This window comes from Planctomycetia bacterium (genome assembly GCA_021413845.1).
In the GTDB taxonomy this organism is placed as follows: Bacteria; Planctomycetota; Planctomycetia; order Pirellulales; family PNKZ01; genus PNKZ01.
Genome location: JAIOPP010000095.1, coordinates 1 through 57,671, shown reverse-complemented (window position 1 = coordinate 57,671; position 57,671 = coordinate 1). Strand labels below are relative to the sequence as shown.

General features: G+C 62.0%; 42 protein-coding genes (1 of these 42 running past the window's edge). 24 read left to right on the top strand and 18 right to left on the bottom strand.

Going from position 1 to position 57,671, the window contains the following annotated elements; all coding sequences use genetic code 11:
- From K8U03_17725 to K8U03_17705, 5 genes are all read left to right on the top strand, one after another.
- A protein-coding gene (locus tag K8U03_17725) for a hypothetical protein (protein ID MCE9606733.1) crosses the window boundary here: on the top strand, nucleotides 1–664 show its 3' portion. Its footprint begins 38 nt before the window's first position; 664 of the gene's 702 nt are visible here — the last part of the coding sequence; the start codon falls outside the window, past its left edge; the stop codon is at nucleotides 662–664.
- Nucleotides 665–689: 25 nt separating this feature from the next.
- On the top strand, nucleotides 690–974 hold the full coding sequence (locus tag K8U03_17720) for a carbon dioxide concentrating mechanism protein CcmL (protein ID MCE9606732.1): 285 nt from the start codon (nucleotides 690–692) through the stop codon (nucleotides 972–974).
- Nucleotides 975–1,038: 64 nt separating this feature from the next.
- Nucleotides 1,039–1,968 carry a class II aldolase/adducin family protein gene (locus K8U03_17715; GenBank protein MCE9606731.1) on the top strand — a complete coding sequence of 310 codons (930 nt, stop codon included), beginning with the start codon at nucleotides 1,039–1,041 and terminating at the stop codon, nucleotides 1,966–1,968.
- A gap of 63 nt (nucleotides 1,969–2,031) precedes the next feature.
- Nucleotides 2,032–2,973, top strand: a complete 942-nt coding sequence (locus tag K8U03_17710; protein MCE9606730.1) for a lactate/malate dehydrogenase family protein — start codon at nucleotides 2,032–2,034, stop codon at nucleotides 2,971–2,973.
- Nucleotides 2,974–3,025: 52 nt separating this feature from the next.
- Nucleotides 3,026–4,330 (top strand): hypothetical protein, encoded by a 1,305-nt coding sequence (locus K8U03_17705; protein MCE9606729.1) that lies wholly within the window; start codon nucleotides 3,026–3,028, stop codon nucleotides 4,328–4,330.
- Here the strand turns inward: K8U03_17705 and K8U03_17700 are convergent.
- Nucleotides 4,327–5,412 (bottom strand): ABC transporter ATP-binding protein, encoded by a 1,086-nt coding sequence (locus K8U03_17700; GenBank protein ID MCE9606728.1) that lies wholly within the window; start codon nucleotides 5,410–5,412, stop codon nucleotides 4,327–4,329. The genes K8U03_17705 and K8U03_17700 overlap by 4 nt on opposite strands.
- Nucleotides 5,409–6,482, bottom strand: coding sequence for an ABC transporter ATP-binding protein (locus K8U03_17695; GenBank protein MCE9606727.1), 1,074 nt, complete (start codon nucleotides 6,480–6,482; stop codon nucleotides 5,409–5,411). Before K8U03_17695 ends, K8U03_17700 begins: the two co-directional genes overlap by 4 nt.
- A gap of 353 nt (nucleotides 6,483–6,835) precedes the next feature.
- On the opposite strand from K8U03_17695, the gene K8U03_17690 reads away from it, so the two are divergent.
- The 4 genes from K8U03_17690 to K8U03_17675 all read left to right on the top strand — a co-directional run bounded on the left by K8U03_17690 (nucleotide 6,836) and on the right by K8U03_17675 (nucleotide 11,532).
- The gene (locus tag K8U03_17690; protein MCE9606726.1) at nucleotides 6,836–7,657 is read left to right on the top strand and encodes a hypothetical protein; all 822 of its coding nucleotides are present in this window, start codon (nucleotides 6,836–6,838) and stop codon (nucleotides 7,655–7,657) included.
- A gap of 357 nt (nucleotides 7,658–8,014) precedes the next feature.
- On the top strand, nucleotides 8,015–9,274 hold the full coding sequence (locus K8U03_17685; protein ID MCE9606725.1) for a trypsin-like peptidase domain-containing protein: 1,260 nt from the start codon (nucleotides 8,015–8,017) through the stop codon (nucleotides 9,272–9,274).
- A 141-nt stretch (nucleotides 9,275–9,415) separates the two neighbouring features.
- The gene (locus K8U03_17680) at nucleotides 9,416–10,882 is read left to right on the top strand and encodes a DNA photolyase family protein (GenBank protein ID MCE9606724.1); all 1,467 of its coding nucleotides are present in this window, start codon (nucleotides 9,416–9,418) and stop codon (nucleotides 10,880–10,882) included.
- A 119-nt stretch (nucleotides 10,883–11,001) separates the two neighbouring features.
- Entirely contained in the window at nucleotides 11,002–11,532 is a 531-nt protein-coding gene (locus tag K8U03_17675; protein MCE9606723.1) for a type 1 glutamine amidotransferase, read from the top strand.
- 257 nt (nucleotides 11,533–11,789) lie between these two features.
- Here K8U03_17675 and K8U03_17670 read toward each other — a convergent pair whose 3' ends face one another.
- Entirely contained in the window at nucleotides 11,790–12,071 is a 282-nt protein-coding gene (locus K8U03_17670; GenBank protein ID MCE9606722.1) for a hypothetical protein, read from the bottom strand.
- A 327-nt stretch (nucleotides 12,072–12,398) separates the two neighbouring features.
- On the opposite strand from K8U03_17670, the gene K8U03_17665 reads away from it, so the two are divergent.
- Complete coding sequence (locus K8U03_17665; protein MCE9606721.1) at nucleotides 12,399–13,994, top strand: hypothetical protein; 1,596 nt, start codon at nucleotides 12,399–12,401, stop codon at nucleotides 13,992–13,994.
- 12 nt (nucleotides 13,995–14,006) lie between these two features.
- Here the strand turns inward: K8U03_17665 and K8U03_17660 are convergent, their stop codons facing one another.
- The 3 genes from K8U03_17660 to K8U03_17650 all read right to left on the bottom strand — a co-directional run bounded on the left by K8U03_17660 (nucleotide 14,007) and on the right by K8U03_17650 (nucleotide 19,904).
- A complete protein-coding gene (locus K8U03_17660; GenBank protein MCE9606720.1) occupies nucleotides 14,007–17,450 on the bottom strand; it encodes a pyruvate carboxylase in 3,444 nt (1,147 codons plus the stop codon).
- Nucleotides 17,451–17,676: 226 nt separating this feature from the next.
- A complete protein-coding gene (locus K8U03_17655) occupies nucleotides 17,677–18,624 on the bottom strand; it encodes an exo-alpha-sialidase (protein MCE9606719.1) in 948 nt (315 codons plus the stop codon).
- Between the two features lie 14 nt (nucleotides 18,625–18,638).
- The gene (locus K8U03_17650; protein ID MCE9606718.1) at nucleotides 18,639–19,904 is read right to left on the bottom strand and encodes a nucleoside permease; all 1,266 of its coding nucleotides are present in this window, start codon (nucleotides 19,902–19,904) and stop codon (nucleotides 18,639–18,641) included.
- Nucleotides 19,905–20,155: 251 nt separating this feature from the next.
- Here K8U03_17650 and K8U03_17645 point away from each other — a divergent pair, with 251 nt between their 5' ends.
- Entirely contained in the window at nucleotides 20,156–21,121 is a 966-nt protein-coding gene (locus K8U03_17645) for an HINT domain-containing protein (protein ID MCE9606717.1), read from the top strand.
- A 1-nt stretch (nucleotide 21,122) separates the two neighbouring features.
- Nucleotides 21,123–21,647, top strand: a complete 525-nt coding sequence (locus K8U03_17640) for a hypothetical protein (protein ID MCE9606716.1) — start codon at nucleotides 21,123–21,125, stop codon at nucleotides 21,645–21,647.
- Between the two features lie 76 nt (nucleotides 21,648–21,723).
- Here the strand turns inward: K8U03_17640 and K8U03_17635 are convergent, their stop codons facing one another.
- Together K8U03_17635 and K8U03_17630 are read right to left on the bottom strand one after the other, a co-directional pair.
- On the bottom strand, nucleotides 21,724–23,073 hold the full coding sequence (locus tag K8U03_17635; protein MCE9606715.1) for a Gfo/Idh/MocA family oxidoreductase: 1,350 nt from the start codon (nucleotides 23,071–23,073) through the stop codon (nucleotides 21,724–21,726).
- Nucleotides 23,074–23,132: 59 nt separating this feature from the next.
- Nucleotides 23,133–26,336, bottom strand: coding sequence for a c-type cytochrome (locus K8U03_17630; protein ID MCE9606714.1), 3,204 nt, complete (start codon nucleotides 26,334–26,336; stop codon nucleotides 23,133–23,135).
- Nucleotides 26,337–26,686: 350 nt separating this feature from the next.
- On the opposite strand from K8U03_17630, the gene htpG reads away from it, so the two are divergent.
- Together htpG and K8U03_17620 are read left to right on the top strand one after the other, a co-directional pair.
- The gene (gene htpG / locus K8U03_17625) at nucleotides 26,687–28,630 is read left to right on the top strand and encodes a molecular chaperone HtpG (GenBank protein MCE9606713.1); all 1,944 of its coding nucleotides are present in this window, start codon (nucleotides 26,687–26,689) and stop codon (nucleotides 28,628–28,630) included.
- 2 nt (nucleotides 28,631–28,632) lie between these two features.
- Nucleotides 28,633–28,971: a hypothetical protein gene (locus K8U03_17620; GenBank protein MCE9606712.1), complete on the top strand. Its 339-nt coding sequence runs from the start codon at nucleotides 28,633–28,635 to the stop codon at nucleotides 28,969–28,971.
- A 24-nt stretch (nucleotides 28,972–28,995) separates the two neighbouring features.
- Here the strand turns inward: K8U03_17620 and K8U03_17615 are convergent, their stop codons facing one another.
- A complete protein-coding gene (locus K8U03_17615) occupies nucleotides 28,996–29,466 on the bottom strand; it encodes a sporulation protein (protein ID MCE9606711.1) in 471 nt (156 codons plus the stop codon).
- Nucleotides 29,467–29,682: 216 nt separating this feature from the next.
- Between K8U03_17615 and K8U03_17610 the strand changes: the two genes are divergently transcribed.
- The 4 genes from K8U03_17610 (at nucleotide 29,683) to K8U03_17595 (ending at nucleotide 36,737) form a co-directional block, all read left to right on the top strand.
- Nucleotides 29,683–29,967, top strand: a complete 285-nt coding sequence (locus K8U03_17610) for a hypothetical protein (protein MCE9606710.1) — start codon at nucleotides 29,683–29,685, stop codon at nucleotides 29,965–29,967.
- Nucleotides 29,968–30,098: 131 nt separating this feature from the next.
- Nucleotides 30,099–31,526: a neutral/alkaline non-lysosomal ceramidase N-terminal domain-containing protein gene (locus K8U03_17605; protein MCE9606709.1), complete on the top strand. Its 1,428-nt coding sequence runs from the start codon at nucleotides 30,099–30,101 to the stop codon at nucleotides 31,524–31,526.
- Nucleotides 31,527–31,560: 34 nt separating this feature from the next.
- On the top strand, nucleotides 31,561–35,469 hold the full coding sequence (locus tag K8U03_17600) for a hypothetical protein (protein ID MCE9606708.1): 3,909 nt from the start codon (nucleotides 31,561–31,563) through the stop codon (nucleotides 35,467–35,469).
- Nucleotides 35,466–36,737 carry an alpha/beta hydrolase family protein gene (locus K8U03_17595; GenBank protein ID MCE9606707.1) on the top strand — a complete coding sequence of 424 codons (1,272 nt, stop codon included), beginning with the start codon at nucleotides 35,466–35,468 and terminating at the stop codon, nucleotides 36,735–36,737. The genes K8U03_17600 and K8U03_17595 overlap by 4 nt, the downstream gene beginning before the upstream one ends.
- Nucleotides 36,738–36,811: 74 nt before the next feature.
- On the opposite strand, the gene K8U03_17590 is transcribed toward K8U03_17595, so the two are convergent.
- The 3 genes from K8U03_17590 to K8U03_17580 form a co-directional block, all read right to left on the bottom strand.
- Nucleotides 36,812–38,092: a DUF1501 domain-containing protein gene (locus K8U03_17590; protein ID MCE9606706.1), complete on the bottom strand. Its 1,281-nt coding sequence runs from the start codon at nucleotides 38,090–38,092 to the stop codon at nucleotides 36,812–36,814.
- A 4-nt stretch (nucleotides 38,093–38,096) separates the two neighbouring features.
- On the bottom strand, nucleotides 38,097–40,424 hold the full coding sequence (locus K8U03_17585; GenBank protein MCE9606705.1) for a hypothetical protein: 2,328 nt from the start codon (nucleotides 40,422–40,424) through the stop codon (nucleotides 38,097–38,099).
- A 223-nt stretch (nucleotides 40,425–40,647) separates the two neighbouring features.
- A complete protein-coding gene (locus K8U03_17580; GenBank protein ID MCE9606704.1) occupies nucleotides 40,648–41,568 on the bottom strand; it encodes a toll/interleukin-1 receptor domain-containing protein in 921 nt (306 codons plus the stop codon).
- 359 nt (nucleotides 41,569–41,927) lie between these two features.
- Between K8U03_17580 and K8U03_17575 the strand changes: the two genes are divergently transcribed.
- Together K8U03_17575 and K8U03_17570 are read left to right on the top strand one after the other, a co-directional pair.
- On the top strand, nucleotides 41,928–43,253 hold the full coding sequence (locus K8U03_17575) for a Gfo/Idh/MocA family oxidoreductase (GenBank protein MCE9606703.1): 1,326 nt from the start codon (nucleotides 41,928–41,930) through the stop codon (nucleotides 43,251–43,253).
- 26 nt (nucleotides 43,254–43,279) lie between these two features.
- Nucleotides 43,280–43,771: a DUF2721 domain-containing protein gene (locus tag K8U03_17570; protein MCE9606702.1), complete on the top strand. Its 492-nt coding sequence runs from the start codon at nucleotides 43,280–43,282 to the stop codon at nucleotides 43,769–43,771.
- Between the two features lie 27 nt (nucleotides 43,772–43,798).
- Here the strand turns inward: K8U03_17570 and K8U03_17565 are convergent, their stop codons facing one another.
- The 3 genes from K8U03_17565 to K8U03_17555 all read right to left on the bottom strand — a co-directional run bounded on the left by K8U03_17565 (nucleotide 43,799) and on the right by K8U03_17555 (nucleotide 47,241).
- Complete coding sequence (locus K8U03_17565; GenBank protein MCE9606701.1) at nucleotides 43,799–44,521, bottom strand: hypothetical protein; 723 nt, start codon at nucleotides 44,519–44,521, stop codon at nucleotides 43,799–43,801.
- 364 nt (nucleotides 44,522–44,885) lie between these two features.
- Entirely contained in the window at nucleotides 44,886–45,863 is a 978-nt protein-coding gene (locus K8U03_17560) for an SDR family oxidoreductase (protein ID MCE9606700.1), read from the bottom strand.
- A gap of 64 nt (nucleotides 45,864–45,927) precedes the next feature.
- On the bottom strand, nucleotides 45,928–47,241 hold the full coding sequence (locus tag K8U03_17555; GenBank protein ID MCE9606699.1) for a UDP-glucose/GDP-mannose dehydrogenase family protein: 1,314 nt from the start codon (nucleotides 47,239–47,241) through the stop codon (nucleotides 45,928–45,930).
- A gap of 249 nt (nucleotides 47,242–47,490) precedes the next feature.
- On the opposite strand from K8U03_17555, the gene K8U03_17550 reads away from it, so the two are divergent.
- The 3 genes from K8U03_17550 to K8U03_17540 are packed head-to-tail and all read left to right on the top strand — an operon-like array spanning nucleotide 47,491 to nucleotide 52,812.
- Complete coding sequence (locus K8U03_17550; GenBank protein MCE9606698.1) at nucleotides 47,491–48,060, top strand: DUF2760 domain-containing protein; 570 nt, start codon at nucleotides 47,491–47,493, stop codon at nucleotides 48,058–48,060.
- A 51-nt stretch (nucleotides 48,061–48,111) separates the two neighbouring features.
- Nucleotides 48,112–49,920, top strand: a complete 1,809-nt coding sequence (locus tag K8U03_17545) for an Hsp70 family protein (protein ID MCE9606697.1) — start codon at nucleotides 48,112–48,114, stop codon at nucleotides 49,918–49,920.
- A 15-nt stretch (nucleotides 49,921–49,935) separates the two neighbouring features.
- Nucleotides 49,936–52,812: a hsp70 family protein gene (locus K8U03_17540; protein MCE9606696.1), complete on the top strand. Its 2,877-nt coding sequence runs from the start codon at nucleotides 49,936–49,938 to the stop codon at nucleotides 52,810–52,812.
- A gap of 101 nt (nucleotides 52,813–52,913) precedes the next feature.
- Here K8U03_17540 and K8U03_17535 read toward each other — a convergent pair whose 3' ends face one another.
- The 3 genes from K8U03_17535 to K8U03_17525 all read right to left on the bottom strand — a co-directional run bounded on the left by K8U03_17535 (nucleotide 52,914) and on the right by K8U03_17525 (nucleotide 55,328).
- Nucleotides 52,914–53,246 carry an iron-sulfur cluster assembly accessory protein gene (locus K8U03_17535; protein ID MCE9606695.1) on the bottom strand — a complete coding sequence of 111 codons (333 nt, stop codon included), beginning with the start codon at nucleotides 53,244–53,246 and terminating at the stop codon, nucleotides 52,914–52,916.
- A 157-nt stretch (nucleotides 53,247–53,403) separates the two neighbouring features.
- Nucleotides 53,404–54,648 carry an aminotransferase class V-fold PLP-dependent enzyme gene (locus K8U03_17530; protein MCE9606694.1) on the bottom strand — a complete coding sequence of 415 codons (1,245 nt, stop codon included), beginning with the start codon at nucleotides 54,646–54,648 and terminating at the stop codon, nucleotides 53,404–53,406.
- 62 nt (nucleotides 54,649–54,710) lie between these two features.
- Nucleotides 54,711–55,328, bottom strand: coding sequence for a phosphoesterase (locus tag K8U03_17525; protein ID MCE9606693.1), 618 nt, complete (start codon nucleotides 55,326–55,328; stop codon nucleotides 54,711–54,713).
- 331 nt (nucleotides 55,329–55,659) lie between these two features.
- On the opposite strand from K8U03_17525, the gene K8U03_17520 reads away from it, so the two are divergent.
- Nucleotides 55,660–57,420 carry an acyl-CoA dehydrogenase family protein gene (locus tag K8U03_17520; GenBank protein ID MCE9606692.1) on the top strand — a complete coding sequence of 587 codons (1,761 nt, stop codon included), beginning with the start codon at nucleotides 55,660–55,662 and terminating at the stop codon, nucleotides 57,418–57,420.
- Nucleotides 57,421–57,671 lie beyond the last annotated feature (251 nt).

The following is a 57,671-nucleotide window of genomic DNA, read 5'->3' as shown; positions in this document are numbered from 1 at the left end:
CGATGTGATGTCGCGCTTGGCAAGCGAACGAAGCGTCGGGCCGAAGACCGTGGAAACGGAAACGAAGCAGGCCGTCGTAGCGAACGAGTTGGTGGTCGAAGGACGCGTGGTTGCACTGGAGGATTTGCGAGGTCGGCTGCCGGGCATCGCGCGGCTGAGCATTGCCGAGCGGGCGATCGTCACGCCGGCGGTGCGAGACCTGTTGCGAGAGAAGAAGATCGCGCTCGTGCGGCGCGCGGCCGGTGCCGGATCGGCGACTGTCGCAATGCGGACGATCGTCGTCGCGGCGGCGGAAGCGAAGATCGACACGAGTCGTTTGACGAGGGACTTGCGAAGCGAAGGATGTAAAGTCGAGCAGCTTGCGCAAACCGGCCTAGCGGCCGCGGTGCGAGAGTTGAGCGACGAGGTAGCGAAGGGGGGAGCGATCGGATTGCTGGTGACCGACGAAGCGGATGTCGCTTTGGTAGTGCTCAATCGGCGGGTCGGAGTGCGAGCGGTCGGCGGCGACGATGCCGCGACGATCGAACGTGCGGCTCGGGCCGTCGGGGCGAACGTGTTCGTCGTCCGCAGCGTGCGGTTCGGCGGCATGCAGATCAAACGCTGGTTGAAGTCGTTCGCGGTCGCAGTATCGGTCCCGGCGAAATACGAAGCCATTTTGAAATAGACGTTTTGAAAATAGAGTTCTAGCGATGCGTATCGGAGAAGTGATCGGCACGGTGACGCTCAGCCGGAGGCATGCCAGCCTCATCGGCGGGAGCTTTCGCTTGGTCGTCGCGAAGTCGCTGGCGAATCTCCAGGGAACATCGACGGAGCAGGGAGAAGAGTTGGTCGTGTACGACGACCTCGGAGCCGGGATCGGAAGCATGATCGCGTTCAGCGAAGGAGTCGAAGCGGCTCAACCTTTCGCGCCGAACTACAAGCCGCTCGACGCCTACAACGCCGCCATCTTAGATCAAATAGAAATCGCCCATTAGCCGTTGCGTGATCGCACGCGCGAAAAATATCAGTCACTAAAACCGGAATCAAGAACCTACGCTCATGGCTGTCAACGTCCACAAAATCAAACAAGAGATCTGCGAGATCGGCCGACGCTTGTATGCGAAAGGCTTCGCCGCGGCGAACGACGGCAACATCACGTATCGCCTCAGCGAGAACGAAGTTCTCTGCACGCCGACGATGATCTGCAAAGGGTTCATGAAGCCCGAGGATATTTGCACGGTCGATATGGAAGGGAAACAGCTTGCCGGAGTGCGCAAGCGCACGAGCGAAGTGCTACTGCACTTGGCGATCATGAAGGAACGGCCGGACGTGAAGAGCTGCGTCCACTGCCACCCGCCGCACGCCACGGCCTTCGCGATCGCTCGCGAGCCGATCCCGCAATGCGTGTTGCCGGAAGTCGAAGTGTTTCTCGGCGAGACGCCGATCACGGTCTACGAGACCCCCGGCGGCGATGCCTTTGCGAACACGGTGCTGCCGTTCGTGAAGAAGACGAACGTGATCATTCTCGCCAACCACGGCACGATCAGCTACGGCGAGAGCGTCGAACGGGCCTACTGGTGGACCGAAATTCTCGATGCCTATTGTCGCATGCTCATGCTCGCCAAAGACCTCGGCAAGGTGACGTATTTGAATCAACAGAAGTCGCAAGAGTTGATCGACCTCAAAACCAAATGGGGTTGGAGCGATCCTCGCGTTGCGCCGGGCATGGAGAATTGCGACATTTGCGCCAACGACGTCTTCCGCGACAGTTGGAAGTCGGCCGGTATCGAACGCCGCGCCTTCGACGCTCCGCCGCCGATGCCGGGAGGCAAGTCCGCTGCCGGCGTAGTGACCGAAGGAACGCCGGTCGTCGAAGCGATTAAATCGGCCGCCGCGGCCGCGCTGGGGGGCAGCGCCAACGCCATCGACCAAGAATCGCTGGTGAAGATGATCACCGATCGCGTGATGGCCGAACTCTCGAAGCGATAAGTAGCCCGCAACGCCCGATTAGAACAACAAAATAGAAGCTCATTTTAGATAAGGTCGGTTCTCATGAAAGTCAGCATCATCGGCGGGGCAGGGCTCGTGGGCTCATGCACTGCGTTCGCGTTGCAAACGGGCAAAGTCGTCCGCGAGATCGCGCTGTTAGACGTCAACGCCGAAGCGGTCGAGGGGCAAGCTCTCGATCTGTTGCACGGCGCCACGCTCATGGCCGACCAAAAGATTTCGTCCGGCGGCTACGAACACATTCCCACCAGCGACCTGATCTGCATCACGGCCGGCCTGCGGCGCAAGCCGGATGAAAGCCGGCTCGATCTCATCAATCGCAACACCGATCTCTTCGTCGGCATCTTGAACGAGATCGTCAAGGTCGGCATCAAGCCGGGCGCGATCGTCGTCGTGGTGTCGAACCCGGTCGATATTCTCACGTATGTCGCCGCGCAACGGCTCAAGCTCCCGCCGGCGCAAGTCATCGGGCTCGGCACCGTGCTCGATACGATTCGCTTCCGCAGCTTGATCGCCGACAAGCTCGACGCCGCGCCGACGCAAGTCTCGGCCCTCATCCTGGGCGAGCACGGCGATAGCATGGTGCCGATCTGGTCGAGCGCGAGCGTCGCTGGGTTGCCGCTCGAAAAGTTTCCTGGCTGGCAGCCCCGCTTGGCTGATGAACTCTTCACGCGCACGAAGGGCTCCGGTGCGGAAGTGATTAAGAAAAAGGGAGGCGCAGGCTTCGCCGTCGGCCTTGCGATTCAAGCCGTGATCGAAGCCGTCGCACTCGACCGGCGCTGCGTGCTGCCGGTGTCGAGCGTGCAGAACGGCTGCTACGGCATTCGCGACGTCGCAATTTCGGTCCCGACCGTGGTCGGCCGCAAGGGAGTACTCGCCACGCACGAAATCGAACTCTGGCCGAAGGAAGTGCAAGCCTTGAAGCGCAGCGCACAAGTCCTTAAAGAAACCCAAGACAAAGTTCTAGCTCGCATCGCCGGTAAGTAGTTCTCTTAACCACTGACCACCGGTTACCGACCACCGACCACTGTCATCAGCCATGCAAAAGTCGCTCGATCGTAAACTCGCCGCCATTCATGCCGACCCTTCGGGCTGTCGTGAGTTCATCATCGCCGATGCGAAGGATGCCGATATGGCGTTCGGAATCGGCGCGGCCGGGCAATCGCCCGAGGCGCACACGGGCGAGCTTCGCTTTCGCACCTTGGCCGAGTACCGCAATCAGATCCGTCAGATCATCCGCCAGGGGAAGATCGACATCATGCTCACCTCGGCCAGCACGAACGACGTGCTGACCAACCAAGAGCGGCTGTTCGACGACTCGCACATCACGCCGGCGGCCCGCGCCAACGACACGACCGACGTTTGGGTTTTGCGCGGCAATCGCTATATCCAGCAACCGTCGCTCCCGTTTCGCTCCGCCTCGCTCGACCATATTCAGTGCGGCCATCTGAACTGCGCCGACGATGAACGGAAGCAAGGTGCGAACCTCGGCCTCTACAGCATCACGTTCAACAACCGGCTCGATCTCGATCGGCTCGCGCTCGAAGAATACGCGCGCTTCCGCGCCGAAGCCGAGCTCAAGGGCTTCCGGCACTTCTTGGAAGTGTTCGACCCGAACGCGCCGGAAGGGCTCGCAGGTGCCGACACGGCGAACTTCATCAACGACGCCATCGCGCGCACCTTGGCCGGCGTGGCCTATGCCGGCCGACCGGTCTTCTTGAAGGTCGTGTACCACGGCCCGAAGGCGATGGAAGATCTCGTCGCCTACGATCCGCATCTCGTCGTCGGCATTCTCGGCGGCGGGGCGGGCACCACCTACGACGCGTTCAAGCTCATCAGCGAAGCGCAGAAGTACGGGGCGCGCGTGGCCCTCTACGGTCGGAAAATCAACAACGCCGAGAACCAATTGGCGTTCGTCGAGTTTCTGCGCTTGATTACCGATCGGGTCATCTCGCCCGAGGAAGCGGTTCGTGCGTACCACGGCGTGCTCGAGAAACTCAACATCAAGCCGCAACGAACGCTCGCCGACGATCTCACGTTGCAAACCTCGGTGATGAGCTACGGCGGCGGGGCCACGGTGAGCGTGCCGGCCGCGATCCCTACGGCCAAGCCGGCCGATTCGCATAAGCATGACGAGCATCATGCTTGTTCGTGTCCGACCAAGGCGAAGGAAGCGAAGCCTGCCGGGGGGGATTGCGGGTGCCATGCGACCGCGAAACCGCAAGCGGCTGCTGCAGCCGTGGCGAAGACGGAAGCGGCTCCGAAGAGCGTCGCCGAAATGACGCAAGCCGAAAAGCTCGCTTACAACCAAGCGAAGCGCGATCGGATTTACGGGAAGTTCTAAGATTTACCCGTTGCTAACGTCGCGAGCTTCGGTGTTTCCGCGTGGTAGTGGCAGCGCGCTAGATGCGGTGAGCCCAGCGCGATCGGCTCTAACGCAGGTAGCTCCGTGCGGCAGCGTTCTGGTTTGCCGAGCAATTCATAGAGCGGGCAGCGGGGATGGAATGCGCAGCCCTTCGGCACGTTGATCGGCGAAGGGATTTCGTCGTCGACCGCCGTCACGCGCTCGCGCCGCTGCGAGGGGTCGGGCACCGGGATCGCCGAGAGCAGCACGCGTGTATACGGATGCCGTGGCTCGGCGTAGAGCAGTTTCGTCGGCGCGAGTTCGACGATCCGCCCGAGATACATGACCGCCACGCGCCGGCTGATATGCCGCACCGCCGCCAGGTCGTGGCTGATCATCAAATAGCTTAAGCCCAGCTCGTTTTGCAAATCTTGCAGCAGATTGATCACCTGGGCGCGAATCGAAACGTCGAGCGCGCTGGTCGGTTCGTCGCACACGATGAACGCCGGGTTCATCGCCAGAGCGCGCGCGATGCCGACCCGTTGCCGTTGCCCGCCGCTGAACTCGTGCGGATAGCGATTCGCCGCGTCGGCCGGCAAGCCGACTTGGCGCAACAAGAGCGAGACGCGCTCACGCACGGCCGGCCCCTTCGCGACGCCGTGAATCCTCAGCGGTTCGCCGACGGCGTTGCCGATCGTCATCCGCGGATTCAGCGAGCCGTAAGGGTCTTGAAAGATGATCTGCATCTTCGGCCGCAGCGCGCGCAGTTCGTTGCGCGGAAGATCGAGCATCGAGTGCCCTTCGAACGTCACTTGTCCCGAGGTCGGGCGAATGAGTTGCAGAATCGCGCGGCCGACGGTCGTCTTGCCGCAGCCGCTCTCGCCGACGAGCCCGAGCGTTTCGCCTCGTTCGAGCGTGAAGCTGACGTCGTCGACCGCTTTCACCCAATCGCGCACCCTCGCGAAGATCCCGCGACGGACCGGAAAGTACTTACACAAATCTTTGACCACCAAGATCGGCGCTTGCGCTGCACGGTCGGCGGCGCTCGGTTTCTCGGCGGAGTTCGGAGGGGTGGCGATCATGTTGTTTTCTCCGCGCTGCCGACGGTCGTGAAGTCGACCTTGCGGCCGGCGGCTAGATCGGCGGCGAACCAACAAGCCGAAGCGTGCCCGGGATCGATCTCGACGAGCGGCGGATCTTCCAGGCACTTCGCCGCAGCCAACGGACAGCGCTCGCGAAACCGGCAACCGCTCGGAAAGCGCGTCGGCGGCGGCACGCTGCCGGGAATGGCTTGCAGACGCTCGCGGCTTCCGTCGAGCCCCGGCAAGCTGTTGAACAGGCCGATCGTGTAAGGATGCAGCGGCTTCGCGAACAGCGAGCGAACGTCGGCCTTCTCGACGATCCGGCCCGCATACATCACGACGACGTCGTCGGCCGTTTCGGCGACGACGCCGAGATCGTGTGTAATGAGGAGGACCGCCGTGCCGTGCTTCTCGCGCATCTGCCGGAGCGTTTCCAAGATGCGGGCTTGGATCGTCACGTCGAGCGCCGTCGTCGGCTCGTCGGCGATAATCAATTGCGGATTGCACGACAGGGCCATCGCGATCATGGCCCGTTGCTTCATGCCGCCGGAGAGCTCGTGCGGATACTGATCGACTCGGCGCTCCGGCTCGCTCATCCGAACTTCGGTGAGCAAGCGCAGCACCTCGGCGCGCGCCTCTTGCTTCGACAGCCGGCGATGCAATCGGATCGCTTCGCTGATCTGGTCGCCGATCGTGAAGACGGGATTCAGACTCGTGGCCGGTTCTTGAAACACCATCGCCGCTTGTCCGCCACGAACCGCTTGCATCGCTTTCGGCGAAAGCGTGACGAGATCGACCCCGCCGAGGAGGATTTGACCCGAGACGATTTCTCCGGGCGGCATCGGAATGAGCTTTAAGATGCTCAAGGCCGTGACGGTCTTACCGCAGCCGCTTTCGCCGACGACGGCGAGTGTCTGTCCGCGGCGGACGGAAAACGAAATCCCATCGACGGCCAGCGCCGTGCCGTATTCGGTGTGGAAGTAGGTCCGCAGATCGCGAACTTCCAGCACCACGGGTTCGGACGAGCCGGCGGCAGTCGTCGCGGAATGGATCGGCGGGGGAGCTGTCATAGGCGGTCGAGCACAAGTCGCATGGCGGTATGAGTTTAGGATTGTATGGCGAAGCGCGCGGCCGGGTCAACCCGAGCAGGCCCGCGGCTCCATGGCTACACCTTCTGCGGGACTACGCTATCGGGGCGAGTTAAACCGGAGAATCGCTGCCGACGGTGACGGTCGTTCCGGTGGTGAAGAGTTTGCGGGTTGTACTGAATTTACGGACGACGGTCGGCCGATGTGATCCTAAGTAGGAGCCGATGGGGGCTTCGGTTTCGGAATCGTTGCGAGTGCCGCATTGTTTAGCTCACCCTCATTAAGTTGAGGATGCGCTGAAGAGTGCGAAGCTCGCGACGCGGCAGGGGGACACTATGAGAAAGCACTTCGCGATCGGCTGTGTAACAGCCGTCGCTCTGGCATGGTCGCTCGGAATGACGGGCTGTTGTTGCGAGCGCAAAGGTCTGGTGTTGCGCGGCGATTGGTCGCTGGAGATGAACCGTGTGCCGCACATGCGGTCGAACGGCCCGACCTACCCGAGCGATGCTTGCGACGCACCGTGCGAGGATGTTTCTTGCACCAGCTGCACAACGACGGGCTGCTCAGCGATTGGCGATGCTTGTATCGACGGCAATTGCGTCGGTTGCCGGCATGGCGGACGAGCCGGCCGCTCCGGCGGAGGTGGCGGAGGGCACGGTGGATACTACGAGCAAGTCCCCGGCGGCGGTTACGAGGGGAACGTGCCGATGCCGGCGGTTCCACAACCGACGCCGGCCGCGCAATCGCGGTTTCATCCCGTGCCGACGCGCCCGGTGTTCGAGCCGCAACGGAGCGTCGCCTACGGTCCGGCCGAAGGCGGCATCGGCAGTCATGCTCAAGGAAGCAGCGGAACGCAGCGTGCGGTCGAGCAACGTCGTGCTCCGCCCCGGCCGCCGGAACCGGCGACCGATCCTCGCGGCAATCGGGTTGCTTTGCGAGGAGTCTCCTCGTCGAGCGAGGAAGTAGCGGCGCCGGCACGAAGCGCCGAGAGCGAGGTAGTGCAAGCCGCGGCTGAAGCGGAAGCTGGCGCGTCGGACTATGTGGCCGCCGAGGCTGCGCTGGAGCCTTCGGAGAGCGAGGTCGCTGAGAGCAGCCGTTCGTCGTCCGGTAGTGCGGCGTCGACAAGTGCTTTGCGGGTCAAAACTCGTCGCAGCTAGTCCCGTCGTTTTTTAGGTCGCTCGGATAATCGGCATATTAAGCAGGACTGTCAGCATTGCGTCTGGAAGACGTAAAGCTGGGGATTCTGTACCGCGTCGGAATTGCCCTGTGAAGGGGCTCTTAAGACCGGGCCGATGAAACGTCCTGGCCGTCGTGCTATCGCAAATCGTGCCCAGAGTGCGCTTTGCGATGACCGAAGGTCGGATCATTCGCCACCCCACCGCGATGAGCTTTCCATGCCCGTGTTTTCCCGACGTCCTTACCGGTGTTTGCGTACTGCGGCGGCGGTACTCGCAACCCTAGGATGCCTGCTGGAAGCTTACGCACTACGAACGGTCCAAGCCTCGGAACTGCGCATGACGCCGCTCGTCAAAGCGGTGCAAGGTGCTCGGCCGTCGATCGTAAACATTCACGGCGAGAAAGTCGTCGCGAATGAAGGGGGCCCTGTCGCGCCCGGCGAACGTCGCCGCGTGAACGGCATGGGCACCGGCATCGTCATCGACGAGCGCGGCTACATTATTACCAACCATCACGTCGTCGACGGCGTGCGTAAGATCCTCGTCACCACGCACGACGAGCAAACCTATATCGCCACGATGATTTCGCACGATCCCAAAACGGATCTGGCGATCATCAAGATCGACGCCCCCGAACCGCTACCGGTCATGAAGATCGGCACGTCGGCGGATCTGATGACAGGCGAGACCGTGATCGCGGTCGGCAATGCGTTCGGCTACGAACATACCGTGACGCAGGGGATCATCAGCGCGCTGCATCGCTCGGTGCAAGTGAGCGATACGCAGAGCTATGAAGACCTGATCCAAACCGATGCCAGCATCAACCCGGGCAACTCCGGCGGTCCGTTGTTGAATATCGACGGCGAGATGGTCGGCATCAACGTCGCCGTGCGAGCCGGAGCACAGGGGATCGGTTTCTCGATTCCGGTCGACAAGGCGCTCAACATCGCCACCGATCTACTCAGCACGCGGCGGATCGATCGCACGTGGCACGGAATGGTCGTCGAAGGGGCCAAGTCGAGCCTCGACGGAGCCGTGTTGAAGGAAGTGCTCGACGATAGCCCCGCGGCCTTGATCGGGCTTCGCGCCGGCGACATCGTGAAGTCGGTCGCCTCGACGCAAGTGCAACGGGTCTTGGATATTGAACGAGGGTTTCTCGGCAAGCAGCCGGGCTCGCCGGTCGAAGTCACGATCGAGCGGGACCACAAGACCGAGAAGTTCGATCTCGTCGTCGCGTCGGTGCCCGATAAGATGCGCTCGTCGGATCGGGTCATGGTTGCCGGCGGCGATCGGTTCTGGTCGATTCTCGGCTTGAAGATGGAGCCGGTTCCGCAACGCCAATTCCAATCGTACCGCACTCGCTATCGGGGCGGCCTCGTCGTGACGGATGTGAAGAACGAAGGCCCGGCCGCGAAGCAAGGAATTCGTCGCGGCGACATCTTGGTCGGGATGCACATCTGGGAAACGGTCACGGTCGACAATGTGAACTACATTCTCGATCGGCCCGACTTCGCGACCCTCGAACCGGTGAAGTTCTATATCGTGCGAGGCACGGAAACGCTGTTCGGCCATATGTCGGTGGCGCGTAACACGCAGTAAGCCTTGCGGCTTCGCCACGCTCGCGAACCCGCAAGCTTGATGCTTTCTCGAACGAAATGTCGTCGGACTCTTCGTGAGCGTTAGAATGGCATGCGACGGCGGCCCGCGCCGTGCTTACGATTCAAAACGGCGAGCCCTTCGATGACTTCTCCCGCTCCGGCCATCGTGTGGTTTCGGCTCGACCTGCGGCTTGCGGATAATCCGGCGTTGCACGCCGCTGTCGAAGCGGGCCGGCCCGTCGTGCCGCTTTATATTTGGTCGCCCGACGACGAAGCCCCTTGGCAGCCCGGAGCAGCCACGCGCTGGTGGCTCCATCATTCGCTGGAAGCGCTCGACGCTTCGCTTCAAACGCAGGGGAGTCGCATAATCTTGCGACAGGGAAATCCTGCGGAGGTGCTCAGGTCGATCGCCCGCGCAACGGGTGCCGATGCCGTCTTCTGGAATCGTCGCTACGAGCCGACGCTCCGTCGACGCGATGCGGAGTTGGAAGCGGCGCTCGTGAGCGAAGGCTTCGACGTCCGCACGTTCAATTCGGCGCTCTTGATCGAGCCCGAGCAAATCGCGACGAAGCAGGGCAAGCCGTATCAAGTCTTCACGCCGTTCTATAAAGCGAGCCTAGTGAAAGCGGAAGGGGCCGAAGATCACGAGTTCGAGGTCGTCGACCGGCCGCCGGCGATCGCCGCGCCTGCCAAGTGGCCGAAGTCGGATGCGCTCCGATCGTGGAAGCTCGTCTCCCCGATCCCTTGGGCCGATGAGTTTTCATCGTGGGCAGTGCCGGGGGAAGCAGCGGCGCAGAATCGCTTGCAGCGGTTCATCGAATGCGGCGGAGTCATGGGCTACGGCGAAGAGCGCGACCGGCCCGACCACGACGGTGTCTCCGGCCTTTCGGTGCATCTGCATTTCGGCGAGTTGGGGCCGCGGCAAGTGCGCGAGTCGTTGCAGTTGTTCGCTCGTAAGGGAGGACTCAACGCGGCAGCGGCGGCCGAGAAGTTTTTGCGACAGATGTATTGGCGAGAGTTCGCGCATCATCTGCTGTTTCACTTTCCCACCACGACCGACGAACCGCTCCGCTCGCAATATGCCGACTTCGCTTGGAAGACCGATCGGAAGCGACTGCGCGCGTGGCAGCGAGGACTGACCGGCTATCCGATCGTCGACGCCGGAATGCGGCAGCTGTGGCAACTCGGTTGGATGCACAATCGGGTGCGCATGATCGTCGGGTCGTTTCTCGTGAAAGACTTATTGATTTCGTGGCGCGAAGGGGCGAAATGGTTTTGGGACACGCTCGTCGATGCCGACTTGGCGAACAATACGCTCGGTTGGCAATGGATCGGCGGCTGCGGTGCCGATGCGGCGCCGTATTTCCGCGTCTTCAACCCCACAAGCCAAGGCGAGAAGTTCGATCCGGCCGGCGACTACGTGCGCCGCTACGTGCCGGAGTTGGCGAAACTGCCGGCCGCTTGGATTCATCGTCCGAGCGAAGCGCCGGCCGAGGTCTTAAAAGCGGCGGGGGTCGTGTTGGGCAAAAATTATCCACAGCCGATCGTCGATCATGCCGCGGCCCGCGATGCGGCGCTCGAGGCGTGGCGCGCGATCCGAACGAAATAACCCGGCGGCAACTCGAAACGACGAACCAGTAGACCTTTTTTGGGATGCCGCAACGGGCCTGAATTCGTCATAATGACGATGACGACGAAACACTGACGCGCAACTCGCCGAGCGGCACCATGCAAAGCATCACGAATCTGCATTTTCTTTCGTTCGTCGACGATGTGTATGAAGACCTCGAGCTGTGGTATCCGAAGCTCCGACTCACCGAGGCCGGTGCGCATGTCACGGTCGCGGGCCCGAAGTCCGACGTCGTGTATCACGGCAAACATGGTTACCCTTGTACGGCCGATGCGCCGATCAACGATATGTCGGCCGATGATTTCGCCGGCGTGATCCTTCCCGGCGGTTTCATGCCGGATAAACTTCGTCGTGAGCCGCACGTGTTGCAACTCGTGCGCGACTTCGCCGAATCCGGCAAGCTGGTCGCCGCGATTTGTCACGGCGGCTGGATCGCGATCTCGGCCGGAGTCTATCGGGGCGTCCGCGTCACCGGCTCGTTGGGTATCAAAGACGATCTCGTCAACGCCGGTGCGATTTGGGAAGATAAGCCGGTCGTCGTCGATCGCCGTTTCGTATCCAGCCGCAAGCCCGACGACCTGCCGCAATTCTGTCGCGGCATCCTCGGCTTGTTCGGCGCTGAATCCTAATTACAACCTCTCCAGGTCTTTCGCGTATTCATTCTTCGTAAGGAGCTCGATCCGTCATGCTTCAGGCGCTCTTCGGTATTATTCTGGTCAGCATTCCGATCTTCGTCGTGATCTACATCGTCGGCCGCATGACGCTCAGCGATTGATTCGCACGCCACCGGCGACACGGCTCATTGCGCGGCGCGTAAAAAAAGGGGAACGTCGAGCGCTTGCTCGCCGTTCCCCCGGTTCGTTCGCCGTTATGCGAGTTGCGGTCGTCAGCTCTTGTGCGAATCGCCGCGAAGATCGTCCAACGAGCGGCCTAAGCGGCGGCGCGGCTTGGCCGACTCCGTCTCTTCCGGCAATTCGGCCGTGGCGACTCCGCCCCCGGTTGCAGCGCCCAGCGCCGCGGGATTCTGCTTCAACATCGAAAGCAGATGCGGGTTGATGTTCTGGTTTCCTTCGAGCGTGCCGACTTGTTCGACCGCATCGGAGAACCCGAGCAATACGGCTCGGCGCACACTGTCGCGAATCCATCCGAACACGTTAGGGTTACTCATGCTCTCTGCCTCCATGCATTGAGATTATGCGGACCGACTCCCTACGGCTTAAATCGACCATCGGGCCTGGGCGCGATCACCGAGAATCGATTCAAAGCGTCTTGAGCAGCGTAAAAAGGCCGCGGCGGCTCGCTGCCGGCCTGGCGGCGGGGGCGTATCGTAGCGAGGCCTGTGCGACGTCGGAAGGGGGATTTTTCGCCGTCGAAACCGACTTGCGTCTTGGGCTCGCACGCCGAAAGGGGTAATCTGTGTTCCGGTTTTGTTAGCAAACGACCACGCGTTTCGATTCTTGCGACGTTATCCGTAAGATTTCCCGCCCAGTTCGCCATGCCTCACGATATCGCCCGTTCCGCTACGCCGCTGCCGGATGCCGCAGGGAAAGCTGCGCCGTCGCGAACCAGCGCCCACGGTTGGCTGAGCAATCGCCCGCTCCTCGCTGCGCTGCTGGCATTCGTCGCCACGCGCATTTACTTCGGCTTGATCTTCGGTGCCGGCACTTCCGATATCGGCGTCTACTTCGACTACGTCGTTCAAGGGGTCGACTTCGGGCTCCCCCCTTACTTCCAAAAGGGAGTTGCCCCGCGCTACTATCGCGACATCCAAAACTTCGAGTACCCACCGGTCGCGTATTGGGTCATCAGCCTGCCTCGCGAGCTTTCCTCCTGGCGTCTGCCGATCAATGCCGACGGGATGGACGTCGAAGGCATGCGCATGGTCGACTCCAAGGGCAAAGTGTTGACCGTCGAGGAGATGAAATGGGTCGAATATCTTAAGTTGAAAGAGGAACACTATCGGCACTATGCCGATCACTTTCGCATCTGGATGCTCCTCTTCGATGTGGCGGGCTTTGCGCTGTTCTGCGCGATCTTGCAGCGCCGGCGGCCGGAGTTTTTATATTGGGGCATGTGGGGCTACACGCTTACCACGGCCTTCCTCGGCTACGTTATGTTCGAGCGGCTCGACGTCGCGCTCACGTTCGCTTTGCTCGCTTGGGCGTATTGTCAGCTGCGGGCCGGCGAAGGAGGACCGAAGACGGTCGCCTGGTCGGCGGCTGCCTACGCGGCGCTCGGAATCGGCATCAGCTTCAAGCTCATTCCGGTCTTACTCGTGCCGTTCGCTCTGTTGTGCGACTTCTACGCGCTGCTGCGACCGCCGCGCCGCTGGAGCTTGCTCGTCGGTCCGGCGGTGCTCGTCGTCACGGCCGCGGCCCCCTTCGCGTACTACTACGTGATCGCCGGCGACGACTTGTGGCGGATGTTCAAGTTCCACTCCGTGCGCGGCGTGCAGATCGAATCGTCGTACGCCACGTTGATGATGCTTCTCGAACCGGCAAGCGAGCTCTTCTGCTATTTCGACTACGGTTCGTGGAACCTCGGCGGAAAGCTGGAGCAGCCGATGTTGGTCGCGTCGACCTGGACGTTGCTCGTGGCGCTCGCCGCCCTCGGCTTGCGCTCGCTGCTCTCGCCGACGATCGGCGAGACCTACGATCGGACGGCGTCGTATCGCATGGCCTGCGTCGTCATTCCGTTCGCCACGCTGCTCGCGAAGGTCTTTTCCGTGCAGTATCTCCTCTGGGCGATGCCGATGCTGCTGCTGGGTGCCGCCGAACGATTCTCGCGGCGCGGCTACATCGCGACGATCGTGCTCGCCGTCGCGGCCTGCGCGATGACAGGCTATCTTTATCCGTATCACTACTTAGACCACATGGTTATCTTTCCGTACACGCACGAGCATTCCGCCCCTTGGACGTTGATCGTCATCGGCGATAACGACGGCGCCTCGGGAGCCCTGACGACGGAACTCCCGCGCACGTTGATGATCGCCCGTAATTTGATCTTCGCAGGGCTCTGCGGGGCGCTCTACTTGCTCACGCTCACCCGTATCGAGAAGGCGCCGGCCGCGGGCTCCGCCGTCGCATCGTAGCCGCAAACAGCACTACTCCCACCGCACGACCAAATCGCCGGCATCCACCGAACTGCCTGCTTGGACCGCGACTTGCGCGATCTTGCCGTCGCGCTCGGCATAAAGGGTCGTCTCCATCTTCATCGCTTCGAGCGACAACAGCTTCGCCCCCTTGGCGACCTGCTCGCCGGCTTTCACCGCGACGTTGACGACCATGCCCGGCATCGGCGCGCCGACCTGTTGCGGGTTGTTCGGATCGGCCTTCGGTCGATGTTCGACCGCAGCCTTTTGCGACTTATCGCGCACGCTCGCTTCGCGCGGCTGGCCGTTGAGCTCGAAGAAGACGTTGCGATAGCCGTCGACTTGCGGATCGCCGACCGTCATCAACTTCAGAATCAACGTCTTCCCCTGCTCGAGCTCGAACGTCGTCTCTTCGCCCGGCTGCGGGCCGTAGAAGAAGATCGGCGTCGGGAGCACGCTCAAGTCGCCGTTGAGTTCTTGTTGCGCGATGAAGTCGCTATAGACGCGCGGGAAGATCAGATACGACACGACATCGCGCTTCGAGGCCGGCCGACCGGTCTTCTTCTCGAGTTCCTTCGCGGCCGCTTCAAGATCGGCCGGAGGAAGGTTCGCACCGGGGCGACCCTTCAGCGGCTTCTCGCCGCGCAGGATCCGCTTCTGAATCGCCTTCGGAAACCCACCCGGCGGCTGACCCATCTTGCCCGAGAGTAGGTCGATCACCGATTCAGGGAACGAGAGATCACGCCGTTCATCCAGCACATCGGCTTCCGTCAGGTTGTTGGCGATCATAAACAGTGCCATATCGCCGACCGCCTTCGACGACGGCGTGACCTTCACGATATCGCCGAGCATTTGATTCACGTCGGCATACATCCGCGTGATCTCATGCCAGCGATGCCCGAGCCCGACCGCTTGCGCTTGTTCGTAGAGGTTCGTGTATTGCCCCCCCGGCATCTCGTTGTGATACACATCGGCGGTGCTCGCCTTCATCGTGCTCTCGAACGGCGAGTAGAACTCGCGGACCGCTTCCCAATATTCGGCCGTCGCTTGCAGTTGGTCAGGGTCGAGTTTCGTATCGCGCTTCGTGAATCGCAGCGATTCGACGACGGAGTTTAAGTTCGGCTGCGAAGTGAGACCGGAGAGCGGTGCGAAGGCGGCATCGGCGATATCGAGATTTTGCTCGGAGCCCTTGATGATCGCGGCGGCTTGCACGCCGCTGGTGTCGTGCGTATGGAAATGAATCGGAATGCCGATCTCTTGCTTGAGCGTTTTGACGAGCAGTTCCGTCGCATACGGCTTGCAGAGCCCGGCCATGTCTTTAATGGCGAGCATGTGCGCTCCCATCTTTTCAAGCTCTTTGGCGAGTTCGACGTAATACTTCAAATCGTATTTCGTCTTGCTCTTGTCGAGAATGTCGCCGCTGTAGCAGATCGCGGCTTCGCAAATGCCGCCGCTCTTGATCACGGCATCCATCGCGAGCTTCATGTTCGGCACCCAGTTTAGGGAGTCGAACACGCGGAACACGTCCATGCCCGCTTGCGTGCTTTCATGCACGAACGCCTTCACGAGATTGTCGGGATAGTTCGAGTAGCCGAGCGCGTTCGAGGCGCGGAGCAGCATCTGGAACAAAATGTTCGGCACCTTCGCGCGGAGATCGGCGAGCCGCTGCCACGGGCATTCGCGCAAGTAGCGCATCGCCGTGTCGAACGTCGCCCCGCCCCACATTTCGATCGAGAACAAGTCGGCATGGTTGCGAGCATAGTGCTCGGCGATCCGGACCATGTCATACGTCCGCAGCCGTGTGGCGAGCAGCGATTGATGCGCGTCGCGCATCGTCGTGTCGGTGAGCAGCAGCCGTTCTTGTTTGAGCACCCATTGCGAAAACTTCGTAGCACCCAGCTCCAAGAATAGATCGCGCGTTCCCTTCGGCAGCGGAAGTTTATGATCGAGCGTCGGCACCGGGGCCGGCTCGCGACGGATCGCTTTCGGCTTTTCCTTGATCGTCGGGTTGCCGTTGACGATCGTCTCTGCCAAGTAGTTGAACAGTCGCGAGGCACGGTCTTGGCGTGCCTGAAACGTGAATAGCTCCGGCGTTTCATCAAGGAAGCGGGTCGTGCATTTGCCGGCCAAGAACTTCTCGTGCGTCACGAGATTGATCAAGAACGGAATGTTCGTCTTCACGCCTCGAATGCGGAACTCCTGCAAGCAGCGCTCCATCCGACCTGCCGCCTCGGAGAACTCGCGGCCCGAGGTAATGACCTTGACCAAGAGCGAATCGTAGTACGGAGTGACCACGGCACCCGAGAACGCGCTCCCCGCATCGAGCCGCACTCCAGGTCCGCCGGTCGAGCGATAGTGCGTGAGCCGGCCGTAGTCGGGAAGAAATTTATTGAGCGGATCTTCCGTCGTGATGCGGCATTGAATTGCGTAGCCGTTCGTGCGGATCGCCTCTTGCGAACCGAGGCCGATCATCGGATCGGCGAGCGTTCGGCCTTGTGCGACGAGAATCTGGCTCCGAATCAGATCGAAGCCGGTCACTTCTTCCGTGCACGTATGCTCGACCTGAATCCGCGGGTTCACTTCGATGAAGTAGAACTTCCCGGTATCGGAATCGACGAGAAACTCGACCGTGCCCGCGCTCTGGTAGTTCACCGAGTGGCCGACCGCGAGCGCCGCATCGCAGATGTCTTTGCGCAACTGTGCGTCGAGATTGATCGACGGCGCAATCTCGACCACTTTCTGGTGTCGGCGCTGCAGCGAGCAATCGCGCTCGTAAAGATGCACGAGTCGGCCGTGCTTGTCGCCCATCAGCTGCACTTCGATGTGCCGCGGACGCTGAATGAACTTCTCGAGAAACACGTCGGTCGAGCCGAACGCATTCAAGCTTTCTCGCTGCGCTTGTTCGAGCGAGTTCGCCAAGTCTTCCGGCTTCTGCACGACGCGCATGCCCCGTCCGCCGCCCCCCTTGGCGGCTTTCAAGAGGACGGGATACACGAGCTTTTCGGCCAGGGCCGCCGCTTCGGTCGCGTTCTTCAGCGGCTCGCTCGACCCGGAGAGGACCGGCACGCCGGCCTTCTTCGCGATGGCTCGGGCCGTGATCTTGTCGCCGAGCTTATCGAGAATATCCGGCGAAGGGCCGCAGAACGTGATGCCGGCCTTTTCGCAAGCCCGCGCCAAGTCGGGATTCTCCGAGAGGAAACCGTAGCCGGGATGCAGCGCATCGACGTCGTTCGCCTTGGCGATGTCGATGATGCCGTCGATGTCGAGATAGGCACGAATCGGTTCGCCGGGCTTGCCGATCTGGTACGCTTCGTCGGCTTTGAAGCGATGCAACGCGAAACGGTCTTCGTGCGAGTAGATCGCTACGGTCTTGATGCCGAGCTCATGGGCCGAGCGAAACACTCGGATGGCGATCTCGCTTCGATTGGCGACGAGCAGCTTCTTAAAGGTCTTGATCACGGGCGCTTTCGAGGCTGGCTGGTGGGCGATGGAAAGGAGCGTTCGAGCTGTCCGAATGAGCGAAGCGGGCGGCGTGGCTCTCGGCGCAGAAGCGGTAGTTTACAGCCTCGCGAAACGGGCTGGTAGGGGCCGAGCGGCACCCGCAACGGAACGTAATCCACATCGCCCGAAGCCCGCGACCGACCGTAGCGATTGCACCGACTACGCAGCGCTGCGGCGACCGTTAGCCCAGCTCTTTCGGCAGCAGCGTGACGTGCCGAATTTTGGTACGGTTCCAGGTATAGGTGATGTGGACCGTCGTGTCGGCGGCTTGGATGATCGCCGGATACGAATACTCGCCCGGCTCTTGTTCGAGCACGAGCGATTGCTTCCAAGTCGCGCCGTCGTCCGTGCTCACGGCCAGCGCGAGCGGCGTGCGCCCGATATGCGACGGGTTGTAGACGAGCACATGCCGGCCGTCGGCGAGCGTGACGGCATCGATGCCGGAATTCGGATTCGGCAAATCGGCGATCGCTTCCGCCGGCGACCAAGTGGCGCCGCCGTCGCGACTGAGCGATGAACAAACTTGGCCGACGGCCCGACTTCGCGCCAAGATCAGCAGCGCGCCGTCGCGCCGGCGGAGGATCGTCGGTTGGATGATGCCGTGCGCTTGCTTCGGATGGTAGATCGGGCCGAGGCGCGTCCAACTCCGGCAGCCGTCGATGCTGCGGTCGACCCAACAGGCCCAGTTCTTGTAAGACTCGACGGAGGTCGGCGAGAGGACCGTGCCGTCTTCAAGCTGGATCGGCTTGTTCTTGATCGGCCCGAGCAGGCCGGCCGGCATAATGAAGCTGTCGCCCCAGGTGCGCCCGGCGTCCTTACTGCGGCGGAAGAAGCCCGACCACGTTTGCGGGCCGGTGCCGATCTTGTAGTAGAGAATGATCTCGCCCGATTTACGTTCGCGAAACAACACCGGGTTCCAACACGGCACGCCGCGCTCTTCCGCGACGACATCCGGTTGCGTCCACTTCACGCCGTCTTCGGAACGCGCGATCCAGATGCGCACGTCCGGCGCACCCTCTTGCGAGCCGGCGAACCAAGCGCATAGATACTTATCGGGCTCACACTCGACGATCGTCGAAGCGTGGCAAGCGGCGAACGGCGCAACCTCGAATACATAGCGGCGATCCATGCGTGAACCTCCGCTTATTTAGCTGACACGGACTTATCGGACTTGTCGTGAAACGCGATGGCGAACAACACCAATACGGCGATCGCTCCGGCGGCCGGATAGAGCCAGAACGCGTGCCAATCGATCGAGCCTCCGGTCGTGACACGCTTTTCGACGACCGAAGACAGCATCGAACCGATGAAGCTCCCGATCCCGAGCGTGACGAAGGCGATAAAGCCTTGCGCTGCTCCGCGGATACGGGGCTCGGCCTCGCGGTCGACATACATCTGGCCGGTCACGAAGAAGAAGTCGTAGCAGACGCCGTGGAGCAAGATGCCCACGTAGAGCATCCACATGTTGGCGTCGACGTTGCCGTTCGCGAAAAGATAGTAGCGGGCTCCCCAACAGGCCATGCCGACGAGCAGCATATACTTCACCCCGAGACGGGCGAAGAAGAACGGGATCAGAAGCATGAAGAAAAACTCGGAGATCTGCCCCCAAGTCATCTTATCGGCAGGGTTCTCCATGCCGATCGAGTGCAAGAAGAAGTTCGTGTAGTTGTAATAGAACTGCAACGGAATGGCGACGAGGAACGAGCCGAGCACGAACACCGCAAACGCCGGGCGACGCAACAGCTTGAGCGACTCGAAGCCGAGAATGTCGCCGATCGTGACCTTCGCGCCGCGGTTCTGCGGAGGCGTATGCGGCAGCGAGAAGCAGTATAGGCCGAGCAGCGCTTGGCCCGATGCGGCCAGCAACATCGGAATGGTCGAAGCCTCGACGGTCGTACCTTGCGTACTATCCCAAACGAACTGCAACTCTTGGCCGACGAACTTAAGATGCTTGCCGACGAACTGACCGGCGAGAATCCAGCCGATCGTGCCGAGCACGCGAATGCCCGGGAACTGGCGACCCGGATCGGTGAGATGGTGGAACGAAAGAGAATTCGTCAGCGCGAGCGTCGGCATGTAGCAAATGAAGTAGCCGATCAGCACATAGTAGATCAGGTTCTGATTCGTCAAGGTCGAGAGGTAGTACATCAGCCCGGCGCCGGCGAGATGCAGAAGCCCTAACATGCGCTCGGAAGAGAAGAAGCGGTCGGCGATCATGCCGACGAAGAACGGCGCGATCATGCCGCCGATCGCCGCGGTGCCGTAGGCGACTCCGGTGAAGCCCGGCTCGAAGAGGTCGCGCCCTTGATCGGTGTTGCCGCCGATGTAGCCGCCGAGAGTGACGAACCACGCGCCCCACACGAAGTACTGCAGAAACATCATCAGCGACAAACGAACACGGATCCCCATGTCGAGCGGCGCGGAACTAGCGGAACCGGAAACAGGCTGCATCGTGATCCCCGTCGGCAAGGAAACGTGAAGGTTGAGCTCGAAACTCGGCAAGCAGAGCCGGCAGTATACCCGGCCGAGTTTACGAAGTCATCCAGTCGCCCAAGCAGCCGATTCTAAAGTAGCAGGCACGTTCCACGTGCCGTAGCCACGCAGGACCTTTCACAACCCACACGGCTTCTTCCCCGAACGACGCAAGTGGCGGACGGCACGTGGAACGTGCCTGCTACGATGCCGGCCGCGCCTCTTCCGGCTCCTTGCGCCGCTGGATCTTCCCAAGGCTGATGCCTATCGCGGTGGGCGATCTGGCCTGGGCCTTCGATCTTGCCCGGATGGAGTGGGTCTTGCGACCGGTCGTGGAGACTTACGAGTTCGACCATGTAGGCGACTTCGTCGCGCTCACGATCGACGAGCAAACGATCGAATCGACGTACCACCATCCGTATTGGGTCGTGTCGGGCCTTGATCTCGAAGACCGCCCGCGGCCCGACCATGTGCGGATCGCGACGCCCGAGCATTCGCAACTGCCGGGCCGCTGGGTCGACGCGGGCGACATGCTCCTCGGCGACGTCGTGCTCCTGATGGACGGACGACAAGTCCCGATCCAAGCGATCGCGCTGCGATCCGTCGTCGAGAAGGTCTACAATCTCCAAGTCCAAGACCTCCATAACTACGCCGTTGGCGAGCTACGCGTTCTCGCGCATAATATGTGCGCCCAAGCAAATGCTCCCGCCAAGGGAATTGGCGAGCCGGTATTGTTCGGTCAACGGCGAGTGTCGCCGTCATTCAGCGTCGATGATGCGTTCCCCAAGACAAGTGGTCGTAGCCTCGCCGATGTTGTCGCCGATTTGCGTAAGGGCGATCTTACTCCCGACGATTTGCCACTGACGGCATTTAGGCATCCCGACACCGGGGCGTTGGTGTCAATGAACACAAGGACGAGAGCAGTCCTTGCGGAAGCCGGACTTGAACCTACTAGAGTTTCGATTGTTGATCTGGCTTCTCTCTCGGCCCGTCAACAACAGAAGTATCTCCGGCGACTTGGCGAAGATTTGATAATTGATTCGCCGCTTCCTGGTGGTCGTGTGCCGGTTACTCCGAGCATGAACGACCTGAGGATCATGAGCCGCCCAGATGGTTCACCGTACATTATTTCAATTCCAGGATTTGGACGCTGATATGCCGCAACTTCACCCACTTATCGTTCCTTGGTCGATTAGTCCTTCGACTCCCTCCTTGGGGTTTGCCTCTCGGAACATTGACGGCGTAAATCACGGATACGTTACGTTCGTTGGTTTCCTTGGTGAGACCACCAAGCTGTGTTCCCAGCATGGGCGATACAAACAGATCGCTGTCGTTTTGGAGCAAGTTCAATTTGCAAAGCTGTATCCCGAGAATTCGGCAAGTGACAGTGCCAGAATCGACGGCTACGACTGGAGCCTCGTCCCAAACTTTGCGGATGAAAACAATGCCCTAAAGGGAGCAACAAGGCGTTTTCAAGACCAATGGAACGCAACGGACCTTTGCCCTCAGCCATCCGCATTTACCGTGCATGACTCCGAACTGCTGAGCGACCTAAGAGTTCCCGTCGATAAGTTCAAGCACTATCTCTTTGTAGGTGATGACTTCAATGTGGAAGTTGTTGCAAAGTCGATGACGTGGCAGGTTGTCGAGGCTCCTGCGGAGGCTGCGTCATCTTCTTGACTCCGCGGGGTGGCACGGACAAATGTCCGTGCGCCGCAGGCGCAAGAAGTCGGGCGAACTGCGGCTGCGGCAAACTCTACAACCCGAGCCAACTCGGTTCCCAGCCTTTGCGATAGGGCTTCGAGACCAATTGTTGCGCCGCAGCGGAGTTCGTGACTTTCAAAGCCGCGGCGTCCCACAGTAGTTCTTGCTTCGGCAGCCGCACGGCGATTGTGCCGAGCATGACCGCTTCCGTCAGCGGGCCGGCGTAGTCGAAGTGCGAAGTCGTTTTCCCGACGCCGCGGCAAGCATCGGCGAACTGCACGTAATGATCGACCGCACCGACCTTCGGCACGTCGGCGGCCGAGAACTTCTCTTCCGGGAACAGCTTCGGCAGCGCGACGTGAGGCACGACGAGCGTGCCCTTTTCGCCGACGAGCGCCGAGCCGGAGCCGGGGAGCTTGAAGCTTGCCGGAATATCGCCGAGCAGTTCGCGCGGCGCGGTGATGCCGTCGCCGTCGTACCAGGTGAGCGGCAGCGTTTCGCCGGCCGTGTACTCGGTCTTCGGAAACACATAGCGCACCGTGGCCCACTTCGTCCACGATTCCTTGTTCATCTCCGGGGCCTCGGCTTGCGCGCTCAAGGGGGCCGTGAGGTGGAGGGCTTTGAAGACCGGGTCGAGGATGTGGCAACCGAAGTCGCCGAGTTGGCCGGTGCCGAAATCTTGCCAGCCGCGCCAATTGAACGAGTGGTACATCCCCTTCACGAACGGCCGCTCCGGCGCTACGCCGAGCCACAAGTCCCATTCGACGCCGGCAGGAACCGGATCGGACGCCGCCGGGCGATCGAGCGCGCGCGGCCAGCGCGGGATGCCCCCTTGCCACGAATGCACGGCCTTCACCTTGCCGATGAGCCCGGCCTGCACGATCGCGACCGCGGTGCGGTAAGCCTCGAACGATTGGATCTGGTTCCCCATCTGCGTGACGACGCCGTGCTTCCGCGCGGCGAGCGTCATCTGGCGGGCTTCGTGCAGCGTGTGCGTAAGGGGCTTCTGGCAGAAGACGTGCTTGCCGAGTTGCATGGCGGCGAGCCCGATCGGAGCGTGCATGTGGTCGGGCGTCGAGACGAGGACGGCATCGAATTGCTTCGCGTCGTCGAGCGTTTTGCGCCAATCGGCGTAGCACTTCGCTTGCGGATACTTTTCGGCCGCTTGGCCGAGGTGCGGCTTCGAGTTGTCGATGTTGCAGAGCGCGACGACGCCGACCGCAGGGCTCGCGGCGACGCCGGTCAGATCGCTCCAGCCTTTGCCTCCCGTGCCGATGCTCGCGATGTTCAACCGCTCGTTCGCCCCGGCGACTCGGGCCCAACTCGCTGCCGGAAACGAAACCGCGGCGCCGGCGGCGGCGAGCGATTTCACGAACGTACGACGAGACGCGCGCAGCGACATAGCGAAGCTCCTGGCAGGGTTTCTTGGGCGGGCAGGGTCGTTCGTCGTGGACGAAACTCTTACTTAAACATCGCGTCTTGCGGGTTGCCGCGCGAGAGCAGGTAGGCCATCAAGTCGAGAAGTTCGTTTTCGTTCAACGTCTTGAGCAAGTCCTTCGGCATCAGCGACACCGACGACGGGCTCTGTTGCTCGATCTCCGACTTCTTGATCTCTAAGACCTTCGACGAGTTCTCGGGATCGACGACCAGCGTGATCGTGTCTTTCGCATCGCTGACGATTCGGCCGGTGTAGGTCTTGCCGTCTTTGGTTTCGACGACCGAGGCTTTGTACTGGTCGGAGATCACCTTGCTCGGGTCGACGATCGAATCGGTGAGATCCTTCACGTTGAAGCGGCCGGCGAGCTGCGTCAGGTCCGGACCGGTCGAGCCGCCGTCGCCGCCGAAGCGATGGCAAACGACGCAGCGCGCCGCCGCGTACATTTGCTGACCGTTCTTGAAGTTGCGGCCTTTGAGCTTCGCGTTCGAGAGCTCGACGATCTCGGCCGCCGGATAATCGCGGCCGGGGCCCTTCGGCTTCGGCAACGGCGGCACGACGTACGGCTTGCGCACCTTCAACGACTCAAGCATCAGCCGCTCGGCGTCGGTCGCATTCGCGAAGGCGTCATTGTCGATGTTGGTGAGGAACTTTTGGTAGCTGTTGCCGCCGCTCCATTTGCGTGCCTTCTCGAACCACGAGAAATACTCTTTGCGTTGCTCAGGTGTCCAACCGTTTTTCAGGTTGCGCAACGTGAAGGCCAATTGATATTGCTGCAGGTCGGGATGGTTGGCGAGCATCGTCGCGATGCTGCCGCCGTAGCCCTTGTTGCGGGCCAAAAGATCGGACGAGACCGTCGCCGCTGCGCCGGGCTCCTTGCTCAACATCGGCATCAGCTTCGCAGCCGCTCCCGGCGACCCCATCGCGACCATGAGGATCGCGAGTTCTTGGTTGTGTGCGTTCGATACGCCGGGGAATAACGCATCGAACTTCGCACCAAGCACGCTACGCACGCCCTCGTCGGGCAGGCCGAGACGGATGAAGACGAGCTGATAGGCTCGCAATAGCTCGACCTGTTGCGGCTCGGTGAGCTTCGCGTAGTTGAGCTTATCCAGCGCGGCGAGGAGCTTCGGTTGCGCTGGCGTATCGGCGGTGCGCGCGAGCCCGACGACCCCGATGATGACCGTTTCGGCATCGTCGGAAGCGAGCACTTGCTCTTGCCACGCGGCGAGCGGCAACCGCTCCAGCGCCACGCGGGCCGCGTAGCGAATGTGTTGATCGGCGTGTCCTAAGTGGGGAACGAGAAACGCCGCAGCCTTCGCGGCGTCTTCGACATCGGCCCGATGGTAGGCTTCGATGCTGCGACGAAGCGCACGCAATTCGGCTCCGGCCGCTTCTTGGCGATCGACCGGCGCGGTCGATTCCGTGCCGACGTACGTCACGCGGAACAGTTCGCTTTGCGTGCCGCGCCCGCCGACGGTGAAGTACATCGCGCCGTCGGTGCCGATGGTCACATCGGTGAGCGGTAGCGCGTTGCGGGCGACGAACTCCTCCTTCACGGCCTTGTAGCTTGCGCCGTCGGGAACCATGTGGATGGCGTACATCGTGGCGAAGGTCCAGTCGCAGATGAAGAGCGCCTTCTGATACTTCGCGGGGAACTTCGCGCCGTAGCCGAATTCGACGCCGACGGGAGACCCGGGCCCGATGTCGATCAGTTGCGGCAAGCTATCGACGTAGTACGCCGGCCAGTTGGCCGTGCCGCTGCGCCAGCCGAATTCGCTGCCGCTCGTAGCGTGTAAGACTCGCGTCGGCCGGTACCAAGGGGAGCCCATGTCCCATTCCATGTCCGAGTCGTAAGCGAACATTTCGCCGTCGCCGTTGAAGGCGAAGTCGTATTGGTTGCGATAGCCGACGGAGAACATTTCCCAGGCTTTGCCGTCCGGATCGGTCTTCGCGATCCAACCGCCGGGAGCGACGATGCCGGCCGCGTGGCCGTTCGAGTCCCATTGGCGCGGGAGGAGCGAGTCTTCATCCCAGTTCGGGGCGATGCGGCTCGTCGCTCCTTCGGGCAGCGTGGCGTGTAGTTGTTCGGTTCGTGCGCCCCCCATGGTTTGGATCGGGCTGTTGGTTTTCAACTGAAACGGCGGCAGCGTGTGGTTGCCGGCGACGAGGTAGATCGATTTGCCGTCGGGAGCGAGGCGAATCGCGTGCGGCCCATGCTCGCCGCCGCCCCGGAAGTCTTTCAGCCTAACGACTTCATCGAACTGATCGTCGCCGTTCGTGTCTTTCAAGCGATAGAGGCCGCTTCCCGGTCCGCCGTTGCAGCAGACGTAGAGCGCGTCGAAGGCCCAGAGCAAGCCCTGCGCGCCCGACATTTGCTTCCCTTCGAACTTAATATCGAGCCGCTCGACCTGAGTTTCGTCTTGGCTGCCGAGCTTCGGCGGCGTGACTCGGCACAGGCCCAAGTTTCCTTGATCGCTCACGATGAGCCGGCCTTTGTTATCCGTCGCGATGTTCACCCAGGAGCCGAGCAACTCCTTCGGCACGGTGAACAACTTCTCGACCTGAAAACCGGCCGGCACATTGAACAGCGATTGATTCGCGACCACGGCCTGCGACGGACCGCTCAGGACTTCGCCCCACGGCCCGCTGCCGTACGCGGCGACGATCTTGGCTTTGCTCCACTCCGTCGAGTCGCGGGCGTCGGCGATTTCCCAGCTGTCGTCGCTGACGACGTACTCGACGGTGCCGTCGTTCTTAGTCACGATCATTTTGAAAACGAACCCGGCGGTGTCCCCTTGGTTGCTGATCTCCGCTTCGACCACATTCACCGGCTGAATCGATTTGCCCGTCACGTCGATTTCCGGCGCGTCGTGCCAATCGTTGCTCACGTAGGCGTTGCGGCCGTTGATGTAGATCGTCGCTAAGTTATCGCACGACAATTTCAGCACGGCCGACTTCACATCGCCCGAATACTTCTTCCGTACGACGTATTTCTTGTTCACGTCCGGGCCCCAGATCCACGACGGCTTCGGACCAGCGAGAAACGGCGAAGAGCCGGTCGCCGCAGCCGCAGCGGGCTTTGCGATCGCTTCGTTCGACGCGGCGATCTCGGGCTTTTGCGTGTAGCGGTTGTCGGCCGGTGCGACAGGCTTGGCCGTCTCCTGCTTCGCAGCCGCGATCTGCTTTACCGCATCGGGCTTGACCACCGGCAGCTGATCGGCAGCCATCGCCAAGGAGGCCAGCGAGAACAACGAGAGCGTGAACAGCGAGGCACGCGAGGAAGCGGCAAACGTCGAAGGCATAATTCTTTTCCGGAGGGAAGGGCGGCGTGTGGGAAAGGGAACCCAGGGGGGAGCGGTCCGAAAATCGGTCAGCGGAATCTTAACCTCTCGCGCTGCCGGAGGGTTAGCCTTTGCGCCGAGATTTTTTTCGCCGGCAGCCCGGGTTCGCTCGACCGGACCACGCATGATTTGACGGCCCGGACCTCGGCCGACAAAATAACGGGTTCTCGCCTCCGAGCGAGCATGCTCCCGACGGTCTTCGACTTTCCGTTCTCACCCGTACCGGCTTCCGAACCATGACCACCGCCGCCAATCCCCCTGTCGCTCAGCCGCACGAATTCAAGGCCGAGATCAAGCAGCTGCTCGATATCCTGATCCATTCGGTCTACACGTCGAAAGACGTGTTCCTTCGCGAGCTCATTTCCAACTCGACCGATGCGATCGAAAAGGTTCGCTTCCTCCAGGCTTCCGGCCAACCGGTGGTCGATGCCGACCTGCCGCTCGAGATCAAGCTGGAGACCCGGACGGAAGCCGCTGCGGAAGGAGCCCCCGCCGGCGAGCGCAAGGTGCTGGCGATCGTCGACACCGGCATCGGCATGACCGAGGCCGAGGTGCATGCCAATATCGGCACGATCGCCCATAGCGGTGCTACGGCGTTCCTCCAGCAACTCGCGGCCGAAGGGAAGGAGGCGGCTCAGAAAGATGTAAGCCTCATCGGTCGCTTCGGCGTCGGCTTCTATAGCGTGTTCATGGTCGCCGAGCGGATCGTGCTCACGACCCGCAGCGCGAAGCCCGACGAGCCGGCGATCGTCTGGACGAGCGACGGCATGGGGAGCTACGTCGTCGAGCCGGCCGTGGGGGAAGTGCCGCGCGGCACGCGGATCGAAATCCACCTTAAGCCGAGCGAAGATCGCTTCGCCGATGAACACACGCTGCAAGAGACGATCCGCCGCTATTCGAACTTCGTACCGTTCCCGATTCTCGTCAACGGCGAGCAGACGAATCAAACCTCGGCCCTCTGGCGCGAGCCGGCGTCGCAAGTGAAAGACGAACAGTACAACGAGTTCTTCAAGCTCATTAGCCACGACGACGAAGACCCGCTCCTCCGGCTGCATTTCTCGGTCGACGCGCCGTTGCAATACTCCGCGCTCCTCTTCGTGCCGCGCTCCAATCACGAAACGCTCGGGTTCGGCCGAACGGAAGTGAGCCTGCAGCTCTATGTGAAGCGCGTCCTCATCGACAGCGAGAACAAGAACCTGCTGCCGAACTATTTGCGCTTCGTGCGCGGGGTCGTCGAGTCCGACGACTTGCCGCTCAACGTCTCTCGCGAGACGCTGCAAGAGAACCGCCTCGTCGGCAAGATTCGCGACACCCTCACCGGCCGGCTGCTCGACAAGCTGCTGGAATTGGCCGAGAAGCAACCGGAAGAATATCGGCAATTCTGGGAGAAGTTCGGCCGGATCTTCAAGGAAGGCTATAGCGACTTCGCCTACCGCCAAAAGTTCCAAGACCTGCTCCGCTTCAATTCCTCGCGCCACGACGACGACAAAGGCCTCATCGGCCTGAAAGACTACGCCGCCGCGATGCCCGCCGAGCAAAAGGCCATCTACTATCTCTCGGGCCCGAGCCGTGCGGCCTTGCTGCGCGACCCGCGCTTAGAGCTGTTCCGCAAGCGCGGGATCGAAGTTCTGTATCTGCAAGAGATGGCCGACGAATTCGTCATCGGCAGCGCCGGCAACTACGACGGCAAGCAGCTCATCTCGGCCGATCAAGTAAAGGCCGACGACCTGAAAGGGCTCGGCAAAGATGAAGCCGCGGACAAGCCGGAAGACATCGCCAAGCGGGCCGACATCGGCTTGCTCAGCGCGCGCTTCAAGGAGATCCTCGGCCCGCGCGTGACCGACGTCCGCACCAGCGAACGCCTCGTCGACAGCCCGGCCTGCTTAGTAAGCGACGACCGCCAACCCTCGGGCCACATCGACAAGCTGATGCGGATGATGAACAAAAGCTCCGACCTGCCGCAACGGGTGATGGAGCTGAACCCCTCGCACCCGTTGATCAAAAGCCTAACGGAGCTCGTCGCGAAAGACGGCCGAGACCCGTTCGTCGAACGAGCCGCGGAGCAACTCTTCGAAGGAGCGATGCTCGTCGACGGCTACCTTACCGACCCGCACAAACTGGTCGAACGCATGAACCAGATCTTGGAGGACGCCGCGAAGCTGAAGAACGGGCCGGGATAGTTATGCTGAAACGTTGGCTCTGGTTAACTCTGGCTGTTGGTTTGGTGCTCGGGGTGAGTTCGTTTCTGGTGTTTGCTTTCGAGCCGAAGACGCTGGCGAAGCGGACCGCGAAGTTCGACGACGCGACGATCACGTTTCGCCTGACCGACGACGACGGCACGCTCTACGCTTCCGCCACCGAGCAAAAGGCGCGGAGCGTCACCAGGCTCGGCACGGTCGGAGAGATCGGCGTCGACAATCCGTGGATCGACGTCGACCCACGGTCGGATCGCGTGACGTTGCACGTCGGGAGCGCCACGCTCTGGTTCGATCCGGCGACCCGCTCGTTCGTGTTTCCCTGAGCGCAGAAGTGTTTGTCGCCGGCCTCAGTCGACCAACACCAAATCAACCCGAGCCATCGGATCGAGCGCGGTTCCTTTGACGTCGCACAGGGCCGTGAGGAAGTATTCTTCTTTCTCGTCGTTGGCGAAGGCGCCGAGTTTGCCGAGCGTGCCCAGGAAGCCGCCGCGGTCTTGCAGGCGTTCTTCGAACACGTAGGGGAGCGAGAACGGGATGGTTTTGGTTTCGCCCGTCGTCATTTCGAACTGCTCGTCGTGGACGATCTCGGAGAGGGTGTGTTGCGTCTCTTCCTTCTCGTCGGCGTCGTGCTTCTTCTTCGTGACCTTCATGATGAGCCGATAGGTGAGGCTCAGGACGAGCTTCTCCCCTTTCGACGTGAGCACCACGCGGCCGTCGAGGGAGCGGCCCGAGCGCGAAATCCGCGGGTTGACCCCCTGCAGCTTCACGCTCACGCCCCCGATATTCAACCAGTTCTTGACGGTTTGCAGGAACCCCATCGCCGGAAACCTCGAGGTGTGGTGCTGTATGTGCCAGGTTGCTACGCAGAAACTAGCAGACGGATATTTCACGAGCAAGCAAACGCCGCCGTACGCCGCCGCCGCAGAGGACCCGTCGAGGATCGCGCGGTGGAGCCGGTGCGGGAAATCGGGCTGGGCCGTGAGGTTAGCTAGGCGCTTTGCGCGGCGCCGTCTGGTATCATTTGCCGTACATCAGTGATTTTTCCCACAGGCCTCGGCGAGCGCTCTTCCGCGCATTCGACGATCGCGCCGCCGTGCCGAGAGCAGAAAGCAACACCGTCGATGGGCCTTAAAGATTGGGAGCCGATCATCGCCAAGATCGTCGACGAGACGAACCGCGAGCCGAAGAACGGCGCGAAGCAGAAGCTCTTAGTCGAATGGCGAGCCAAGCTCGAAAAAGAACCGCCGAACCTGCCGCCGTATCAGATCGACGAGATCGTGCGCGAAGTCCGTCGCCGGCTCGATGCGGCCGCGAGCTAACCGGCGCTCGTCCCGCTTCGGTTGTGTCCGGCGCGAATCCTTCGCACAATAAAGCCGCTCGCCGCTTGTGCTTCCTGCCGTGCTTTGCTGCCGACTCCCCGCTTCGCAAGCCCCCCGCTGGATTCCCCGCCATGAATGCGCTCACTTCGCGTCGGCTGCAGATCGGACTTCTTGCGCTCGCCTGGCTGCCGGCCTTCGCGGTCGTGGCGCGTGCCGCCGAGAACGAGAGCGCTTGGCGAGCCGCCGCGGCGAAGGTCTCGGTCACGCCCGACGAGCCGATGTATCTCGCCGGCTTCGGCAATCGGGTCGTCCCGGCCGAGGGAACCGCACTCGACCTCGCAGCCAAAGCGCTGGCGATCGAAGACGGTGCGACGAAGACCCGGCTCGTGATCGTCACGCTCGATCTGCTCGACGTGCCGATTCTGTTGCGCGAAGAGCTCGAAAAATACGTCGCCGCGAAACACAAGTTGCCGCGCGAGTCGTTGCTGGTCAACTGTTCGCACACGCACTGCGGCCCGGAGCTTCGCTTCTCCGAGGAGGAGCTCGCTGCAATTGCCCCGGAGCGCGCGGCGATGTGCCGTCGCTATAACCGCACGCTGGTCGCAAAGCTCTCGCAGCTCATCGACACGGCCCTCGCCGAGCTGGCCCCCGCGCAGCTGCGCTACGGCCACGCCCGTTGCGGCTTCGCAATGAACCGCCGCTTGAAAGCAGAGCCGGGCGATCCCGAGTTGTATCTCAACCGCCCGAATCCCGACGGGGTCGTCGACCATGACGTGCCGGTCCTCAAGGTCGAATCGCCCGACGGCGTGCTTCGGGCGGTTCTCTTCGGCTATGCCTGCCACAACACGACGCTGAACTTCAAACGCTTCCACGGCGACTACGCCGGCACTGCGCAGCACGCGATCGAAGCCAAGCACCCGAACGTCGTCGCGCTGTTCATGCTGGGCTGCGGCGGCGATCAGAACGGCTACCCGCGCTTCAAGCCGGAATATAGCGAGCAGCATGGCCGGTCGTTGGCGCTCGCGGTCGAAGCGGCGCTGGAAGCGAAGTCGCGGCCGGTGCGCGGTCCGCTGCGGCTCGCTTACGACTCCGTCGCGCTCGACTTTCAGCCGCCGCCGTCCATCGAGCGCTTGAAGGCCCGCATCGCCACGAAAGCCGAGTACCCCAAGTCGCAAGGTTCGTATCTGCTCGAATGGGACCAACGCCGCCTCGCGTGCCTCGAAAAAGGAACGCTCATCAAGTCGTATCCGTTTCCGGCGCAGGTCGTCCGCTTCGGCGACGACCTGCTGCTGATCGGCTTGTCCGGCGAAACCGTCGTCGACTTTTCGCTCCGTTTCAAGCGCGAGCTCGCCGGGCCGGCCGCCGTCTGGGTCGCGGGCTATTGCAACGACGTCTTCGCTTACGTTCCGAGCAAGCGTGTCTTGCTCGAAGGAGGCTACGAGGCCGAACGAGCGATGTCGTACGGCACCAAGCCCGTCATGCCGGGCCCCTTCGCACCGACGGTCGAAGAGACCATCGTTAATCATGTTGGCAAACTCCTGAAAGCCACGGCCCCTTAATCCGTTCACGCTGCTTCTTCTGGGAATGAAACGCATGCTCGATAGATCACGTTGGTCGGGCCTCGTCGCCTGCATGGCGGCGATAGTCTCTATGTCGCCGATCGCAGCTGCGCAAGTTGCACTTGCCCAGCAGCGGATCGCGCTCCGCATCGATTGGCCCGAGCACGCTCCTGCCGCGGTATCGTTCCCGGTGTATTGCGGGCTCTCGATGCCCAAGGGAGCCATCAGCGACGCGAAGCAAGTTCACATCGTCGACGGCGCGGGCAAGACCGTCACGGCCGATCTCGAACCCCTCGCGAAATGGACTGCCGACGCGTCATTGAAGTGGCTCGGCGTCCGCTTCCTGGCGCAGCGGGGAACGGAATACTTCGCCGTCGCCTCGCCGGCCGATCGCCGGCCGGGCCTACGTGTCGCGGACGACGCCGATGCGATTCGCATCGAGACCGGCGCGGCGACTTTCGAGTTGCCGAAGAAAGGCCCGCTGCTCGGAAAGATTTCCGTCGGCGAAGCCATCGCCTCTCCCGGCGGGAGCGCGTGCCTCGTCGTGAAAGACCACGTCGGCCGCGTCGGCGATGAACTGCAAAGCGCGCCGCCGACGATCGAATACCAAGGGACCGATTACGCCGTCGTGCGGCGCGAAGGGATGTTGCAAACGGCGACCGGCGAAACGCTCGGCAAGTATGTCGTAAGGCTGGAGTTTTTCGCCGGCAGTGCGACCTTAAAAGCCCAGCACAGTTTCATCGTCACGGAAGACACGAACAAAACGCAGTTCGCCGATCTGGCTTTTCAAGTTGCCACGAACAAGGCCGACCGCCGGCCCGTCTGGTTCGATGCCGATTCCGCAAGCGACGACGCCCCGCTAACCGGGACGCTCGCCGCCGGCGAAACCGCGCACATCTTACAGAGCGAGTATCCGCACCACGGCCAAAAGGTGAGCCGTCGCGAGATCCGCTTGCCGCGGGCTGAGGTCGCGCTGCCGGAGATCGGCACGCCCGAACAGCCGGCGGCGATCGGCGATTGGGCCGCCGTGCAAGCCGGCACGGGAGGCGTGCTCGTCGCCATGCCGAACGCCGCGCAACTGTTTCCGAAAGAGTTCGAGATTGCCGAAGGGACCATCGCCGCGCACCTGTGGTCGAGCCGTGGTGGGCGTTTGCTCGACTATCGCATCTCGAGCTTGGTCGACTATTGGGGCTTAGCCTGGGTCGACAAGAAGTTTCCCGGCGGCAGCGCCGCGATGCGCAAACGTACGGCGAACGCGCAAGGCAGCGCCCGCACGCACGATCTCTGGCTCCACTTCTTCTCGGCGGAGCAAGCTGCCGCCGTGCCGGCCGTCGGCATGCTCTGCTCGCGCGCGCCGCTGGTCGTGCAAGATCCGCATTGGATGCGTAAGACCGAAGCGCTCGGCTTTATTCATCCTTACGACCCGCAGCGGTTTCCGAAGCTCGAAAAATTCCTCCACGACACGGTGCGCGATTATCCCGTCGCCGAGACGAAGCGCTGGGGCGATTACGGTTTCCTCGATTTCGGTTGCGGGCAGCATTCCTACGACAACTATTTCGCGCTCCCCGGCTCGGAGATGCCCCGGCTCGATTATCGCTACGCCGATCAGATGTACCACGCTCAGACCGCGTTCTGGCAGGCTTATGCCCGCAGCGGCGATCGGATGTACCACGACTACACGCACGCCCTGCATCGCCATCTGGCCGACTTCAAATTCGCGCACGTCGCGGGCAACACGCGCAGCCTCGGCTCGCGCGTCGGCAACGGCGGCTCGGAAGACAATCCTTACTATTGGAGCGGCATCGAAGATCGCTACGGCGGCGGCACGCTTAACGGCCATCAAGGCTTCGACCCGGAAGGGTTTCTGCTCCAACACTATCTCACCGGCGATCGCTGGAGCGAAGAGATCATCGTTCGTAGCGGCGAAGTGTTTCTCAAGCGATTCCAATTCGATGCCTTGCCGCAGATCGGCGCCTCGAGCGACGGAGCGCAGCCGTTTCAACTCGTAGCGCCCCTCTATTCGCATACCGGCGACGACCGCTATCGCGAAGCGCTCGATAAGATTCGCAGCCGCATGATCGACCTCGACACGATGACCGGCTGGGCCGATCCCGACTACTACGGCGCCTGGGAAAAGTACCCCATCAAGATCTCCGGTGCGCTCGCCGATTGGCGGGCCTCACAGTCGCCGACGACCCTCAAGATGCTCGTCGAGAAAGCGTTTCCCATTTGGTTGTGGGACGTCCCCGTCACGAATTTCGGCTACCAAGAGCAGAGCGGCTACTTCGCGAACTTCGCGTATCGCCTGACCGGCAACATTCGCTATGCGGAGTTGATGGAAGAGCGATTCAATCGGGTCTTGTTCGAGTTCTACGATGCCCAGGGGAAGCGGCGCGATGTCTCCGGTGTGCGCGGCGGCCCGCATGCCGGCGGAACTCATGCCTTCAATTTCCTGGAGACGGCCTACTACGGCATGGACCTCCTCGTCGAGACCGAAGGGAAGCGAGGTCCGTATGTCGCCCTGGATACCGGCGCGAAATGCCATCCGGTCGAGATTCACTTCGCCAAAGATCGACATCAGCCGTTGAAGTTCGAGCTCCGCTTCAATCCCGGCTACGATCTCCGCGTGACCCACGCCGAAACCGGCTACGGGCGCCCGAGCCGCGACTACGACGTCGGGCCGGTCCATTGGAACAGTTATCCGAACTACTTCACGAAAGAGGCGCTCGGCTTAGGCGGAGGATTCGCGAAGCTCGAAATGGGAGCCGAAACGGTCGAAGGGGAGTATCGCTTCACGAACATCCCCTTCATCTTCAAGCACACGGCCAAGAAGCTCGTCGTCGTCGCGCGCGACGGCATCGTGCTCCGAGCGACGCACGACACCCCGCCGGTCTGGCACTTTCAGGTTCCTGCGCAGAAGACCGGTGCGATCTACGCGAACAAGCCGATCACGCTCGACGACGGCGGCAAACGCATCGACGTCGCGGCGGGCCAATGGTATGCCCCGCCCGTCGGCGCGAGCGACCGGATGATATCGATCCATTGTTCCGGCTTGGTCTTCGTCGCCTTCCGCGGCGGCATTCCGCCGATCCTGGCGCAGCACGATCCGAAGCTCTACTTCGTTCCCCGCGTGGTGCAGGAGCAAATGCCGGCGCGCGAGGCCGAAGCGTCGTCGTCGGAAGTCACCAGCGACGCCCCGTTCGTCGCCGGCCTGACGCACAAGCCCGACGACGAGGCTTTCGTCTTGAAAGAGAAGCGAAGCCTGAGGGTTCCGCGCGGCGCGAAAATCGGCGAGGGGCAGTACGAGCGCATCGACTATCGCAACGGCACGCTCGAGTTTTGGTTTCAGCCTCGACAAAGCACCGGCATGTCGGCCGTGAACTTCGATAAGTATGCGATCTCCGGCGCGTTGTGGCCGGTTTCGCTTCGTCGCTACGGCGGCGACGACGAAGACCCGCGCGGCGGCAACCAATTTTCGTTTCAGGCCCCGTGCTCGGCGAAACCGCCGGTCGGCTCGAAGCAGGCGCCGTACCCTTACCCGGGCCAAGACCTCCGCAACCCGACGACCGTCGTCGGCGGGCGCTGGCATCACTTCGCCTTGAGTTGGGCGACCGATCCGAAGCGAGGCTGGTTGAGCGAGATGTATCTCGACGGCAAGCCCTCGCTCGGTTGGGCCCGCGCCGATACCGGACACGGCCGCTTCTGCGAGACCGAAAACCCGACGAAGTATTTCCCGCCGATGCCGTGGCCGATCGACGAACCCAAGGGAGACGCGATCCTGTTCGTGGGGGATGTGCTCGACGCGGCGATCGACGAATTGCGCATCAGCAAGGTCGGTCGTTATCCGCAAGCGTTCGAGGCGCCGTCGAAACGCCGCTTCGAGAAAGACGACGACACGCTGCTGCTGATGCGCTTCGACGGCAATGAGGAGCCCGCCCCATGACCCAGCCTCGCAATTCACGCCGCGAGTTCATCGCGGGCACGGCCGCCGCAGTCGCAACGACGGCGCTCGCTTCGAACGCGGAGGCCGCCGACGCGAAGCCGGCGGTCGAGATTCGCTATGTCATGAGCCCACCGCCGCCGAAGCGCGGCCCGCATACCGGCACGCTCGATCCTTTGATTCAGAAGCTCAAGGCCGGTCCCGAGTTTCCCCTTTCGTATCTGAACGGCGAGTTCTCCGATCTTGCCGCGTGGAAGCGCCAAGCTCGGGCGAAGATGTTCGACCTGATGCACTACCGGCCCGAGGCGTGCGACCCGCGGGCCGAAGTCGTCTCGCGCGTCGATCGGGGCGATTACATCCAAGAAGAGATTCTCTTCAACACGACCCCCGTGTTTCGCGTTCCCGCGACGGTGTTGATCCCGAAGAAAGCGAAGCTTCCGGCACCGGGCATCGTGGCGTTGCACGCGCATGGCGGGTTCTACATGTGGGGGCGTGAGACGCTGCTGGAGCAAGATCCCGCGCACGCCTCGGTCGTCGAATTGCAAAAGGCATACGGCGAACGTGCGATCGCCGTCGAGCTGGCGCGGCGCGGGTACGTCGTGATCGTGATCGATATCTTCTTTTGGGGCCAGCGCCGGATGGTGCTCGAAGACGATCCGCAAGAGTGGAAGGATCGCCCACATTCGATCACGCCGGAGCAAGTGCTGGGGTTCAATCGTCGCAGCGCCGCGAGCGAGCAAATGATGGGCCGGACGCTCTTCACCGCCGGCACGACCTGGGCCGGCCTGATGTATTGGGACGATCTCCGCACGCTCGACTATTTCGCCTCGCGGCCGGATGTCGATGCCGCGCGCATCGGCTGCGTCGGGCATTCGCTCGGCGGCTTGCGTTCGGCGCATCTCGCCGCGCTCGACGATCGGATTAAGGCCGCGGTCGCGTGCGGCTGGATGTGTTCGTTTCCGCATCAGCTGCGGGCCCATGTCCGGAGCACGATCGGACACACGAAGCTCATCCCGGGCCTGTATCGGCACATCGACTATCCCGACCTGACGAGCATCGCCGCGCCGACGCCGCTGATGGTGATCAGCGGCAAGCGCGACGAGTTGTTCGACTTCGTCGGCGTGCAAGCGGCGCACGATAAGATCGCCGCTTGCTATGCCAAGGCCGGCGTCGCCGAGCGGTTTCGCAGCGTCGTCGAAGACCGACCGCACGAATTCAACCGCGAGCGCCAGGCCGACGCTTGGAACTGGCTCGACCGTTGGCTCGCCTGACGACCCGTGCGACACTACCGAAAGATTCCCCCCGCGCCGCTTCGCGCTAACGCGGCGATCAACCCTCGAGCGGCTTAGCCCCAGAGCCCTTGCAGTCGTTCCTTTTCGACGACGCCGAGCGGGAACTTCTTGCTGAACGGATGCTCTGCGATGCCGGCGAACTCGCGCAGCGCCGTGTGAATATGCTCGGGCCGGACGCGAATTCCCTTTTCCTTGTCGCAGGCCAGCGACTTCGGATCGACCGGAATATGGAACTGTTTTTCATCGGTCGCACCGACGACTCGATTCCCTTTGATGCCTCGCCCGAGGAACATGATCGAGCCTATCGACCAATGATCTTTGCCGTTTCCTTTGTTGTAGGTCGGCGTCCGTCCCATCTCGCTCTGCACGACTACGACCAAGCGGTCGCGAATCTTCAACTCTTCCGCGCGGCGGAACAGATACGCGATGCCGGCGAGAAATTCCGGCAGGAGCTTCATCTGGTCGGGATCGTTGTTGGCGTGGCTATCGAATTGACCGATCGAGAGGTTCGCCGAGACGCAGACGCCGGCTTTGAACGACGCAAGCGCGATCTCGACTTGTTGCGACAGCCGCTCCTTGGGAGACGTCGTCGGAATGTAAGGGGTGACCCGCTCGAGCGCTTTGGAGTTCGCTTGCGCGGCGTAGAGCATGTTGTCGGCTCGTTCGATGCGCGGCAGACGGACTTCCGCGGCCCGCGATTTGTTCCCTTCCTCGAGCGTCCGCTCGATCCGCTCGAGCACGAACGAGTCGTGATACGGCGCGCGCCGATTCCCTTCGACGGCATCGGCATTCGCCAGCTTTTGCAGCGACGGCAAATACGGCACGCGCGACATCGCGACGAGGTTGCCCGTCGTCGAATAGTTGCCGAACGTCAAAAACGACAGCGGACAAGCAGGCCCTTGGCACGCGGCGACGAGCGCGGCAAACGTCGGGTAGGCCATGCTGTCGAGCTTGCCGGTCGCCATGTAGCGCGAGCCGGGTGCGTGGTTGTTCACCGAATAGTCGAGGCCGTTGAACGTGAGCAGCTCGTCGCCGAACTCGGCGTAGAACTCTTCGTTGCTCATGCCGGCCGCGATGTGTTTCTTTGTCGGGGCGAACTTGTGCTCGCCCCGCGTTTGAATGTCGCCGGCCTTGTACAAGCGGTTGATTTCGCCGACCCCTTTCGGGTCCATCAAGTAGGTCGTGTCCCAACCGCCGGAAGCGTTGAACACGACGTACAACGGGCCCTCGTAGGGGGCGTCGTCGGTGGCCGCGCGCGCAGCGCCTGGGAAGCGGATCGGCGCGGCGAGCCCGAGACCGACCAGGCCGCAGTATTTCAGAAAATCGCGTCGCATGGGCCTACTCGTAAAGAAATTCCTGCCGTCGCAGGAGATAAGTGACGACGCCGCGCCAAGCGCGCAGCGTGTAGTGCGGATCGTTCGTCAAAGGCTCGGGAAGCCCTTGGCGACAGTAGTAGCTCTCGCGTTTCTCGAAACTTTTCTGTTGGTGCGCGTCGTCGATGATGCCGGCGAAAAGCTCCCAGGTCCGGTCGACTTCGGTCGAGTCCACGGCATCGTCGCGGCCGAGAATGCGCTGATGCAGGTGCGCGATCGCCCGCCGAAGCGCGGCGTCTCCGTCGGGAGAATTGCCCGGCACGACGTCGGGCTCGATGCCGGGGAACAGTCGACGTTCGGCAGGCGGGCGGGCGAAGTCGCGCGCGGTTTGTTTGCAAGCGACGTCGTTCGACATGATCCGTTGGATCGCACCCATCGCGCCGCTCGGGTCGGCGGCACGTTCCGTTACTTCCTTGGAATCGATCCCGCCGTAGAGCATCGCCATTTGATCCGTGAGCCGGCCCCAGCGTTCTTCGAACACGGCGGCGAGCTTCCGCTCCAACTGCTCGGGGGAGAGCATGCGAGCGAGGCCGATGTCGTCGAGCTCGGCCTCGCGTTGCGGGCTTGCCGCGGCAGAGCGTAAGCCGTCGGCCCGGTAGAAGTCGGACTCGGCCCAGGCTCGAAAGGCGGTCTTCAAGTTGAACTTGTCTTGCGCGAAGCGCACGGCGATCGCTTCGACTTCGCGCCGCTGAGCCTGATAGGCGCGGCTCTTCGCGGCGTAGAGAGGATCGTCGAGCTCTTTCGGCGGCAACAGCACCTTGCGGCCGGCGAGAATGTAGTACACATGCTCGACCATCGCCGTCGCGAAGCGCGGGTCCTTCACGGTCCGCTCGCCGAGCCATTGCAGCGCTCGCCAACGCTCGGCCGGCGGCATCTCTTCCCCTTCGAAGCCCGCGCCGAACATATCCTTATACCAACCCTCTTTGCGCCGGCCGTACACTCCCTCGAACTTGTAGTAGTCTTGAAACAAGCTCGCCACCGGATCGAGCGACCGATGACACACGACGCACTCCGAGGCTTGCATCGTCGGGATCTCGAACTTCGCCGTTACGGCCGCGGCGTCGGACACGCGCGCCGCCAACTCTAAGGCGTCGATCCCGAGAAAGTGCTGATAGAACATCCGCGAACGGAGACGATTGCGGTTGGTTTCCGTCGTCGGGTAGCGGCGCAAATACTGAAACGTGCTCAGAATGCCCGCGTGCGGGTAGAAGCCGGTCGCCGATTCTTGGTTGTCGTTCGGCGTGCGGGCGACGAGCGCCTTGAGCTTCACCGGAATGTATTCCTGCGGATTCTCCGGGAGCGCGAACTTCCCTTTCAGTTCGTCGTAGATGCCGTAGCCGCGGGCCGAAAACGGCGTGACCATGATGTAGTCGGCCGTGATGATCTCGGTGAACGGTCGGTCGTTGCGCACGATATGTTCGATGAGCTTCATCGGCTCGCCGAGGATCGCTTTGCGATAGTCGCCCGAGAGTTTGTAGCCGGCCTGCGTCCGTTCCTTCTCGTCTTTGATGCGGCTCAGGTCGAAGCTCTGCGTCCAATTGCGCGTCTTGCTGAAATGCTCGTACGACAGCACGGTCTCAGGGTTGTCCTCGAAACCGACCGTGAGAAAGATATCGTTGAACGCTTCGCGCAGCCGCGTGTAGAACGCTTCTTCCTTCATCATGCCGTCGAGCAGCGCCGGGATCGCTTTTCGTCCCTGCGAGCTCACCGCCGCCAGCTCCGCCGCGGTCGGCAGCCGGCCGGCTAAGGAGAGGGTCAGACGTCGCAACAGTTTTTTATCGTCGACCATCACGATGCCGTCGAAGAACGCGCGGACGTTCTGCTCGTCGATCTTGATCTGCGGCGCAACCGCCGCGCTCGGGGCTGTCGTGCGATGCACGAAATCGGCGAGGATCCGATAGCCGGTCGAGTCGGCTTTCAGGACGTCGCTGCCGCCGTGCTCGAGTCCGCCGGTCACCTTCACGAGGATCCGCGAGCGGTCTCCCTCGCGCAGCTTCGCCATCCGCGCAAACGCATCCCGATTGTGCAGCAGCGCCTCGCTGCGGGCCGTCCCTTGGCTCCGGCTCGGATCGCGCAGCACGAACTTGCTCTCTTCGGCATCCCCTCCGATTTTATGACAGTTCAAACACGCCTGCGCCCCGACCTTCGCCCAAACCTCGTTCGCAAAGAAATCATCGACCGGGGCCAGGCAATTCGGCCCGTCGTAGGTCTTCTTTTCTTCGGCGCAGATGGGTGCGCCCGCACAGGCGATCGTCAAACCGACGATGAAAAGCGAAAAGATCGAGCGTGGCATAGATCGCACTCGAAGGGCGTGACGCGAGCGAACGATATCACGAGGCGGGCAAGCTAGAAGCGGCGGAGGGCTGCCGCCATCTTAGCATGAACTCACTTGAGAGAGTACAAGACTTGATTCCGAGCGGAGAGCTTTCAGCACATGCGTGCGCGAATGCGCATACAAAGCCATTTCGCATATTCGCTCGCGGGTAAAAGAAGACATTGCTGTCCATGCCCGGTGTCTAAAAAGGAATGTCTCCATCATCAACAGGAGGCCGACGAATGGGCTTTTCCCTTATCGGACTAATACCCGGTCGTCGCAACGGTGGCCCGTCGTCGTTAGTCTTGGCGGCTGGTTCGGGTTCCGCCGTCATTATGAATAAGTGCGAGTTTGAATAAAGCCATTCCCAACCATCGGGCGTTGGCTTGGTGACGAACCACACGTCATTACTATAATTTCCGTGGTCGGCAAACTCGATTAGCCCCCTACGCTTGAGCATCCCGAGACCGAGCGTAATTGCATTACGAGAATGCCCCATCGATGTCGCAACTTTATAAATCTCATCTGTCGGTACTGCTGCTTCGGGATTATCTAGGTTCGTGAGTAACGCACTCATAATGTCGACTTCGTGTTTTCCCATTCCGTCAACGTCGGTCGATCCTTCATTCTTAATCAAAAGATTGTTTTTTGCGTCGTCTATCTCGAATGCTTTAACCGCATCAATAAACGGCTGAACGTTGACCGTTCGCATGTTGCAGCCTAAGCATTGTGCGACAACTGAAAGAACCAAGTTTAGAGATTCAGCATCGGTAGCTATTCCCGCTTGAAGACCTTGCAACGGGTATGGCAACTTGGTCGGTATCAATCCTGAGTGGCATAGGGGAATAATCTTTTTGCCCTGCCCCCATATCGCTCCAGATTCCCAATTGATCCAAGGCCGTCGTACCGACCTCGGACCGACCATTACGACTCCGGCCGAGCAGTCTTTCAAATTCTTACTAATGGTCTCGTACCATTGCAGACCCAACGGGATATCGGAAACGAACGGCTTCATTAGGCCCATAAACGTTTCGTCTATCAGCTTCTCAAACGCCTTGCCTATCGCAATCTCTTCGGCGACGTGCGAGATGAAAAGAATCTGTTTTTGAATTGCTTTAGCCATCGCGTCGGCCTCACGGTTGTCGTTTATCCGACAGCGATTATACGAAATCGCCGGCAAGAGATTCGGCGGCATACAGAGATGCGATAGGCGCCACATAATCGGTCACTCTAGATGACAGAAACGGGCGTCAAAAACAGTTTCGCCACGTCCGCGGCGAGGTTCCGTTATAGGTGACGTCGGGCCGGTTTTCAAGCCGGGGCGCGCTCGCGGCGCAGGCTCTTCACGCTCACGACCGTCGGCTCCAGCGGAGCGCAGGTAGAAAACATCGGTTGCTCCGAATATAACGGGATCGCCTCTCCCTTCGCCGTCGCTCGATGTTCGCCGCCACTTCCTCGGAAACCTCGCCCGGAACCTTTGCCATGTCTTTGCCCCTCGATCGTGCGCACGCTGCTTCGGTTTCGGCTTCGGTTCCGCAAGTTTCGCGGCGGCGATTCCTCAAGACTTCGCTGGCCGCTTCGGCTGCGCTGGCGGCGCCGTATTTCGTCCCCCGCTCGGCCTTCGGCGCGAACGACCGGATCGTCACCGGGCACATCGGCGTGAAGAACCAAGGGATGTCGAACTTAAGAAGCTTCTCGAAGCTCGATGGTTCGCTCTGCACGGTCGGCCCGGTGTGCGATGTCGACTCGAAAGTGCTAGCCGATGCGCAAGCCGCGATGCAGAAGGTGCTTATGCGCGACGTCGAAGGGGTCGCCGATTATCGCAAGCTGCTCGATCGGCAAGACATCGACGCGATCGTCATCAGCACGCCCGACCATTGGCACGCCCGGATGACGATCGACGCTTGCCTGGCCGGAAAAGACGTCTATTGCGAGAAGCCGCTGACGCACACGATCTTCGAAGGGCGCAAGATGATCGACGCGGTCCGCGCGGGAAAGCGGATCGTGCAAACCGGTTCGCAGCAACGTTCCGACGAAAAGTTCCGGCAGGCTTGCGAGTTGGTCCGCTCCGGCCGGCTCGGGAAGTTGAAGGAAGTGTTGGTGGGGATCCCGAAGCCGAATCATCCCGGCGAGCCGATTCCCGACAGCGCTCCACCGCCGGAGCTCGATTTCAACGCCTGGCTCGGGCCCGCCCCGGAGCGCGCGTATAACAAGAACCACGTCCATTACAACTTCCGCTTCTTTCGCGACTACTCGGGCGGGCAGATGACGAACTTCGGCGCGCATCATATCGACATCGCGCATTGGGGCATGGGAATGGACGAATCCGGCCCACTCGAAATCGAAGGGACCGGCACGTTCCACCCGCAGCATTGGCACGAAGTCACCGAGACCTGCCGCGTCACGTATAAGTACCCGAACGACGTGACGATGATCGTCGGCCAGCAGCAGAAAGACATTCCCGGCGGGGTAACGTTCATCGGCTCCGAAGGAAGGATTTTCGTAGCCCGCGGCAAGATCGTCGTCGAGCCGGAATACTTGTTGAAGGAGCCGCTCAAGGCCGAAGATGTGCGGCTGTATGTGAGCGAGAACCATCATCGCAACTTCTTGGAATGCGTGGCGTCGCGCAAGCCGCCGGTGTGCGAGATCGAGATCGGTCATCGCGCGGCCACGGCTTGCCATCTCGGCAACATCGCAATTCAAACCGGTCGCAAGATCCGCTGGGACGCCGTGAAAGAGGCCGTTATCGACGACTCGGAAGCGCAGGCCCTTACGAGCCGCAAGTATCGCGCACCGTTCACGATCTAATTTCTCGCACAGGGCGCCGATATTCGATGGAACCACTCGCGGCGAATCCGCTCAGCCTGCTTACTTTCATTGCGGCTCCCGCGATCTTAACGAACGCTTCGTCGATCATGTCGCTCGGCACGGCGAATCGTTTCGCGCGGGCGATCGATCGGGCCCGAGCGCTGTCGAAAGAAGTCGGCGATCAACCTCGCACCGATGATCCCGCGAAGGCGTTTCGCGTTCGCCAGTTGCGATATGCCGAGCGACGGGCCTTGCTGCTCGTTCGGGCACTCACGGCGTTCTACGTTTCCGTCGGCTCGTTCGGAGCGGCGAGTCTGATTTCGCTCGTCGCCGGGGCGCTCTTCGTCGTACAGCAAGACCTGCCGCGGCAGATCGCGCTCGGCATCGCGCTATGCGCCGGAATGGTCGGCGTCGGCGGTCTGGTTGTCGGTTCCGGGCTACTCGTCTGGGAAACCCGAATGACGCTCTATATCCTTCGCGAAGAAACCGCGATGATGCTCCGCGCGCACGACGCCTAGCGAACTGCATCGGCCTCTCAGGCCGCCTCACTCTCCGGCAGCGACCGCTCCGAGGTTTTGCTCGCCGGCCTGCTTGCGAAGATCCTGCAGATTGAGTTTCGCCAGCAGCGGCTCGGCGTCGGCGGCCAAGAGTTCTTTGCCCTTGAAGCGTGGCTGGAAGTATTCGGCGACTTTCAGCATCGCCTCGTGTCCGCGAGCGCTGCCTGTGTCGATCCGGCCCTGATCTTCGAAGATGTCCGCTACGGCATGGATGCAATTCTTGGCCGTGTTTCGCGACTGGGTATTGAAGCAACGATACTTAAAATCGCCGCGTTCGAGCCGCGCGACTTGTGCCGCCGCCCGCCCGAAGAACTCCGCATCGATCTCGTAGGGCCCGCGCATCGTGAGCTCGAGGCCGCGTTGTTTCGCCCACGCAAGAGTTTCCGCGAGGCTCTTATTGATGCCCGGCTCAGCAGGCCGGACGATCGAAACATGGCCGGAAACAGGGAGCCAATTGATCGTGCGCGTCTCTAACACTTGGTGCTCGGCGCCGGTGCCGCTCGTCCTGAGAAACACGGCAAACGTGTGCGACATCGCGATTTCGTTCTCCTGATTCTGATGCGCCAAGAGGACGACATAGAACCGCTCGCCGGTCGGTATCGCCGGCGGCGCGAGAGGCACACGCTTCGACGCAAACAACTTTTCAGGTCGAACTTCCAGCGCGTAAACGCAGACGGCGACGAACACGACGGCGAAGAAAATCGTTTTCATAAATCATTTCCCGAGTCGGGGTAGTTTTTGCAATGGTGAACGAGCGGCAACTCAAGTTTCAGGACACTTGAATCAACACCAATGCAAACAGGGTGCCCAACTGCTAGCGGCACGCGTAAGCCGTGATAATTCATCGAAATCGAACCGTCGGGCGGTCACGTGTGTCGAACATCGTCCGCCGCTGGTGAGGTTTCGCGCAGCCTGGCGCGTAGGCGACGAGTTCACTGCGTCACAATAGAGAGACCGCGGAAGATCGGGCGACGACATCCAAGAAGCGAAATGCTCGAGCGCATTCCGAGCGACGCAATCTTCCAGCAAGTTGCCGAGCGCGAACGAATAACGGCGCTACGGCTCGACGAGTCGTTTAGTAGTTCGGCGTCGGCGGCCGATACTTGCGCATGTCGATCGAGCGGAACCACTCGATCGTTTTCTTGAGCCCTTCGCGCAGCGGGATCGTCGGTTCCCAGTCGAGCCATTTCTTCGCCAGCGTGATGTCGGGCTTGCGCTGTTTCGGATCGTCGGCCGGTAGCGGCTTCTCGATGATCTTCCCTTTCGCGCCGGTCAGCTCGATCACGAGCTTCGCAAGCTCCAAGATCGTGAACTCGGTCGGGTTGCCGAGGTTCACCGGCCCGACGAACTCGTCCGGCCCGTTCATCATCCGGATCATCCCTTCGATCAAGTCGTCGCGATAGCAGAAGCTCCGCGTTTGGCTTCCGTCGCCGAAGATCGTCAGATCTTTTCCTTCGAGCGCTTGCTGAATGAAGTTCGACACCACGCGCCCGTCGTAGGGATGCATCCCGGGCCCGTAAGTGTTGAAGATCCGGATCAACCGGATGTTCACATGGTTCATCCGCCAGTAATCCATAAACAGCGTTTCGGCGGCGCGCTTCCCTTCGTCGTAGCAGGCGCGCGTGCCGATCGGGTTGACGCTCCCGCGATACGACTCCGGCTGCGGATGCACCTCGGGATCGCCGTACACTTCGCTGGTCGACGCTTGCAGGATCTTCGCGCGGCAGCGCTTCGCCATGCCCAGCATGTTGATCGCCCCCATCACCGACGTTTTCATCGTCTTGATCGGGTTGTATTGATAATGGCCCGGCGCGGCGGGGCAAGCCAAGTTGTAGATCTCATCGACTTCGAGCCACAACGGGTGCGTGACGTCGTGGCGCAGCAGCTCGAAGTTCGGCTTTGCGAGCAGATGATCGACGTTGCTCTTCTGGCTCGTGAAGAAGTTGTCGACGCAGATGACGTCGTCTCCTTGTTCGACGAGCCGCGTGCAGAGCTTCGAGCCGAGAAACCCGGCCCCACCGGTTACGACGATCCGTTTGATCTTGTTGCTCATCGCCGCTCTGTCGCTCCCGAGTGTCTCGAATAATGTCCCGACGAAACCGAACGCGTTGCTCTGCTTACGGCAAAACCGGAGCCCGGCCGATGCTATAGTAGGTGAAGCCGGCGTCGCGCAGCGCTTTCGGTTCGTAGATGTTGCGGCCGTCGAAAATGACCGGCTTGCGCATCAGCTTCCGAATGGCCGCGAGATTCAAATTCTGAAACTCCTTCCATTCGGTCATAATCAACAGCGCGTCGGCGTCGATTAGCGTGTCGTACGGGCGATCGGCATAGTGCAGCTTGTCGCCGTATTTCTTGCGCACGTTCTCCATCGCTTCCGGGTCGTGGACCTGAATCTTCGCCCCGCGCGCAAGCAGTTGATCGATCATCGCCAAGGCCGGCGCTTCGCGAATGTCGTCTGTGCGCGGCTTGAAGGCCAGCCCCCACACGGCGATCGTCTTCCCTGCCGTATCGTTGCCGAAATGCTTCAGCACTTTTTCCAAGAGCACGGTCTTCTGCCGATCGTTCACCGCATCGACGGCCGGCAAAATCTTGAGCTCGTACCCTTTGCTCTTCGCCATCGACTCCAAGGCCCGCACGTCTTTCGGAAAGCAGCTGCCGCCGTAGCCGACGCCGGGAAAAAGAAAAGCGAGCCCGATTCGGCTATCGGTGCCGATGCCGCGGCGCACGTCGTTCACGTCGGCCGCCATCAGTTCGCACAGATTCGCCATCTCGTTGATGAAGCTGATCTTCGTCGACAGCAGCGCGTTGGCGACGTACTTCGTCATCTCCGCGCTTTCGGGCGACATAACGAGAAACGGTTTTTCCGTTCGTAGAAACGGATGATAGAGCGTGCGGAGCGCTTCGGCCGCGCGCGTGCTCGTCACGCCGACGACCACGCGGTCGGGCTTTACGAAGTCGTCGATCGCGGCCCCTTCTTTTAAGAATTCCGGATTGCTCGCGACGTCGCAATCGCGGCCGGTCGCGGCTTTCAGCCGAGCGCGAATGCCGGCGTTCGTGCCGACCGGCACCGTGCTTTTCGTCACGACGATCGCTTGCGTCGGCAAGTGGCTCGCCATCTGTTCGACGACCTTCCAGAGGTTCGTCAAGTCGGCCGAGCCGTCGTGCGCGCTCGGCGTGCCGACGGCGAGGAACACGAGGTCGGCCTCGCGCACACCGGCCGCGAGATCGGTCGTGAAGTGGAGGCGGTCGGCCTCGATGTTGTGGATCACCATCTCGGTCAGGCCCGGCTCGAAGATCGGAATCTCACCGCGCTTCAGAGCCTCGATCTTAGCCGCATCGATATCGACGCAAATCACCTCGTTGCCGCTATCGGCAAAACAAGTTCCGCTCACCAGCCCGACGTATCCCGTTCCGATCACTGCGATGCGCATGAACTACCCGACCGATATGATAAGGAAAAAGTAGTAGCCCCGACCGCGCCGGGAAAGCGTCTCGTCTCCCGCCGGTCGGCCGTGTGTGGTTTCGACGTATCTTCGCTGCGCCGAGGGCATTAACCTTAGTTGGTCTCCTCCTAAAATGGAAGCTCAGCCGCGCGTCGAGCGGCGGCAATTCCGCATGGGTTGACAACTCACGGCTGCGACCGCCATTCTGTGTGCATTCGCCTTTTCTAAGGAGTTGCCGTGGGTCGGCTAGCCATCGCCTTGAAGTCCTTTTTCCGAGCGCTTGGGAACCAAGAATTCGCCGGTCGCGTAGCGCTGCTGTTAGACGGTTCGGCGAGCCCGCAACCGGCGAAAGCCGCTCCGGAAAACGTCCCCGCCGCGGCGCCGAGCCCGGTCAAAGCGGCTGCGCCGGCGAAGCCCAAGCCGACGCGCAACGATGCCCTTAGCCTCCTTTTCGCCTTGCAGCGCGAGGCACGCTTGGTCGATTTCCTGAAGGAGTCCATCTCGGCCTACGACGACGCTCAGATCGGCGCCGCGGTGCGCGACGTGCATCGCGATTGCGCCGCTGCGATCGAACGGATCTTCGCGCTCCGGCCGGCGACCGAGCAAGCGGAGGGAAGCCCGTTGGAAGTCGCCGAGGGGTTCGATGCGGCCCGCTTTCGCCTTACCGGCAACGTCGTCGGGAAGCCACCGTTTCGCGGGATGGTAGCCCACCATGGTTGGCAAGCGACACGGTGCGAACTCCCCGCCTGGACCGGCAGCGAAGCCGCACAGACGATCGTCGCCCCGATCGAACTTGAAATCAAATAACGAAGGCTTCCTGTCACCTTGGCTTGCCGTCGGCATGAGGAACTACATCGGATGAGTGCGCGTTACGCCATCGGCATCGACCTCGGGACGACGAACTCGGCGCTCGCCTATGCGCCGCTCGACGACGAGCGCGCCACGGTCGAGGTGTTGCCGATTCCGCAACTCACGGCGCCCGGCGTACTCGAATCGCGCCCGTTGCTACCGTCGTTCACGTATCTCGCCGGCGATCACGACCGAGGCCAAGCGAGCTACGATTTGCCTTGGGCTATCGGACGCGATTACGTCGTCGGCGAATGGGCCCGCAAGCAATCGGCCGACGCGCCGACGCGAACCGTCGCCGCTGCGAAGAGCTGGCTCGCGTACAGTCGGGTCGACCGGCGCAAGGCGATCCTCCCCTGGGGCGCGCCAGACGAGGTCGCCAAGATTTCTCCGGTCGAAGCCTCGCGGCGCTATCTGGAACATCTGGTCGCCGCTTGGACCGCGGCTTATCCGAGTGCGCCGTTCGCGGACCAATCGGTCGTGCTCACCGTTCCCGCTTCGTTCGACGCCGCCGCGCGCGAACTTACGCGCGAAGCGGCACTTGCCGCCGGCTTTCCCGAAGCGTTCATTCTCTTGGAAGAACCGCAAGCGGCCGTGTACGCTTGGCTCGCCGATACGGGCGATCGCTGGCGGCGGACGTTGCAAGTCGGCGAATCGCTCCTGGTATGCGATGTCGGCGGCGGCACGACCGACTTCACGCTCGTCGAGGTTGCGGAAGAGCGCGGCGAGTTGATGCTGCGCCGCGCAGCGGTCGGCAACCACACGCTCGTCGGCGGCGACAACATGGATCTCGCTCTTGCGCACTACGCCGCGGGTGTGCTCGAGCAAAAAGGAGCGAAGCTCGATCCTTGGCAATCGGTCGCGCTTTGGCATTCGTGCCGCGCCGCGAAGGAAGCCTTGCTCGCCTCCGGCGGACCGGAGAAACATCCCGTCGCCGTGTTAGGGCGCGGAAGCCGCTTAGTCGGCGGCACGATCTCGGCCGATCTCGTGCGCGACGACGTCGTGCGGCTGCTCGTCGACGGCTTCTTTCCCCCTTGCGAGGCCGCCGCGAAGCCGCAGAAGAATCGGGCCTCCGGCTTCCGCGAGCTCGGCTTGCCGTACGAAGTCGATACCGCCGTGACGCGACATTTGGCCCTGTTTCTCAGCTCCAACGGCGTGCTCGGCGTCGCGGCTTCGGAGACTGCGGCGGCGAAGCCTTTGCATGTGTTGTTCAACGGCGGAGTCTTCAAAGCCGACACGCTGCGGGCTCGCCTGCTCGACGTGCTTGCCGGCTGGTGCGGCGCCGCGCGGCTGCCTCGCACGCTCGAAGGGAACAGTGATCTCGATTGTGCCGTGGCGCGCGGCGCCGCTTACTATGCCCGCTCAAAGACCGCCGGCGGCATCCGCATTCGCGGCGGCACGGCGCGTTCCTACTACGTCGGCATCGAGAGCGCAGGGCTCGCGATTCCCGGCGCGCAGCGCCCGCTGCGCGCGCTCTGCGTCGTGCCGTTCGGCATGGAAGAAGGAACGGCCGCGGAAGTTCCCGGCGGAGAGATCGGGCTCGTGGTCGGTGAGCCGGCGGAGTTTCGATTCTTTAGTTCGGCTGTTCGCAAGAGCGATCGTCCCGGCGACCTGCGCGAGCGTTGGGCCGACGATGAACTCGTCGAGACCGATCCCTTGGCGACGGTTTTGCCGGCGATGGAAGAAGCCGACGACGGCTACGTGCCGGTGCGGTTCGAGTCGCGCATCACGGAGCTCGGCGTCTTCGAGCTCTGGTGCGCCAGCACGATCTCGCCGCATCGTTGGAAGCTGGAGTTCAGCGTGCGCGAGGAATCGGCTTAGCCCGTTTCATTCGTCATGGCTAACGACGCGCTTCCATCGGGCCCGAGCCGCTATATCGTCGGCATCGATCTCGGCACGACGAACTCGGCCATGGCTTTCGTCGACACCGAACAAGCCGAACTCGGTGCGGCGTCGCAGGTGCAAGACTTTCCGGTGCCGCAGATCGTCGCTCCCGGCGTGATCGAAGCCCGCGACACGTTGCCCTCGTTCCACTACGAGCCGGCCGGAGGGGAGTTCGCCGCCGGCGCGATGCGACTCCCGTGGCAAGACCGCGATCCGCCGTATGTCGTCGGCACATTCGCCCGCGATCACGGCGAGACCGTGCCGGGCCGGTTGATTTCGTCGGCGAAAAGTTGGCTCTGCCATGCCGGCGTCGATCGTACGGCCGAACTGTTGCCTTGGCACGGTGCCGAAGATGTTGTGAAGCTCTCGCCGGTCGATGTCGGTGCCCGCTATCTCGAACACTTTCGCCGGGCGTGGAACTACCGCTTTCCGCGTTATCCGCTGGAAGAGCAGGAGATCGTCCTCACGTTGCCGGCGTCTTTCGATGAAGTGGCTCGCGAGTTGACGATCCGATCGGCGAAGCTCGCCGGTTTGAATCGGGTCGTGTTGTTGGAAGAGCCGCAAGCCGCGTTCTATGCCTGGATCACGGCCCACGCCGATCGTTGGCAAACCGAAGTCGAGCCGGGGCAGAAGATCCTGGTGTGCGACATCGGCGGCGGAACCACCGACTTCACGCTCATCCGCGTGCGGGCCGGCGGCGATGGTCGCGTGCAGTTTCATCGTGTGGCGGTCGGCGACCATTTGATTCTCGGCGGCGATAACCTCGACCTGGCGCTCGCACATCACCTGGAACGGAAAGCGACCGACGGCGGCAAGCTCGAGCCGCGCGCATGGGCCACGCTGTTGCGAAGTTGCCGGCAAGTGAAAGAGACGCTGCTCGGGCCCGCGCCGCCGGAGCGGATCAAAGTGAATCTTCCCGGCGGCGGCTCGCGCTTGATCGGCGGCGGCCGCAGCATCGAGCTCGACGCCGGCGAAGGGCAAGCGCTCCTCGTCGAAGGTTTCTTGCCTCGGACGAAGCTCGATGAAAAACCTCCGGCCCGACGGAGCGGCTTCCAAGAATTCGGGCTCCCTTACGCTCCCGATGCCGCGATGACGCGCTATCTCGGAGCGTTTCTCTCCGCGCATCGGCACGTCGCCACGGACGATGTGCCGATGAACACGCCGCACGATCCGGCGCGGCCCGACATCGTGTTGTTCAACGGAGGGTTCTTCGAGTCGCCGCAGTTGCGGAGCCGGCTGTTGGAAGTGCTCGGCTCTTGGTTCGCGCCGCCGGGCGCGACCGGGGCGCAAGCGTGGCAACCGCGCATTCTCGATAACCACCGGCTCGACTTAGCCGTGGCGCGCGGCGCGGCCTACTATGGGCTCGTGCGGCGTGGGCAAGGAGTGCGCATCGCGGCAGGTTCGGCGCGAACGTATTACGTCGGGCTGGGCTCCGCCGACGAGGCCGCGGCGAAGGCCGTCTGCTTGTTGCCGGCAGGCATCGACGAAGGGCAAGGGCTCGACCTGCCGGGCCGAACCTTCGAGCTGCGGATTCGGGAGCCGGTCGAGTTTCCGCTCTATTATTCCAGCACGCGGCTCACCGATCCGGTCGGCTCGATCGTCGCCGTCGATCCGTTGCAAATGTCGGCCCTGCCGCCGATTCGGACGGTGCTGCAGACCGCGAAGAAGGGAACCGGCGAAACGATCACGGTCGAGCTGCATGCCAAGCTGACCGAGATCGGCACGCTGGAGTTGTGGTGTACGCGGGCCGCGGCCGATGCCGCCGGAGCCGTATGGAAGCTGCAATTCGATGTCCGCTCCGCAGTTCAAACCGATCGTGAGGCGCACGCCGGAAGTGCCGAAGCGAGCGGCTTCGTCGAGGCCGATCTTTCGCGACGCGGGCGCGAGCCGATCCGCGCGACCTACGAAAACAAAGACGAAGCGCACAAGCCGGAGTCGCTGATCAAACGCTTGGAAGAGAGCATCGGCAGTCGACGAAGCGAATGGCCGGTGTCGCTGTTGCGCGAGCAATGGCAAGAGCTGTTCGAGCTGGAGCAAGGCCGGCGATTGTCGGAAGAACATGAGGCGCGCTGGCTCTGGACCGCCGGCTTTGCGCTGCGTCCCGGCTATGGGCTCGCGGTGGACGATTGGCGCGTGGCGCAGACTTGGAAGCTGCTGCAAGCGAAACGGTTTTTTCACGGGGCGCGCGTGCGGGTCGAATGGTTGATCCTTTGGCGGCGCATCGCCGGCGGGCTGACGGCCGGCCAGCAACGCGCGCTGGCCGAGCCGCTCGCGGCGCCATTGCGTGTTTATCTGCTCGCGCTGAAGGGCTCGAAAGCAGCGCCGCCGCGCAAGCCCGACTTCGGATTCAGCGGCCATGAGTCGGCCGAGGTGTGGCGGCTGCTCGGGTCGTTGGAGTTGCTCGAAGTGGTTCGCAAAGAAGAGATCGCGCACGCGGCGCTGATTCTTGCTCCGAAGGAAAAGACGCCGGCCGTGCAAGACGCTCTGATTTGGACGATCGGCCGAATCGGGGCGCGGGTGCCTATGTATGGCCCGCTCAACGTGGTCGTGCCGGCGGAAGTCGCGGCCGGTTGGAGCCGGACCTTGATGGGGATGAAAGGGAGCGAGCTGTCGATCGGCTTCGCGCTGATGCAACTGGCGCGCAAGACGGGAGATCGGTTTCGCGATGTCGACGAGCAGACGCGCCGCTCGATCGTCGCGTGGTTCGACCGTGTCGGAGCGGCCGACCATCTGCGCGAGCTCGTCGTTGCAGGGGGCAGGCTTGCCGGCGAAGAGCAGGGACGCATGTTCGGCGAGAGCCTGCCCCGCGGGCTGCGCCTTTCCGAATAGACTGCATTTCGTGCAGCAAACGAAAAAAGCCCTCGGTGCACTTCGCACCGAGAGCTCTCGTGGTATTCGTAAGGAAGCCCGCGAGCTTCCGCAACATTTCTTTAGACGGAGAACGAGCTGCCGCAACCGCAGCTCTTCACCGCGTTCGGGTTCTCGAACGTGAAACCGCGCTTCTCGAGGCCTTCGTAGAAGTCGACCGTGGTGCCGTCCAAGAAGAGCTCGCTCTTCTTGTCGACGACCATCGACACGCCGTGGCAATCGACTTTCATATCTTCGGCGGCGTTGAAGTTGCCGTCGAAGCCGAGGCTATAGGAAAAGCCGCTACAGCCGCCGCCCGAAACGCCGACGCGGAGAAACATCGAGGGATCGAGCTTTTGCTCGGTCATGATCTTCTTCACTTCGTTCGCGGCCTTTTCGCTCAGCAAGACTGCCATGGTGTCACCTAGATCGGTTATCGGAATAGAAGCTGGTTTTCAGACTTACGTCGTTGCTCGAATTATACCTCCCTCGGCCGAAAGGGAAAGTCCGATTCAGGCCGGGGCCGCGTCAAGTATCGCAATTCCAGTTACTTACGCTGCAATATCCACGTGTTTACGCCATGCTGCCGAGTTTTCTCAGGTCGCGCACCGCCGCGACGACCAGTTGCGCGGCCCGATCGACTTCCGCCTCGGTGTTGAATCGGCCGAGGCCGAAGCGGAGGCTCGCGCGGGTAAGATCCTCGCTCAGGCCCAAGGCGCGCAGCACGTGGCTCGGCTCGGGGTTCGCCGAAGTGCAGGCGCTTCCGGAACTCACCGCCAGCCGCTTCATGCTCAGCATCAGCGCTTCGCCGTCGACGCCGTCGAAGCTGAGGTTCAAGTTGCCGGGAAGCCGCAACGGCGCACCGTCGGCTGCGGCGGCTTTATCGAACGCCGGCTCGTCCAACACCGGACCGTTCAACGACACGCCGTCGATCTCGGCCGTGATGCCGGTGAGCAAACGCCGGCGCAGGGCTGCCAAACGGGTTGATTCTTGCGACATCTCAGCCGTGCAAAGTTCTAAGGCCCGCTCCAGGCCGACGATGCCGGGCACGTTGAGCGTGCCGCTGCGGAAGCCGGCCTCTTGACCTCCGCCGTCGAGTTGGGGAGTCAGTCGCACGGCCGGCGACGAACGCCGCACGAAGAGCCCGCCGACTCCTTTCGGGCCGTAAAGCTTATGCGCCGAGAAACTCATCAGATCGACGTTCCAAGCCGCGACGTCGACCGGAATCTTACCGACCGCTTGCGTGGCGTCGCAATGAAACGCCACGCCCCGCGCGCGGCAGAGCTTGCCGATCTCCGCAATCGGCTGAAGCACGCCGATCTCATTGTTCGCCCCCATGACGGAAACGAGAATCGTCTCGGGCCGGAGTGCGCCGGCCACGCGGCCGACATCGAGCAGGCCCGACGTCGGCGAACCGGCTTGTTCCACGTCGAGCAGCGTCACTTCATAGTCGCGCGAAGCCAGTCGAGCCAGCGGATCGAGCACCGATTTGTGCTCGGTCGCGACGCTGACGATGTGGTTCCCCTTCTTCCGCGCGCGCTCGGCGAGTCCTTTGATGGCGAGGTTGTTGCTTTCGGTTGCACCGCTCGTGAACACAATCTCGCGCTCGCCGGCGTTGAGCGCTCGGGCGATCGACGAACGGGCCGCGTCGACGGCGTCTTGCGCTTCATGGCCGAACGCGTGGTTGATGCTGCCGCTGTTGCCGTACCGCTCCGTAAAGTAGGGGAGCATCGCCTCGACGACGCGCGGATCCACGCGCGTCGTCGCGTGGTTGTCCATGTAGATCGTGTCGTGGTCGGGGCCGGTCGGGTCGGGCATGGCCGCGGAGAAACGCCGAGGTGTCGCGGGCGAGCGTCGTCGGGGAGAGGCTGCTTCTATTGTTAGGCGAAGAGCGCTTTCAGGCAAATCGACGACCAAGTCTCGAAACCGTCGAGTTGCTGCAGCAATTCGTCGACCGGCTGGAAGCCCGAGGCGATGATCTCCGTCTCGCGCGGCTGAACCAAAGGCTCGTCGACGCTGAACAGGTGGACGACGCCGAGATGCACGCGGCCGACTTCCGATTGATCGTCGTTGATCAGGCCGACGCAGCGCTCCGTGTAGGCCGACCCGATGACGACTTCTTCTTCCAGCTCGCGACGGAGCCCTTCGCGATACGGGTCGATGTCGATCGTCGAGGCGTCGTCGCTCGAGATGTGTCCGCCGATGCCGACGCTTCGCTTGCTGTGCAGACGTCCTTCGCCTTGCCCTTTGCCGCGGGTGTACTGAAACACATACTGTCTGCCTGCCGCATCGCGATGATGAAAAATCGCGTAGGGAATCAACTGCTTGAACTTCGGATCTTTCTCCATTTCCGGCCGCGGACGATAGCTCACATGCTCCGGCTTGAGGAGCTCGGCCATGTAGAAGTCGACGTCGGCGCAGAAGCCCTGAAAGTGTCCGAGCTTGTGAAACACACTTGTCGGAACGACCAGCACCTGCTCGGTAAGCACTTGTGACATGGTTCGGACGACCTTTCGCTCAGCGGTAACAAGGAGGGAGGCTTGACGCGTCAATATAGGCGATCGGCTTAAAAATGACTACGCCCGGCTTCATAACGATTCCGCCAGTCGGAGCGTGGCCCGACAGTCATGCGGATCCGCGAGCTTCACACCGCGGCTAGGCTTGGCATCGCCCGTTGCGGTGTGCGACTGTATATTTCTAACGGAATCGGATGGACGCGGGCTTCGTCTGTAGGGAGTCTGCTTACGAATGCTGCGGGGCTTCCCCGATTCGTTCCGTTTTTCATCGTACGACCACCGTGCTTCTTTCGACCTTTGGGAGTTCCGCATCATGGGTGCCGCCGACCGCGAGAAGCAGATCGCTCAGGCCGAAGAGCTGTTGAGCGACTTTCGGATGCGTGTCGGGTTTGCCAAAGGGCTTTACTTCGGGCACTATCTCAATGAACGGCTCGTCCCGTACCCCGATCCCGGCTCCGACCCGCTCACGCTCAAGATGCAGGCTGAGTTGCGGCGGTTCTGCCAAGAGCGGGTCGATCCGGTGAAGATCGACCGCGAGGCGATCATTCCGGATGAGATCGTGCGCGGCTTGGGCGACGTCGGCGTGTTGGGTGCGTGCCTGCCCGAGAGCGTCGGCGGGCGCGGCTTGTCGCAAGCGTCGTATTGCAAGCTGCTCGAAGTGCTCGGCGGACATTGCGCGAGCACGGCCCTGTTCGTGAACGCCCATCATTCGATCGGTCCCCGTTCGCTGGTGCTCTTCGGCACGAAAGAGCAGCAGGCCCGCTGGCTGCCGAAGCTCGCGACCGGCGAATGGATCAGCGCGTTTGCGCTCACCGAACCGGAAGCGGGAAGCGATGCCGCGAACGTGCAAACGCAAGCCGTGCCGACGGCCGACGGGAAGGGCTACATCCTCAACGGGAAGAAGCGCTGGATCACGAACGGCGGGATCGCGCAAGTGCTCACGGTCATGGCGCGGACTCCGGTGCCCGGGAGCAAAGAGACGAAGGTCACGGCGTTTCTCGTCACGCCCGACATGCCGGGCTTCGAGGTGGTCGAGAAGCGGATGTCGAAGCTGGGAGTGCGCGGCAGCGCGACCGCGCGGCTTGCGTTTAAAGATATGTTCGTGCCGAAGGAAAACATACTCGGCACGCTCGGCAAGGGGTTGAAAGTAGCGCTCACGGTCCTCGATTTCGGCCGAACGACATTCGGCGCCAGCTGCACCGGCGCGGCGAAGTTTTGCTTGGCAAAGGCCGTCGAGCATGCGAACAGCCGGGTGCAGTTCGGGCAGACGCTCGGCTCGTTCGAGCTCGTGAAGGAGAAGATCGCGTACATGGAAGCAGGCATCTTTGCTATGGAGAGCGCCACCTACCAGACCGCCGCGCTCATCGACTCCGGCCACGACGACTACATGCTCGAAACGGCGATGCTCAAGGTCTTCGCCACCGAGGTGCTGTGGAAGATCGTGAACGACGTGTTTCAAATCTACGGCGGCAAGGCGTACTTTACCGACGAGCCGTTCGAGCGAATCTTGCGCGACGCGCGCATCAACCAGATCGGCGAAGGGGCGAACGACGTGCTGCGCAACTTCATCGCGCTGGTCGGCATGCGCGACGTGGGACTCGAGCTGCAAGGGATTCTCGAAGCCGCCAAGCACCCGCTCGGCAACGTCGGCAAACTTAGTGGCTTCATGGCTCGCAAAGTCGGGGCGCTGTTGAGCTCGCCGACGGTGCATGTGCGCAGCACGGAGTTGCACGACGACGCCGCGCAACTCGGAAAAATGGTCGGCAAGTTCGGCGCCGCGGTCGAGGCGCTGTTGCGAAACCATCAAGAGGCGATCCTGGAAAAACAGTATCTATTGGGTCGCGTCGCCGATGCCGCGACGGAGCTTTACGTGTGCGGCTGCGTGCTCAACCGACTCGACGCTCTCTGCCGCGACGAACACGCCGACGAAACCCAAAAGTGCCGCGATCTGAAAGTGGCCCGCTACTATCTCGCTACGGCCCGCCGCCGCGTGACGAGCTACCTCGACGCCCTCTGGCACAACGACGACGAGGGAACGAGCGAGATTGCGGATCTGGCCTTGAAGACGAAGTAAGGCAAAGTAGCAGGCACGTTCCACGTGCCGTAGCCACGTGCGTCGTTCGAGCTGAGTGCAGCATCGCGACGCACACAGCCTCCGTTCAATAGCCCCGGATGCATATCCGGGGCCGCAGCGTGATGATCGTTCCGTATCAGCTGTGGCGGACGGCATGTGGAACGTGCCTGCTACTTTGGCCCAATTCTTCGCGTTGAATCTCGCGGCGCGGCGTGCGATGTTGGGCCGTGTGAGGAGACGAGACTCCGACC

Bases quoted from the DNA above. Each gene is read 5' to 3' on its own strand.
- K8U03_17720 (MCE9606732.1), top strand. From the start codon at position 690: ATGCGTATCGGAGAAGTGATCGGCACGGTGACGCTCAGCCGGAGGCAT.
- K8U03_17715 (MCE9606731.1), top strand. From the start codon at position 1,039: ATGGCTGTCAACGTCCACAAAATCAAACAAGAGATCTGCGAGATCGGC.
- K8U03_17710 (MCE9606730.1), top strand. From the start codon at position 2,032: ATGAAAGTCAGCATCATCGGCGGGGCAGGGCTCGTGGGCTCATGCACT.
- K8U03_17705 (MCE9606729.1), top strand. From the start codon at position 3,026: ATGCAAAAGTCGCTCGATCGTAAACTCGCCGCCATTCATGCCGACCCT.
- K8U03_17700 (MCE9606728.1), bottom strand. From the start codon at position 5,412: ATGATCGCCACCCCTCCGAACTCCGCCGAGAAACCGAGCGCCGCCGAC.
- K8U03_17695 (MCE9606727.1), bottom strand. From the start codon at position 6,482: ATGACAGCTCCCCCGCCGATCCATTCCGCGACGACTGCCGCCGGCTCG.
- K8U03_17690 (MCE9606726.1), top strand. From the start codon at position 6,836: ATGAGAAAGCACTTCGCGATCGGCTGTGTAACAGCCGTCGCTCTGGCA.
- K8U03_17685 (MCE9606725.1), top strand. From the start codon at position 8,015: ATGACGCCGCTCGTCAAAGCGGTGCAAGGTGCTCGGCCGTCGATCGTA.
- K8U03_17680 (MCE9606724.1), top strand. From the start codon at position 9,416: ATGACTTCTCCCGCTCCGGCCATCGTGTGGTTTCGGCTCGACCTGCGG.
- K8U03_17675 (MCE9606723.1), top strand. From the start codon at position 11,002: ATGCAAAGCATCACGAATCTGCATTTTCTTTCGTTCGTCGACGATGTG.
- K8U03_17670 (MCE9606722.1), bottom strand. From the start codon at position 12,071: ATGAGTAACCCTAACGTGTTCGGATGGATTCGCGACAGTGTGCGCCGA.
- K8U03_17665 (MCE9606721.1), top strand. From the start codon at position 12,399: ATGCCTCACGATATCGCCCGTTCCGCTACGCCGCTGCCGGATGCCGCA.
- K8U03_17655 (MCE9606719.1), bottom strand. From the start codon at position 18,624: ATGGATCGCCGCTATGTATTCGAGGTTGCGCCGTTCGCCGCTTGCCAC.
- K8U03_17650 (MCE9606718.1), bottom strand. From the start codon at position 19,904: ATGGGGATCCGTGTTCGTTTGTCGCTGATGATGTTTCTGCAGTACTTC.
- K8U03_17640 (MCE9606716.1), top strand. From the start codon at position 21,123: ATGCCGCAACTTCACCCACTTATCGTTCCTTGGTCGATTAGTCCTTCG.
- K8U03_17635 (MCE9606715.1), bottom strand. From the start codon at position 23,073: ATGTCGCTGCGCGCGTCTCGTCGTACGTTCGTGAAATCGCTCGCCGCC.
- K8U03_17630 (MCE9606714.1), bottom strand. From the start codon at position 26,336: ATGGCTGCCGATCAGCTGCCGGTGGTCAAGCCCGATGCGGTAAAGCAG.
- htpG (MCE9606713.1), top strand. From the start codon at position 26,687: ATGACCACCGCCGCCAATCCCCCTGTCGCTCAGCCGCACGAATTCAAG.
- K8U03_17620 (MCE9606712.1), top strand. From the start codon at position 28,633: ATGCTGAAACGTTGGCTCTGGTTAACTCTGGCTGTTGGTTTGGTGCTC.
- K8U03_17615 (MCE9606711.1), bottom strand. From the start codon at position 29,466: ATGGGGTTCCTGCAAACCGTCAAGAACTGGTTGAATATCGGGGGCGTG.
- K8U03_17605 (MCE9606709.1), top strand. From the start codon at position 30,099: ATGAATGCGCTCACTTCGCGTCGGCTGCAGATCGGACTTCTTGCGCTC.
- K8U03_17600 (MCE9606708.1), top strand. From the start codon at position 31,561: ATGCTCGATAGATCACGTTGGTCGGGCCTCGTCGCCTGCATGGCGGCG.
- K8U03_17595 (MCE9606707.1), top strand. From the start codon at position 35,466: ATGACCCAGCCTCGCAATTCACGCCGCGAGTTCATCGCGGGCACGGCC.
- K8U03_17590 (MCE9606706.1), bottom strand. From the start codon at position 38,092: ATGCGACGCGATTTTCTGAAATACTGCGGCCTGGTCGGTCTCGGGCTC.
- K8U03_17585 (MCE9606705.1), bottom strand. From the start codon at position 40,424: ATGCCACGCTCGATCTTTTCGCTTTTCATCGTCGGTTTGACGATCGCC.
- K8U03_17580 (MCE9606704.1), bottom strand. From the start codon at position 41,568: ATGGCTAAAGCAATTCAAAAACAGATTCTTTTCATCTCGCACGTCGCC.
- K8U03_17575 (MCE9606703.1), top strand. From the start codon at position 41,928: ATGTCTTTGCCCCTCGATCGTGCGCACGCTGCTTCGGTTTCGGCTTCG.
- K8U03_17570 (MCE9606702.1), top strand. From the start codon at position 43,280: ATGGAACCACTCGCGGCGAATCCGCTCAGCCTGCTTACTTTCATTGCG.
- K8U03_17565 (MCE9606701.1), bottom strand. From the start codon at position 44,521: ATGAAAACGATTTTCTTCGCCGTCGTGTTCGTCGCCGTCTGCGTTTAC.
- K8U03_17560 (MCE9606700.1), bottom strand. From the start codon at position 45,863: ATGAGCAACAAGATCAAACGGATCGTCGTAACCGGTGGGGCCGGGTTT.
- K8U03_17555 (MCE9606699.1), bottom strand. From the start codon at position 47,241: ATGCGCATCGCAGTGATCGGAACGGGATACGTCGGGCTGGTGAGCGGA.
- K8U03_17545 (MCE9606697.1), top strand. From the start codon at position 48,112: ATGAGTGCGCGTTACGCCATCGGCATCGACCTCGGGACGACGAACTCG.
- K8U03_17540 (MCE9606696.1), top strand. From the start codon at position 49,936: ATGGCTAACGACGCGCTTCCATCGGGCCCGAGCCGCTATATCGTCGGC.
- K8U03_17535 (MCE9606695.1), bottom strand. From the start codon at position 53,246: ATGGCAGTCTTGCTGAGCGAAAAGGCCGCGAACGAAGTGAAGAAGATC.
- K8U03_17530 (MCE9606694.1), bottom strand. From the start codon at position 54,648: ATGCCCGACCCGACCGGCCCCGACCACGACACGATCTACATGGACAAC.
- K8U03_17525 (MCE9606693.1), bottom strand. From the start codon at position 55,328: ATGTCACAAGTGCTTACCGAGCAGGTGCTGGTCGTTCCGACAAGTGTG.
- K8U03_17520 (MCE9606692.1), top strand. From the start codon at position 55,660: ATGGGTGCCGCCGACCGCGAGAAGCAGATCGCTCAGGCCGAAGAGCTG.